Source organism: Rhodoferax sp. LS1R11 (assembly GCF_056521395.1).
The window spans coordinates 112644-168591 of record NZ_JBWMAW010000001.1; the positions used below are offsets into that span (position 1 = coordinate 112644).

Annotated in this window: 56 protein-coding genes, 3 tRNA genes, 1 pseudogene and 1 riboswitch (2 of these 61 only partly in view); of the genes and pseudogenes, 31 read left to right on the top strand and 29 right to left on the bottom strand. The window is 61.3% G+C overall.

The window, feature by feature from the left end; genetic code table 11:
• The 4 genes in view from AC097N_RS00545 to AC097N_RS00560 are tightly spaced (at most 55 nt apart) and all read right to left on the bottom strand, a layout consistent with a single transcriptional unit that may run on beyond the window.
• On the bottom strand, positions 1–324 hold the 5' end (the start) of the coding sequence (locus AC097N_RS00545) for a TRAP transporter substrate-binding protein (protein WP_479578782.1). It extends 696 nt beyond the left edge of the window; 324 of the gene's 1020 nt are visible here — the first part of the coding sequence; the start codon lies at positions 322–324; its stop codon lies off the left edge, out of view.
• 55 nt (positions 325–379) lie between these two features.
• On the bottom strand, positions 380–1669 hold the full coding sequence (locus tag AC097N_RS00550) for a TRAP transporter large permease (protein WP_479578783.1): 1290 nt from the start codon (positions 1667–1669) through the stop codon (positions 380–382).
• Between the two features lie 24 nt (positions 1670–1693).
• A complete protein-coding gene (locus tag AC097N_RS00555; RefSeq protein ID WP_479578784.1) occupies positions 1694–2188 on the bottom strand; it encodes a TRAP transporter small permease subunit in 495 nt (164 codons plus the stop codon).
• Positions 2185–2697 (bottom strand): gluconokinase, encoded by a 513-nt coding sequence (locus tag AC097N_RS00560; RefSeq protein ID WP_479578785.1) that lies wholly within the window; start codon positions 2695–2697, stop codon positions 2185–2187. Before AC097N_RS00560 ends, AC097N_RS00555 begins: the two co-directional genes overlap by 4 nt.
• A 174-nt stretch (positions 2698–2871) precedes the next feature.
• Here AC097N_RS00560 and gntR point away from each other — a divergent pair, with 174 nt between their 5' ends.
• Together gntR and AC097N_RS00570 are read left to right on the top strand one after the other, a co-directional pair.
• A complete protein-coding gene (gene gntR, locus AC097N_RS00565) occupies positions 2872–3897 on the top strand; it encodes an HTH-type transcriptional regulator GntR (RefSeq protein WP_479578786.1) in 1026 nt (341 codons plus the stop codon).
• Between the two features lie 68 nt (positions 3898–3965).
• A complete protein-coding gene (locus AC097N_RS00570; RefSeq protein ID WP_479578787.1) occupies positions 3966–4973 on the top strand; it encodes a complex I NDUFA9 subunit family protein in 1008 nt (335 codons plus the stop codon).
• A 19-nt stretch (positions 4974–4992) separates the two neighbouring features.
• Here the strand turns inward: AC097N_RS00570 and AC097N_RS00575 are convergent, their stop codons facing one another.
• The 4 genes from AC097N_RS00575 to AC097N_RS00590 all read right to left on the bottom strand — a co-directional run bounded on the left by AC097N_RS00575 (position 4993) and on the right by AC097N_RS00590 (position 9233).
• Positions 4993–6894, bottom strand: coding sequence for a response regulator (locus AC097N_RS00575; RefSeq protein WP_479578788.1), 1902 nt, complete (start codon positions 6892–6894; stop codon positions 4993–4995).
• Positions 6895–6905: 11 nt separating this feature from the next.
• Positions 6906–7418, bottom strand: a complete 513-nt coding sequence (locus tag AC097N_RS00580) for a putative pterin-binding protein (protein ID WP_479578789.1) — start codon at positions 7416–7418, stop codon at positions 6906–6908.
• 25 nt (positions 7419–7443) lie between these two features.
• Positions 7444–8790: an argininosuccinate synthase gene (gene argG / locus AC097N_RS00585; RefSeq protein WP_479578790.1), complete on the bottom strand. Its 1347-nt coding sequence runs from the start codon at positions 8788–8790 to the stop codon at positions 7444–7446.
• A gap of 80 nt (positions 8791–8870) precedes the next feature.
• The gene (locus tag AC097N_RS00590; RefSeq protein ID WP_479578791.1) at positions 8871–9233 is read right to left on the bottom strand and encodes an ArsC family reductase; all 363 of its coding nucleotides are present in this window, start codon (positions 9231–9233) and stop codon (positions 8871–8873) included.
• Between the two features lie 40 nt (positions 9234–9273).
• Between AC097N_RS00590 and folC the strand changes: the two genes are divergently transcribed.
• From folC to AC097N_RS00630, 8 genes are all read left to right on the top strand, one after another.
• Positions 9274–10590 carry a bifunctional tetrahydrofolate synthase/dihydrofolate synthase gene (folC, locus tag AC097N_RS00595; RefSeq protein ID WP_479578792.1) on the top strand — a complete coding sequence of 439 codons (1317 nt, stop codon included), beginning with the start codon at positions 9274–9276 and terminating at the stop codon, positions 10588–10590.
• A gap of 19 nt (positions 10591–10609) precedes the next feature.
• Positions 10610–11314 (top strand): SPOR domain-containing protein, encoded by a 705-nt coding sequence (locus AC097N_RS00600; RefSeq protein ID WP_479578793.1) that lies wholly within the window; start codon positions 10610–10612, stop codon positions 11312–11314.
• Positions 11315–11329: 15 nt separating this feature from the next.
• Entirely contained in the window at positions 11330–11818 is a 489-nt protein-coding gene (locus tag AC097N_RS00605) for a CvpA family protein (protein WP_479578794.1), read from the top strand.
• 12 nt (positions 11819–11830) lie between these two features.
• Positions 11831–13333, top strand: coding sequence for an amidophosphoribosyltransferase (purF, locus tag AC097N_RS00610; protein WP_479578795.1), 1503 nt, complete (start codon positions 11831–11833; stop codon positions 13331–13333).
• Positions 13334–13418: 85 nt separating this feature from the next.
• Positions 13419–14807: a glutamate--tRNA ligase gene (gene gltX / locus AC097N_RS00615; RefSeq protein WP_479578796.1), complete on the top strand. Its 1389-nt coding sequence runs from the start codon at positions 13419–13421 to the stop codon at positions 14805–14807.
• A 64-nt stretch (positions 14808–14871) separates the two neighbouring features.
• Positions 14872–14947, top strand: a tRNA-Ala gene (locus tag AC097N_RS00620).
• A gap of 58 nt (positions 14948–15005) precedes the next feature.
• A tRNA-Glu gene (locus AC097N_RS00625) sits at positions 15006–15081 on the top strand.
• A gap of 94 nt (positions 15082–15175) precedes the next feature.
• Positions 15176–15252: transfer RNA gene (locus AC097N_RS00630), tRNA-Asp, on the top strand.
• A 148-nt stretch (positions 15253–15400) separates the two neighbouring features.
• Here the strand turns inward: AC097N_RS00630 and AC097N_RS00635 are convergent.
• On the bottom strand, positions 15401–17710 hold the full coding sequence (locus AC097N_RS00635; protein WP_479578797.1) for a S8 family peptidase: 2310 nt from the start codon (positions 17708–17710) through the stop codon (positions 15401–15403).
• A 74-nt stretch (positions 17711–17784) separates the two neighbouring features.
• Positions 17785–17878: riboswitch (cyclic di-GMP riboswitch) on the bottom strand.
• A 198-nt stretch (positions 17879–18076) separates the two neighbouring features.
• On the opposite strand from AC097N_RS00635, the gene AC097N_RS00640 reads away from it, so the two are divergent.
• Entirely contained in the window at positions 18077–18742 is a 666-nt protein-coding gene (locus AC097N_RS00640) for a DUF1345 domain-containing protein (RefSeq protein ID WP_479578798.1), read from the top strand.
• A 32-nt stretch (positions 18743–18774) separates the two neighbouring features.
• On the opposite strand, the gene AC097N_RS00645 is transcribed toward AC097N_RS00640, so the two are convergent.
• The 3 genes from AC097N_RS00645 to AC097N_RS00655 all read right to left on the bottom strand — a co-directional run bounded on the left by AC097N_RS00645 (position 18775) and on the right by AC097N_RS00655 (position 21812).
• Complete coding sequence (locus AC097N_RS00645; protein ID WP_479578799.1) at positions 18775–19671, bottom strand: DMT family transporter; 897 nt, start codon at positions 19669–19671, stop codon at positions 18775–18777.
• Between the two features lie 34 nt (positions 19672–19705).
• Entirely contained in the window at positions 19706–20203 is a 498-nt protein-coding gene (locus tag AC097N_RS00650) for a methylated-DNA--[protein]-cysteine S-methyltransferase (RefSeq protein WP_479578800.1), read from the bottom strand.
• A gap of 61 nt (positions 20204–20264) precedes the next feature.
• Positions 20265–21812 (bottom strand): DNA-3-methyladenine glycosylase 2 family protein, encoded by a 1548-nt coding sequence (locus tag AC097N_RS00655; protein WP_479578801.1) that lies wholly within the window; start codon positions 21810–21812, stop codon positions 20265–20267.
• A 137-nt stretch (positions 21813–21949) separates the two neighbouring features.
• On the opposite strand from AC097N_RS00655, the gene AC097N_RS00660 reads away from it, so the two are divergent.
• Genes AC097N_RS00660 through AC097N_RS00670 form a run of 3 tightly spaced genes read left to right on the top strand, consistent with a single transcriptional unit; the run spans position 21950 to position 25706 of the window.
• Positions 21950–23332: a phosphomannomutase/phosphoglucomutase gene (locus AC097N_RS00660; RefSeq protein ID WP_479578802.1), complete on the top strand. Its 1383-nt coding sequence runs from the start codon at positions 21950–21952 to the stop codon at positions 23330–23332.
• The gene (gene waaC / locus AC097N_RS00665; RefSeq protein ID WP_479578803.1) at positions 23329–24375 is read left to right on the top strand and encodes a lipopolysaccharide heptosyltransferase I; all 1047 of its coding nucleotides are present in this window, start codon (positions 23329–23331) and stop codon (positions 24373–24375) included. The genes AC097N_RS00660 and waaC overlap by 4 nt, the downstream gene beginning before the upstream one ends.
• Positions 24372–25706 (top strand): 3-deoxy-D-manno-octulosonic acid transferase, encoded by a 1335-nt coding sequence (locus AC097N_RS00670; RefSeq protein ID WP_479578804.1) that lies wholly within the window; start codon positions 24372–24374, stop codon positions 25704–25706. Before waaC ends, AC097N_RS00670 begins: the two co-directional genes overlap by 4 nt.
• On the opposite strand, the gene AC097N_RS00675 is transcribed toward AC097N_RS00670, so the two are convergent.
• From AC097N_RS00675 to AC097N_RS00700, 6 genes are all read right to left on the bottom strand, one after another.
• Positions 25699–27021, bottom strand: a complete 1323-nt coding sequence (locus AC097N_RS00675; RefSeq protein ID WP_479578805.1) for a TolC family outer membrane protein — start codon at positions 27019–27021, stop codon at positions 25699–25701. The two genes, AC097N_RS00670 and AC097N_RS00675, sit on opposite strands and share 8 nt — an antisense overlap.
• Before the next feature lie 66 nt (positions 27022–27087).
• The gene (locus AC097N_RS00680; protein WP_479578806.1) at positions 27088–27429 is read right to left on the bottom strand and encodes a rhodanese-like domain-containing protein; all 342 of its coding nucleotides are present in this window, start codon (positions 27427–27429) and stop codon (positions 27088–27090) included.
• A 3-nt stretch (positions 27430–27432) separates the two neighbouring features.
• Positions 27433–28086, bottom strand: coding sequence for a protein-L-isoaspartate O-methyltransferase family protein (locus AC097N_RS00685; protein ID WP_479578807.1), 654 nt, complete (start codon positions 28084–28086; stop codon positions 27433–27435).
• 41 nt (positions 28087–28127) lie between these two features.
• Positions 28128–31304, bottom strand: a complete 3177-nt coding sequence (locus tag AC097N_RS00690) for an efflux RND transporter permease subunit (RefSeq protein ID WP_479578808.1) — start codon at positions 31302–31304, stop codon at positions 28128–28130.
• Between the two features lie 2 nt (positions 31305–31306).
• Complete coding sequence (locus AC097N_RS00695) at positions 31307–32440, bottom strand: efflux RND transporter periplasmic adaptor subunit (RefSeq protein WP_479578809.1); 1134 nt, start codon at positions 32438–32440, stop codon at positions 31307–31309.
• A complete protein-coding gene (locus tag AC097N_RS00700; protein ID WP_479578810.1) occupies positions 32437–33144 on the bottom strand; it encodes a TetR/AcrR family transcriptional regulator in 708 nt (235 codons plus the stop codon). Before AC097N_RS00700 ends, AC097N_RS00695 begins: the two co-directional genes overlap by 4 nt.
• Before the next feature lie 144 nt (positions 33145–33288).
• On the opposite strand from AC097N_RS00700, the gene msrA reads away from it, so the two are divergent.
• Entirely contained in the window at positions 33289–33831 is a 543-nt protein-coding gene (gene msrA / locus AC097N_RS00705) for a peptide-methionine (S)-S-oxide reductase MsrA (protein WP_479578811.1), read from the top strand.
• Positions 33832–33845: 14 nt separating this feature from the next.
• Here msrA and AC097N_RS00710 read toward each other — a convergent pair whose 3' ends face one another.
• The 5 genes and pseudogenes from AC097N_RS00710 to AC097N_RS00730 form a co-directional block, all read right to left on the bottom strand.
• Positions 33846–34910, bottom strand: coding sequence for a TAXI family TRAP transporter solute-binding subunit (locus AC097N_RS00710; protein WP_479578812.1), 1065 nt, complete (start codon positions 34908–34910; stop codon positions 33846–33848).
• Position 34911: 1 nt separating this feature from the next.
• Complete coding sequence (locus tag AC097N_RS00715; protein ID WP_479579205.1) at positions 34912–35472, bottom strand: hypothetical protein; 561 nt, start codon at positions 35470–35472, stop codon at positions 34912–34914.
• Positions 35473–35532: 60 nt separating this feature from the next.
• Positions 35533–35679: pseudogene (locus tag AC097N_RS00720) on the bottom strand (double zinc ribbon domain-containing protein); the annotation flags it as partial.
• A gap of 265 nt (positions 35680–35944) precedes the next feature.
• Positions 35945–36580: an ABC transporter ATP-binding protein gene (locus tag AC097N_RS00725; RefSeq protein WP_479578813.1), complete on the bottom strand. Its 636-nt coding sequence runs from the start codon at positions 36578–36580 to the stop codon at positions 35945–35947.
• Positions 36581–36802: 222 nt separating this feature from the next.
• Complete coding sequence (locus AC097N_RS00730) at positions 36803–37093, bottom strand: DUF2917 domain-containing protein (protein ID WP_479578814.1); 291 nt, start codon at positions 37091–37093, stop codon at positions 36803–36805.
• A 124-nt stretch (positions 37094–37217) separates the two neighbouring features.
• On the opposite strand from AC097N_RS00730, the gene AC097N_RS00735 reads away from it, so the two are divergent.
• From AC097N_RS00735 to AC097N_RS00775, 9 genes are all read left to right on the top strand, one after another.
• Positions 37218–38702 (top strand): aminotransferase-like domain-containing protein, encoded by a 1485-nt coding sequence (locus tag AC097N_RS00735; RefSeq protein WP_479578815.1) that lies wholly within the window; start codon positions 37218–37220, stop codon positions 38700–38702.
• 115 nt (positions 38703–38817) lie between these two features.
• Positions 38818–39891, top strand: a complete 1074-nt coding sequence (locus tag AC097N_RS00740) for a LacI family DNA-binding transcriptional regulator (protein ID WP_479578816.1) — start codon at positions 38818–38820, stop codon at positions 39889–39891.
• 147 nt (positions 39892–40038) lie between these two features.
• Positions 40039–40710, top strand: coding sequence for an amino acid ABC transporter permease (locus tag AC097N_RS00745; protein WP_479578817.1), 672 nt, complete (start codon positions 40039–40041; stop codon positions 40708–40710).
• The gene (locus AC097N_RS00750; RefSeq protein ID WP_479578818.1) at positions 40710–41363 is read left to right on the top strand and encodes an amino acid ABC transporter permease; all 654 of its coding nucleotides are present in this window, start codon (positions 40710–40712) and stop codon (positions 41361–41363) included. Before AC097N_RS00745 ends, AC097N_RS00750 begins: the two co-directional genes overlap by 1 nt.
• Positions 41364–41417: 54 nt before the next feature.
• A complete protein-coding gene (locus AC097N_RS00755) occupies positions 41418–42224 on the top strand; it encodes a transporter substrate-binding domain-containing protein (protein WP_479578819.1) in 807 nt (268 codons plus the stop codon).
• A gap of 35 nt (positions 42225–42259) precedes the next feature.
• Positions 42260–43051 (top strand): amino acid ABC transporter ATP-binding protein, encoded by a 792-nt coding sequence (locus AC097N_RS00760; RefSeq protein WP_479578820.1) that lies wholly within the window; start codon positions 42260–42262, stop codon positions 43049–43051.
• Entirely contained in the window at positions 43041–43895 is an 855-nt protein-coding gene (locus tag AC097N_RS00765; RefSeq protein ID WP_479578821.1) for a sugar phosphate isomerase/epimerase family protein, read from the top strand. The genes AC097N_RS00760 and AC097N_RS00765 overlap by 11 nt, the downstream gene beginning before the upstream one ends.
• Entirely contained in the window at positions 43892–44836 is a 945-nt protein-coding gene (locus AC097N_RS00770) for a sugar kinase (protein WP_479578822.1), read from the top strand. Before AC097N_RS00765 ends, AC097N_RS00770 begins: the two co-directional genes overlap by 4 nt.
• Before the next feature lie 2 nt (positions 44837–44838).
• Positions 44839–45846, top strand: a complete 1008-nt coding sequence (locus AC097N_RS00775; protein WP_479578823.1) for a 2-hydroxyacid dehydrogenase — start codon at positions 44839–44841, stop codon at positions 45844–45846.
• Positions 45847–45865: 19 nt separating this feature from the next.
• Here AC097N_RS00775 and leuA read toward each other — a convergent pair whose 3' ends face one another.
• The 6 genes from leuA to AC097N_RS00805 form a co-directional block, all read right to left on the bottom strand.
• Entirely contained in the window at positions 45866–47581 is a 1716-nt protein-coding gene (leuA, locus tag AC097N_RS00780) for a 2-isopropylmalate synthase (protein ID WP_479578824.1), read from the bottom strand.
• Positions 47582–47776: 195 nt separating this feature from the next.
• Positions 47777–48511: a TerC family protein gene (locus tag AC097N_RS00785; protein WP_479578825.1), complete on the bottom strand. Its 735-nt coding sequence runs from the start codon at positions 48509–48511 to the stop codon at positions 47777–47779.
• Between the two features lie 113 nt (positions 48512–48624).
• Complete coding sequence (locus AC097N_RS00790; RefSeq protein ID WP_479578826.1) at positions 48625–49527, bottom strand: metal ABC transporter substrate-binding protein; 903 nt, start codon at positions 49525–49527, stop codon at positions 48625–48627.
• Between the two features lie 54 nt (positions 49528–49581).
• On the bottom strand, positions 49582–50484 hold the full coding sequence (locus tag AC097N_RS00795; RefSeq protein ID WP_479578827.1) for a metal ABC transporter permease: 903 nt from the start codon (positions 50482–50484) through the stop codon (positions 49582–49584).
• Positions 50481–51251, bottom strand: coding sequence for a metal ABC transporter ATP-binding protein (locus AC097N_RS00800; RefSeq protein WP_479579184.1), 771 nt, complete (start codon positions 51249–51251; stop codon positions 50481–50483). Before AC097N_RS00800 ends, AC097N_RS00795 begins: the two co-directional genes overlap by 4 nt.
• A gap of 5 nt (positions 51252–51256) precedes the next feature.
• A complete protein-coding gene (locus AC097N_RS00805) occupies positions 51257–51403 on the bottom strand; it encodes a hypothetical protein (RefSeq protein WP_479578828.1) in 147 nt (48 codons plus the stop codon).
• A gap of 134 nt (positions 51404–51537) precedes the next feature.
• Between AC097N_RS00805 and AC097N_RS00810 the strand changes: the two genes are divergently transcribed.
• The 7 genes from AC097N_RS00810 to AC097N_RS00840 all read left to right on the top strand — a co-directional run.
• Positions 51538–52017, top strand: coding sequence for a Fur family transcriptional regulator (locus AC097N_RS00810; protein WP_479578829.1), 480 nt, complete (start codon positions 51538–51540; stop codon positions 52015–52017).
• A complete protein-coding gene (locus AC097N_RS00815) occupies positions 52014–52691 on the top strand; it encodes an ABC transporter ATP-binding protein (protein ID WP_479578830.1) in 678 nt (225 codons plus the stop codon). The genes AC097N_RS00810 and AC097N_RS00815 overlap by 4 nt, the downstream gene beginning before the upstream one ends.
• Before the next feature lies 1 nt (position 52692).
• On the top strand, positions 52693–53907 hold the full coding sequence (locus tag AC097N_RS00820; protein WP_479578831.1) for an ABC transporter permease: 1215 nt from the start codon (positions 52693–52695) through the stop codon (positions 53905–53907).
• A gap of 4 nt (positions 53908–53911) precedes the next feature.
• The gene (locus AC097N_RS00825) at positions 53912–54154 is read left to right on the top strand and encodes a hypothetical protein (RefSeq protein ID WP_479578832.1); all 243 of its coding nucleotides are present in this window, start codon (positions 53912–53914) and stop codon (positions 54152–54154) included.
• Between the two features lie 37 nt (positions 54155–54191).
• Positions 54192–54704, top strand: coding sequence for a DUF3299 domain-containing protein (locus tag AC097N_RS00830; protein WP_479578833.1), 513 nt, complete (start codon positions 54192–54194; stop codon positions 54702–54704).
• Between the two features lie 112 nt (positions 54705–54816).
• Positions 54817–54960 (top strand): DUF3149 domain-containing protein, encoded by a 144-nt coding sequence (locus AC097N_RS00835; RefSeq protein ID WP_479578834.1) that lies wholly within the window; start codon positions 54817–54819, stop codon positions 54958–54960.
• 94 nt (positions 54961–55054) lie between these two features.
• On the top strand, positions 55055–55948 hold the 5' portion of the coding sequence (locus AC097N_RS00840; RefSeq protein ID WP_479578835.1) for a bifunctional diguanylate cyclase/phosphodiesterase. It continues 2172 nt past the right edge of the window; the window shows 894 of its 3066 coding nt (coding positions 1–894); it begins with the start codon at positions 55055–55057; its stop codon lies off the right edge, out of view.

The window sequence follows — 55948 nt, forward strand, 5'->3', positions numbered from 1 at the left end:
CAGCGCCATTTCCTTGGTGATGCCCACCAGGGTGGAGGTGGAGCCCACCATCATCTCCTGGGCGCCGCCAATCAGCGACTGCTGCATTTGCACGTCAGAGCCGAGCGCCGCTGCGCCAATGGCACGCAGTTTCATCTTGCCACCGGAGAGCTTTTCGATCTCCTCGGCCAGCACTTTGGCGGCGCGGCCCTGGTTGGACTGTTCGTTCAGGCCATAGCCAAAACGGATCAACCGGGGTTTGATGTCTTGTGCGGCGGCCAGGCCACTGGCCAGCAGGCTGGCGCCCACGGCGCAGGCGATGAGGGTTCGGCGAATCAGGGTCATGAAGATCTCCAGGAATAAGAAAAGGAACGACAAAAAAAGATAGGTTCTGGCGGCTTTAACGCATCCAGGCCACCGGGGCGATCACGATCTGCGGAAAAATAACGAGAAGTGTGAGGATGAACGCATAGGTAATCAGGAACGGATTGACGCCTTTGATGACTTCGTCCAGCCGCATGCGCCCCACGCCCGCCACCACATTGAGCACCGTGCCCACCGGTGGCGTGATCAGGCCGATGGCGCCGTTGAGCACAAACATCAGACCGAAATAAACGGGGTCGATACCTGCCTTGACGGCAATTGGCAACATGACCGGCGCAAAGATCAGGATGGTGGGCGTGAGGTCCAGCGCGGTACCAATCACGACCAGCACGATCATCATCACTGCCATCAGGAGCTTGGGGTGCTCAATCAGCGGCCCGAGCCAGCCCGCCAGCGTGCCGGGCAAGTCGGCCAGCGTGATCATGTAGCTGGCGACCTGCGCCCCGGCACACAGGAACATCACCACGGCCGTGGTTTTGGCTGCGCGCACCAGCACGCCGTGCAGGTCCGCCAGCTTCATTTCACGGTGCACGAAAAACGCGATCACCAGGGCGTAGAAAGCGGCCACTACAGCGGCTTCGGTGGGGGTGAACACGCCAGTTTTCATGCCGCCAATGATGATCAGGGGCATCAAGAGCGCCCAGAAGGCTTTCACGGTTTCACGCACGCGGTCCATCATCGGCAGCGGTGTGCCCTGGGGCAGGTCCATCTTGCGCAGTTGCAGCTTCCAGGCCACGATCAGGCCGACGCCCATCATCAGGCCTGGCACGATGCCGGACAGAAACAGGGCCGAGATGGAGGTGTTGGTGGTCACGCCGTAGATCACAAACGGCATGCTCGGCGGAATGATGGGCGCGATGATGCCGCCCGAGGCAATCAGCCCGGCCGAGGTGGACATGGGGTAACCATGGGCCCGCATCATGGGCAGCAGAATGGTCGCCAGCGCGGCGGTGTCGGCCAGTGCCGAGCCGCTCATGCTGGCCATCATGATGGCCGCGCCAATGGTGACAAACCCCAAGCCGCCGCGAATGTGGCCCACCCAGGCCTGCGCCATGCTGATGATGCGCCGGCTGATGCCCCCCGAGTTCATCAGCTCCCCCGCCAGAATGAAGAAGGGCACGGCGAGCAGCGGAAAGCTGTCAACCCCTGCCACCAGGTTTTGGGCCAGCAACTGGGTGTCCCAAAAGTCCAGTACCCAGGCCATGGAGGCACCGGTGAGCACCAGGGCAAAGGCCATGGGCATGCCGATGCCCATGAAGGCAATCATGCCAACTATGAAAATAATAGCAACTAGTCCTTGATTCATAAGGGCTTCCTTGTTGTTTGTTGTTTATTCGACGTCGACCGCGTGGCCGAAGTCGATGGGGCTGCCCAGCAGCAGTTGCCACAGCGCCATGAGGCCAATCGCCAGACTGCACAAAAGCGCGGGCAGGGGCAGCAGGGCCTGGGGGTAGCCCAGCACCACGCTCACGCTGTCCAGTCCCACCACCACCTGCAACCAGGCGCCCCAGCCCAGCATGACGCAGCTGATCACGACCAAGGCGTGAATCACCCGTGTGGCGACCTTGAGCGCGGCTTCCCGGCCCGGTTTCAGCAAGGGGTGCAGCAGGCTGGTGAAGGCCATGTGTTCGCCCTGCGGGTAAGCGGCGGTGGCGCCAATGAACACCATCCACACGAAGAGCAGGCGGGAGATCTCCTCACTGGCGGCTACGCCGCTACCAAAGCCATAGCGCAGCACCACGTTGATGAAGACGGAGACCGCCATGACTGCCAGACAGGCGGCCATCAGGGTGTTCAGAAATTTCTGGGTATTGGCGTTGTTCATGCGGTGTCTTTCTCTGCGCTGGTGCGCAGCCAGGCTGTCACGGTGTCGTTCAAGTGCGCGAGCGACTGGGTCGCATCCACGCGCAGTACACCGGGCTCACCGATGGGCGACTCCAGTGTGGCGAACTGGCTGGTGACCAGGCTGGGCGGAAACAGGTGCTCGCCCGCGCGCGCCGAGACGCGCTGATGCGCCGTTGGCATGTCAATGTCCAGAAATACAAATTGCAGTCCGGGCGCGTTGGCGCGCAAACGCTCGCGGTAAGCACGCTTGAGTGCGGAGCAGGTCAGCACCGCGCCTGCAGGATGTGCTTCAAGGGCGTTGCACAGGGCGGTCAGCCAGTCGGTGCGGTCGGCATCGGTCAGGGGCAAGCCCTGACGCATTTTGTGGAGGTTGCTTTCCGGGTGAAATTCATCACCCTCAATCAACGGCAAGCCCAGGGTGCGGGCCAAGGCCTGACCGGCGCTGGATTTGCCGCACCCGGCGACGCCCATCATCACGACGGATTTCATAGTTTGGATAGCGCTATCTCAAAAGATTAAAAAAATCGGAATGGGGTTAAGGCATTCCGCGTTGCTCATTTTTTCTTTGCGATTCCCGGCTTGATTTGACAGGCCAAAGCTCGTTAAGATAGCGCTATCTTAACGAGGTGTTTTGGTTTAAAAAATAAGGGTAAACCCGAATTCATGAGTGCTTCATCCCGAAAAAGCCGGTCTTCCGGTCGCATCACGCTGGACGATGTTGCCTTGTCGGCGGGGGTCAGCCGCATCACGGCATCCCGTGCCCTGCGCGGTGCACGCACCGTCGGCGCCGAACTGGTTGCCCGTGTGGCGGAGGCCGCGGCTGCCCTGGGTTACGTGCCGGACCCCGCGGCCCGGGCGTTGGCCAGTGCGCGCAGTCACACCGTGGTGGTGTTGATTCCCTTGCTGTCAAATAACCTGTTTGTGGACTTGCTGGAAGCCGTGCACCGGGCACTGCATCCGGCGGGTTACCAGATTTTGATTGGGGTCACGCATTACCAGCCCGAAGAAGAAGAGGCGTTGCTGGCGAGCTACCTTGCGCATCGCCCTGCGGGGCTGCTGGTCACCGGCTTTGACCGCACGGAGAAGTGCCGGGCTCTGATCGCCAACAGTGGTGTGCCCTGTGTGCATTTGATGGAAACGTCAACCGATCCGGCGGTCCATTGCGTGGGCTTTTCGCAGGCGCAAGCCGGGCGCGCCATGACAGAGCATTTGTTGGGCACGGGGCGGCGACGCATCGCGTTCGCTGCGGCGCAGCTGGATCCGCGGGTGATGCAGCGGCTTGACGGTTACCGCCAAGCCATGATGGCAGCCGGATGCCACGACCCGGCGCTGGAATGGCTGAGCCCGCAGCCCTCCTCTCTGGCGCTGGGTGGGCAACTGCTGGAGACGCAGATGCGTGCGCATCCCGATGTCGATGGTGTCTTTTTTTGCAACGATGATCTGGCACAGGGCGGCCTGCTGGCGGCGTTGCGGCTGGGTATCAAGGTGCCGCAAAGGGTATCGATTGCCGGGTTCAACGACCTGGCCGGCAGTGATCAGATGCTGCCCGCGTTGACCACCATCCGCACGCCCCGCGTCGAAATAGGCGAGAGTGCAGCCCAAATGCTCCTGCAACTCATGCGCGGCGAACCGGTGGCGCAGTCCAGTGTCAATGTGGGCTGGCAGTTGATCCAGCGCGAAAGCACCTGAGCCCCAATGTGTGGTGTGCATTGACCTTGCGCAGCAATGCGGCATCTGTAACACGCTAAATTAGACGCATGAAAAACATACTGGTATTGGGTGGCACGGGGTTCGTCGGTTCGCACGTGTGTGAAAAACTGGTGCGTCAGGGCTGGCATGTGACCGTGCCTACCCGGCGTCGCGCCAATGCCCTGCATTTATTGCACCTGCCGTTGCTCACCGTGCTGGAATTGAACATTCACGATGAGTCTGAGCTTGCAAAGGCGGTGGCAGGCCACGATGCGGTGGTGAATCTGGTGGCTATCCTGCATGGCACACAGGCGGCTTTTGAAAAAGTGCACGTAGCCTTGCCGCAAAAGCTGGCGCGTGCCTGCGTGGCAGCCCATGTCAAAAAGTTGATCCATGTGAGTGCGTTGGGTGCCGACTCGTTGCAGCCGCAGTCAGCCCCGTCCATGTACTTGCGAACCAAGGGCGAGGGTGAAGCCGTGTTGGTTCAGGCCGCATCCGGCGCGGGTGCTGGTGCCGCAGGACAGGTCGGGTTTGAGTTGACCATTTTGCGGCCCAGCGTGATCTTTGGCGCTGGCGACACGTTTCTCAACCTGTTTGCCCGCTTGCAAAAAGTATTTCCCGTGATGCCGCTGGCGGGTGCCCACGCCCGGTTTCAGCCGGTGTGGGTGGAGGACGTCGCCACAGCCGTCGTGTGCAGTTTGGCGCGAAATGGCACGCCTGGCGCTGCGCCAGTGGTGCTGGAGTTGTATGGTCCGCAGGTCTACACCTTGCAGCAACTGGTTGAACTCTCCGCCCAGCTCAGTGGCGTGAACGAGGGGCTGGGTCGTCCGGTAATTCCTTTGCCTGACTGGCTGGGCCGTTTGCAAGCGGCCTTCATGCAGTTGGCGCCCGGTGAGCCCTTGATGAGCTGCGACAACCTGGATTCCATGAAAAAAGACAATGTCGCCAGCGGCACACTACCGGGTCTGGCCTCTCTGGGGATCACGGCTGCGGCGCTGCGGCCGGTGGCGCAGGACTACCTGACAGAGCGCGACGCCGGGCGGGGCTTGCTGGGCATTCGCCGACGCTCGCGCTAACCGGCTTTGCATACCCATCTCAGGCCGGAAGGGTTTCGGTGAGGTAGGTTTGCATGGTGGCCCGGAACTGGGCAATCTGCACCGGTTTGACCAAGAAATCATTCGCACCGGCGGCCATGGCCTTTTCGCGCGCTTCGTTCATCACGTCTGCCGTCATCACAACGATGGGAACACTTGCCATCACGCCGGACAAGGCCCGGATCGCGCGGGTGGCGGTCAGGCCGTCCATGACCGGCATATTGATGTCCATCAGGATGACGTCAAATGATTCGTGCCGCAGCTTGTCCAGGGCCATCTGTCCGTCTTCGCAGAAGGTCACCTGGCAGCCCATGCGGTTGAGCAGAACGCCGACAAACTTCTGGTTGACGGGATGGTCTTCAACCACCAGAATTTTGGGCACGGTGGGTGCCGATGGTGCAGGCGGGCTGGCAGGGCCACTGTCTGGCGTCATCTGTATCACGGCGGGTTCGGCCAGTCGTGGTGATGACAGCAGTTTTTTGATTGCGGTGGGGTTTGACTCGGCCAGGCCCGTGCAGGTGGGCAAGGGCAGGTACAGCGTGAACGTGGATCCTTTCCCGGTTGCGCTGTTCACCTCAATGTCGCCGCCGAGCAGACGGGCCAGGCAACGCGAAATTTCCAGCCCGAGACCCGTGCCGCCATATTTGCGGGCGATGCCACTGTCGACCTGGTAGAAACGTTCAAACAGCCTGGAGAGCACTTGGGCATCCATGCCAATACCCGTGTCCTGGACCAAAAAGGCAAGCCCGAATGCATCGTCCGGGCCAGGGGCATCGTGCACTGTCAGGGTGACGCCGCCCTGCTGCGTGAACTTGATGCCGTTGTTGATCAGATTGAACAGAATTTGTTTGAGCCGGGTGCCGTCCACCATCACCCAAGGGGGTAGGCTGGATGGCAAAGTCATTGAAAAACCGATACTTTTCTCGTTGGCCAGCGGCCGCATCAGGGCTTCAACGTCCCGCAGCAAGTCGGGCAGATGCACGGGGGCAGCCTTGATGGCCATCTTGCCTGCTTCCAGCGCCGAGACATCCAGGATGTCATTGAGCAGGGCCAGCAAATGGTTGGCCGAATTGCGCACCGTTTTGATGTAGTCTGCCTGCTGGGCGTTGAGCGAGGTGTCTTCCAGCAAACCCAGCATGCCCAAAATGCCATTGAACGGCGTGCGCAACTCGTGGCTCATGTTGGCCAAAAACTGGCTCTTGCCTCGGTTGGCGGCCTCGGCTTCGAACTTGGCCTCGCGCAGGTCCAGGGTCAACTTTTCAAGCGCCAGCCGTTCCTGTTCCTGGCGGCGCTGTCTGGCCAACAGGGCGCCCGCAGCCGCCAGAAGCAGAATCAACTGTGCCAGGATGAGCCAGACGATGTGGTCGTTCTGGGTCAGCAGGGTCGTTTTTTGTTCTTCAACCTCGCGGCTGACCAGCGAGTCTGCCGCCAAACTCAGGGCTTGAACTTCTGCACCGATGGCATTGAAGCCGTCCAACAGGTCTGCCAGCGCCTTTGCATTGGCGGGCGATTGAGCCAACACCGTTTCGGCGCGTTTCATTAGTTCATCAACCCGGGGCAGTGCATTGATGTATTCGGGCCGCTTTAGCAGCACCGTGGTGCTGGGGTTCTCACGCAACAGCGCAAGGCGGCTGATCAGAATGTCATGGCGCAGGGTCAAGACCTCTGCTTCAGGCTTGATGCGGCTGTTGACGGTGTTGTCCAGCGTCTGGCGGAACCTCAAAAACTCGCGTTCAAACTGAAAAGCCAGTGCAGTGATGGAGTCGGCCCGCATTTCCGCACCTTGCCGGATGACCTGCTTTTGCGTGAGTTGCAATACCAGCAGGATGGCCATTACCACTGCCATGGTGACTGTGCCAAACGCCAACCAGAAGAGGTAGCGCCGGTTGTCCGGACGATCCATCATCGGTTTTTTTATTCGATGTCCATGGACTTGAGTTGCCAGGCGGAGCGCTCAAAGTAAAGAATGGACTTCAGTTCAGGTTTTGAGTCGAACGGGTAGATGATGAACAACGGCCCCTTGGTCCGCACCGGAATGAGTTCGCCGTTCATCTTGTACGCCAGAACCATGTCGTATTTCTGCGCATCTTCTATTGGAATGGCTGTTTTGTAATCATTCAGGGCCACGGCCTTGATGGTGCTGCCGTTCGCCTTGGCGGCTGCCAGCACATCCCGCAACAGTGGTCCGGTGAACTTGATGGGCTGGTTGTCCCACGGCGTCTTGGTGGTGAAGGTTTGTTGTGGCAGCTTTTCGAGCATGGCGAGATCGAAAACGGCGGTGTTGCCCGCATTTTTTTCACCAATCTTGCCCGACAGCGTCAGGATCACCTTGCCCGTGGCAGGCTGCAGCGCCCAGGCCGGAATGGCACTGGCCAACGCCAGTGCAGCCAGGCAAGGGGTGATCAATCGGGACAAGACATGTGCCATGGGACATCCTGAAAGAGACAGGGATTTAGGTTTTTTTGCTTTGCTGGTCGTTGGTCAGACTCAATAAGTCTGTTCCTGCGCCCAATGAAAGCAAGCCGGTTTGCGCGTAGATGCCCAGTTTGGCCCGGGTGTCCACGATGTCGAGATTGCGCATCGTCAACTGTCCTATTCGGTCAGCTGGCGAAAAACTTGACTCGCCTTTTTCCATGGTCAGGCGATCCGGGTGGTACGTGAGGTTGGGCGACTCGGTGTTGAGCAGCGAGTAATCGTTGCCGCGGCGCAGTTCCAGCGTGACTTCACCAGTGATGGCGCGGGCCACCCAGCGTTGGGCGGTTTCGCGCAGCATGATGGCCTGCGGGTCAAACCAGCGGCCCTGGTACAGCAGGCGGCCCAACTTGCGGCCGTTGTCGCGGTACTGCTCGATGGTGTCTTCGTTGTGGATGCCGGTGACCAGACGCTCATAAGCGATGAACAGCAGGGCCAGGCCGGGGGCTTCGTAGATGCCGCGGCTTTTGGCTTCAATGATGCGGTTCTCGATCTGGTCGCTCATGCCCAAGCCGTGGCGTCCGCCGATGCGGTTGGCTTCCAGAATCAGCGATACCAGGTCGGGGTATTCGACGCCGTTGAGGGCCACGGGACGACCCTCTTCAAAGCGCACGGTCACTTCTTCGCGTTTGACTTCGACTTCGTCCTTCCAGAACGCCACACCCATGATGGGTTGAACGATCTTCATGCCGCTGCTCAAGTGCTCCAGGTCCTTGGCTTCGTGGGTTGCGCCCAGCATGTTGGAGTCGGTTGAGTAGGCTTTTTCGGCCGACATCTTGTAGCCAAAGCCAGCCTGGGTCATGAACTCAGACATTTCAGCACGGCCACCGAGTTCGTCAATGAACAGCTGGTCCAGCCAGGGTTTGTAAATTTTGAGAGCCGGGTTGGTGAGCAGGCCGTAGCGGTAAAAGCGCTCGATATCGTTGCCCTTGAAGGTAGAGCCATCGCCCCAGATGTTGACGTCATCTTCCTTCATGGCGGCCACCAGCATGGTGCCGGTCACCGCGCGGCCCAGCGGTGTGGTGTTGAAGTAAGTGACGCCGGCGGTGGAGATATGGAAGGCGCCGCTTTGCAGGGCCGCCAAGCCCTCATGGGCCAATTGGCTGCGGCAGTCAATCAGGCGGGCCAGTTCGGCGCCGTATTGCATGGCCTTGCGTGGAATTTCGTCATAGTCCGCTTCGTCGGGCTGGCCCAGGTTGGCCGTGTAGGCGTAGGGCAGGGCGCCCTTGAGCTTCATCCAGTGCAGCGCGGCGCTGGTGTCCAGGCCGCCGGAGAATGCGATGCCGACTTTCTGTCCGACGGGAAGGTTTTGAAGAATGGTGGCCATGGTGTTTGCAGTGCAGTTTGGGGTAACCCGTGATTTTAGGCGACCCACACCGGGTGGATACCCGCGGGTGCAAGGTTCATTCAGCTGGCGTGTGCCCGCCACGTGTTTTCGTCAAAACCAACGGTCACTTGAGCGCGGCCCCATTCGACCACTGGCCGCTTGATGACACTCGGATGGGTGAGCATCAGGGCGCGGGCAGAGGCTGCGCCATGGACGCCTGCGCGCGTGGCTTCATCCAGCTTGCGCCAGGTGGTGCCGCGGGTGTTGACCAGGGCCTGCCAGCCCACGGCCGCGATCCAGGCGTCAAGCGGTTGCTCGGGCACGCCCTGCTTTTTGAAGTCATGAAACTGATGTTCAATGCCTTGCGTCGCGAGCCAGGCACGTGCCTTCTTGACGGTGTCGCAGCTGGGAATGCCATAAAGAGTGATGCGTTGTGTGTCCATGGGCCGCATCATGCCGTACTCGGCGACAATGGCGGCGCTTATGAAAACAGAATTCCAAACGCTTGACGAATGGCTGGCTCACTGTGAGCGGCTGCACCCCAAAAATATCGATATGGGCCTGGACCGGGTCAAAGCCGTGGCGGACCGGATGGGCATACGCTTTGAATGTCCGGTGATCACCGTGGCGGGCACCAACGGCAAGGGCTCGACCTGTGCCATGCTGGAGTCCATATTGTCTCAGGCCGGCTACCGCACGGGCGTTTACACCTCGCCTCATCTGGTGCATTTTGAAGAGAGGCTAAGGCTGCAGGGGGAATCTGTCGGTGCTATTGATTTAATAGCTGCCTTCGCACGTGTGGAGAGCGCTAGAGGCCAAAATGATTCAGAAATTTCGCTGACTTACTTTGAGTTTTCCACACTGGCCATTCTGGATGTCATGGCGCGTGCCAAGCTGGATGTGGCCATTCTGGAGGTCGGACTGGGCGGGCGGCTCGATGCCGTCAACATCATCGAGCCTGATTGCGCGGTGATCACCAGTATTGACCTGGACCACATGGAGTTTCTGGGCCCGGACCGCGAGGCCATTGGCCGCGAGAAGGCCGGCATCATGCGCACCGGTCGTCCGGTGGTGGTCAGTGATCCCATGCCACCGCAAAGCGTGCTCGACCACGCCACCGAGATTGATGCGGATCTCTGGCGCTTTGGGGTGGATTTCAACGTGTCGGGGGACAAACAGCAGTGGGGTTGGGCCGGGCGAGGCCGTCGCTACAGCGGTTTGGCCTATCCGGCTTTGCGCGGTGCCAACCAGCTGGTCAATGCCGCAGGCGTGCTGGCGGCGCTGGCCGCCTTGCGCGATCGTCTGCCGATCACGGCACAGGCCGTGCGCAACGGGCTGGCCTTTGTTGAACTGCCCGGGCGGTTTCAGATCATTCCGGGCCAGCCCATGCTGGTGCTGGATGTCTCGCACAACCCGCATTCGGTGGCGGCGCTGGCGGCCAACCTGGATGTCATGGGGTATTTCCCCACCACCCATGCGGTGTTTGGCGCCATGGCTGACAAAGACCTGGGCCCGATGCTGGCCAAGGTCAATCCTTTGATTGACAAGTGGTATTTCACCGACTTGCCCACGCCCCGGGCTGAATCTTCAGAAGGCTTGCTCGTCAAGTGGAAGGCTCAAAACACCCGGCGTGATGCCACTGCGTGTGCCTATGCAGACCCCCTGCAGGCGCTGCAGGCAGCCATCGATGCGGCAGACCCCACTGATAGAATCGTGGTCTTTGGGTCGTTCTACACAGTGGGCGGCATTTTGAAGGACGGTCTGCCCCGTCTTCATGCCAAACACATGCCAAACAATTGATCTCCTGAGCCCCCACAACATGGCCTTTTTCAAGTTCCGCAAAAGTGGCGACGAGCAGTCTGCCACGCCCACTGCGCCCATGAGCGTCGAGGTGATGCGCAGGCGGGCCAAGTACCGCCTGATGGGTGCGGCGGTACTGGTACTGATTGGGGTCGTCGGATTCCCCCTGCTTTTTGACAAGCAACCGCGGCCGATAGCGGTCGATACGCCGATTGAAATTCCCGATAAAAACAAGGTCAAGCCGTTGACCATTCCAGCGCCCTTGGCACAAGAGACGGCCAAGCCGGAAGGCGCCCTCCCGGCGCCGTTGGTCGCGCCAGCCGCACGGGTGGCGGAAAAAGACATTATTGAAGAAAAAGCCGATCCGGCCCCCGTGGTTGTTGCGCAGGATGCTCCTAAGGGCATAGCAAAAGTTGAACCCAAGCCCGCAGTCAAGGCGGATGAAGGCGCCAAAGCGCAGGCTTTGCTGGAAGGCAAGACAGTGGATGCGACGGAGGGCCGGTTTATTGTCCAGATCGGTGCCTTTGCGGATGTCACCAAGGCCCGAGAGGCACGTCTGAAGCTGGAGCATGCCGGTTTGAAAACCTATACCCAGGTGGTTGATACCAAGGAGGGGCGCCGGATTCGTGTCCGCGTCGGGCCCTATGCCGATAAGGAAGAAGCTGACAAAGCGGCGCTCAAGATCAAAAAGCTCGACCTGCCTGCGGCCATCCTGACGCTGTAACAAAACCGCAAGCCCATGCCCACCCTGGACTGGATTTTCTTGGGGGTCTTGCTGGCCTCGCTCTTGTTGGGCGCCTTGCGTGGCCTCATGTACGAGATCTTGTCGGTTGTGAGCTGGATTGCGGCTTTCATTTTGGCGCAGTGGTTTGCGCCTGATGTGGCCCTGAAGTTGCCCATGTCGGGTGCCGGCGAGGCGGTTCGTTACGGGGCTGCCTTTGCCCTTGTGTTTATCGGCGCTGTGTTTGCTGGCGGTTTGCTGGCAACGCTGGTTAAAAAATTATTTGCGGCGGTTGGCCTGCAGCCTGCCGACCGTGCGTTGGGGGCCGCCTTCGGGCTGGTTCGGGGCGTGGTTTTGTTATTGGCTGCAACGGTGGTGATTGGAATGACACCGATGCGGACAAGTGAGTGGTGGCATGAATCTTCCGGAGCTGGCATGACAGTGGCAGTTTTGAAGGGTTTGAAGCCGGTGTTACCTGAAGCGTTTGGGAAGTATCTGCTTCCCTGAGATCGGAAAAATATGTGTGGAATCGTTGGCGTTGTCAGTAACGCACCTGTAAATCAGCTTATCTATGACGCGCTGTTGCTGCTGCAGCATCGGGGCCAAGATGCGGCCGGTATCGTGACGCAGCAGGAACGCAAGTTCTTCATGCAAAAAGCCAAAGGCATGGTGCGCGACGTGTTTCGTACCCGCAACATGCGTTCGCTACCGGGTAATTGCGGCCTGGGTCAGGTTCGCTATCCCACGGCAGGCAATGCCTACAGTGAGGAAGAGGCGCAGCCGTTTTACGTCAATGCGCCGTTTGGCATCGTGCTGGTGCACAACGGCAACCTGACCAACGCGCAGGCCTTGAAGGCGGAATTGTTCAGTGCGGACCACCGCCATATCAACACCGAGAGCGATTCGGAAGTGCTGCTCAATGTGGTGGCCCATGAGATTGAGGCCACGACCCGCGGCATGCCTTTGCTGCCCAGCGATGTGTTTGAGGCCGTGCGCAAGGTGCACCGCCGCATCAAGGGCTCGTACGCCGTGATCGCCATGATTGCCGGCCACGGCGTGCTGGCTTTTCGCGATCCGTTTGGTATTCGCCCGCTGTGCATGGGGCGCAGTGAAGACGGCACCGTCATGCTGGCTAGCGAGTCGGTGGCGCTTGAAGGCACCCTGCACAAGTTTGACCGCAACATCGCGCCGGGCGAGGCCGTCTTCATCGACCTGCAAGGCAATATCCATGCGCAGCAGTGTGCGGACCATCCCGTGTTGAATCCCTGTATTTTCGAGTACGTGTACTTGGCGCGTCCCGATTCGGTGATGGACGGTATTTCTGTCTACCAGGCGCGCCTGAATCTGGGCGAGACGCTGGCCAAGCGTGTGATCTCCACCGTGCCACCCAACGAAATTGACGTGGTGATACCCATCCCCGAGTCGAGCCGTCCGAGTGCGGCGCAACTGGCGCACTTGCTGGGACTGCCGTACCGGGAAGGCTTCGTCAAGAACCGCTATGTGGGCCGTACCTTCATCATGCCGGGCCAGTCGGTGCGCAAGAAGTCTGTGCGTCAAAAGCTCAACGTGATTGCCAGCGAATTCAAGGGCCGCAATGTGCTGCTGGTGGATGACTCCATTGTGCGTGGCACCACCAGTCGTGAAATTGTGCAAATGGCCCGCGATGCAGGTGCCCGCAAGGTCTACATGGCCAGCGCTGCACCCCCTGTGCGTTACCCCAACGTCTATGGCATCGACATGCCCACACCGGATGAACTGGTGGCACACAACCGCACGGTTGAGCAAATCCGCCAACTCATCGGCTGCGACGCCCTGATTTATCAGGACGTGGACGCCATGAAGAAAGCCGTCGGAGCCCTGAACCCCAGCATCACGGGGTTTGATGCCTCCTGCTTTGACGGTGTTTACGTCACGGGCGACATCACGTCCGACGACATCATCCGCTTGAACTCCAGCCGGGTAGGTGGTGTGGAAGGGGCTGAAGACAACTCGCGCCTCGCGTTGCCCAACCCTACAGAGTAACGATGGCAGGCGGGCCCGAGCCTGTCTTGCAGCCTCTGGATTACGCTGATCTTTCGCTAGGCCCTCGCGGGCCGGATACCCTGACATGACACAAAAAATTCGCACTCGATTCGCTCCGTCTCCCACCGGGTTCATTCACTTGGGCAATATTCGCTCTGCTTTGTACCCTTGGGCTTTTGCCCGTGCGACGGGTGGCGATTTCGTGCTGCGAATCGAAGATACCGATGTGGAGCGCTCTACCCAGGCCGCAGTCGATGTGATCATCGAAGGCATGTCCTGGCTAGGCCTGGACTATGACGAGGGGCCCTTTTATCAGATGCAGCGCATGGACCGTTACAAGGCGGTCCTGGCGGACCTGCAGGCGGCGGGTCATGTGTATCCCTGTTACATGAGTGTGGCCGAGCTTGACGCCTTGCGTGAGCACCAGATGGCCGCCAAAGAAAAACCCCGCTATGACGGCACCTGGCGGCCGGCACCGGACAAGACCTTGCCTGCGGTTCCCGAAGGCGTCAAGCCGGTGCTGCGGTTCAAAAATCCGCAAGGCGGTTCGGTTGTGTGGGAGGACAAGGTCAAAGGTCGCATCGAGATCAGCAACGATGAGCTGGACGATCTCGTCATCGCGCGCCCTGACGGCACGCCGACTTATAACTTCTGTGTGGTGGTGGACGACATCGACATGGCCATTACCCACGTCATTCGTGGTGATGACCACGTGAACAACACGCCTCGCCAGATCAATATTTTTCATGCGCTGGGCAAAACGCCTCCGGTGTATGGGCATCTCCCTACCGTGCTCAACGAGCTGGGCGAGAAGATGAGCAAACGTAACGGTGCCAAACCGGTGACGCAGTACCGTGAGGAAGGCTATCTGCCTGATGCCATGGTCAATTACCTGGCGCGTTTGGGCTGGAGCCATGGCGACGATGAAATCTTCAGCCGCGAACAGTTCCTGCAGTGGTTCAACCTGGATCACCTGGGCCGCAGTGCCGCCCAGTTTGACGAAGCCAAACTGCGTTGGGTGAATGCGCAGCACCTCAAGGCCATGAGTGATGAGGCCTTGGCACCGCTGGTGCAGGCCCAGTTGCTCAAGCGAGGTATTGAGTCCGACGACCGTTTGCCACGCATCTGTGCCTTGTTCAAGGACCGTTGCGACACCACGGTGGCATTGGCCGATTGGGCCGCAGCCTTCTATACCGACATCACGCCCAATGCAGCAGAGGTTGCGCAGCATGTCACCGACGCGATCAAACCCGCGCTCGCTCTGCTTGCAGACAAGCTTGTGACTTGCACGTGGGACAAGGCCACTATTTCCGCTGTGATCAAGGAAGTACTGGTGGTGTGCGCCATCAAGATGCCGCATCTCGCCATGCCCGTCCGGGTGTTGGTCATGGGCACCGCCCAGACGCCGTCGCTGGACGCGGTGCTTGAATTGAGTGAAAGAGAAAAAGTAATTGAGCGTTTACGTCGAGTCTGAATTTTCACGCTATAATTTGAGGCTTGGAAATAACGAATAAATTAAAAATTATTCGGTAGTTTTTGGGGGTATAGCTCAGCTGGGAGAGCGCTTGCATGGCATGCAAGAGGTCAGCAGTTCGATCCTGCTTATCTCCACCATTTTTTTGAAAACAAGACTGAAAAGTTTCGTTTTTGGAGACGGAAGTCTTAAGGTTCTGACCCCATCGTCTAGAGGCCTAGGACACTACCCTTTCACGGTAGGTACCGGGGTTCGAATCCCCGTGGGGTCGCCAAGATTCATCATGAGATGATCAAAGCACAAGTTGGTAACAGCAAAGCCGAAAGGTGATGCGACTTGGCTCGAAAGAGCAAACGTTGCCACTACCAGGAGTGGTAGTTCAGTTGGTTAGAATACCGGCCTGTCACGCCGGGGGTCGCGGGTTCGAGTCCCGTCCGCTCCGCCAGTAATTGGAAAGCCGCTATCAATTTCGATTGATGGCGGCTTTTTCATTTGGGCGATTGAAACCGTGATTCCATTCGAGCTGCCTCATGTAGCGGGGCTCGGCTCCTCCATAAAGGCGCCAGATTGCTCTGGCGTCTAGATCGAATTAATTATTTGAATAAGCGCACGTACCGCACGCCCAATCCAAATTGGGTGGGTGCGTCGGCATCGTGGCCGGGCTGGAGTTTGACTTGAGCCAGAGCCGTCAGTTTGCCGCCAAAACGCATGGGCGTTGCGTAGGCCAGTTCCAGATCTTTTTCCGAGCCGGTCGGCTGCAGGTTGACGGTTTGAGTTGCGTATTGCAACGAGCCATCAACCTGGCTTTGCGACACGGCGGTGGTCATCTGCAGAGAACCTGACATCGTCTTCAAGGGCATGGCCATGGTGAAGCCCAGGTTGTCGCCATCCTGGAGAATATCTTTTTGCGCCAGACCCAGGCTCCAGGCGGCCGAGCGTGAGCCCGTGGCACCATCGATCAGGGATGCGCCCGCATTTTCATAGCCACGGGTTTGGCCCAATGTGGCCATCATCGAAAAAGTGACTTTTTGCGCCAGGGGCACCGATCCCGCCAGGGTCACAAATGTTGTGTTGGGACGGGCTGCCAGTGCGAGCGCCCCCGTGCCGGACATCCCCAGCACCGAGTTGTTTTCCTGCAGTTGGCCTACTGTCACAACACCCGTCGCCTCTCCAAATGATTTCTGCAGTTCCACCGTCGCCAGAGTCCGGGCCGTCACAGGCGTTGCCAGATCAAGCAGTGTGGTCGAAGCGGAGGCCGCCTGCGCCATCAGACCCATGCGAAGCACGGTGCCATCCTTGAAGGTCATGCCGTAGCCCGCATGGGTGGCCGATTCGGCGAGATTGAAATACGGTGCATTGAAGCGGCTGCCTTCGCCGTTCAGGCTCAGCGGTGCCATGCCGGTGGATTGAAGACCAAAAAAGTCCTGGGCCGTGCCACCCGTGCCAAATCCGTAGGACGTGCCGCGGTCGTTCGCAAAGCTGTAACTCAGTTTGGCCAATGTCACTGCGGTGCCCGCATCGCCAAGGTACAGGCTGTTTGGGTTGCTGCCTGAAGCGGCGTATTCAGCAGAAAACTTGACGCCCTTGGCACTGACGGTGGTGGTGGACGTCACCGGTGTCGCGCTGGTGGTGACGGTGGCGGCGGTGGTGAGGCTTGCCAGGTTCACGATGAAACCGCGATTGAACTTGTCAACGGCCAGTGTGTTGACGCCTTTCAGTCCGGAGGCCAGTCCGGCTTTGGGCGCAGCAATGGTGGAGCTTGCATAGGCCACCGAGGTGCCTGTTTTGGTGCCGACATTCAGGCTGCCGATGGGCTGCAGGGAGGCGCCGACGTTGATCAAACCCCAGCCATACATCGCATCTGCCGTCTTGCGGGTTGCGCACACGGTTGCTGTCACTGTGTCGCTGCACAGATGGGTGGCGGATTGGTAAATGACCTGGGCAATGTCGGCTGCTGGCAGGAAGTTCCAGTTGCTTTTGATCAGTGCCGCCTGACCGGCGACGATGGGTGTGGCCATCGACGTGCCTGACATGTATGCGTAGGTGCTCGGCGAGGTAGGTGTCGAGTAGGTCGACGCTACGCTCACGCCAGGTGCGAAAACGGTCCAATTGGCCAGCGTGGGGTCGTAGTTGCTGAACGAAGCCCGTTTGTTGTTCGCATCCAGTGCACCCACTGCAATAATCTGGCCGTTCGCCCATGTGGCCTTGGCGAACGCTGCAGGCCAGCTGCCGGTGGCTTTGCCGTCGTTTCCGAGTGCCGCGGTGATCAGCGTTCCCTTGGTCACGGCGTTCTGGATATTTGATTGCATGGCGGGGGCCGCGGCACCCAGGCTGAGCGAAAGAATAGGTGCTTTTTGCACATTCACCACCCAGTCAATGCCTTTGCCGATCGTGATGCTGCTGGAACTGCCTGTCGTGAAGACTTTGGCCATCACCAGTTTGGCCCCGGGCGCAACGCCTTCCGTCAGTCCGCCGTAGGCGGAAGTGCCCGCAATCAGGCCGGAAACATGGGTGCCGTGTCCCATTTGATCGGTGACGTCGGTACCACCGGTTAATGCGTTGTAGGTGGCGATCACCTGGCCTTTGAGGGACGGGTGGGTCACTTGTACGCCGGAGTCCACCACGCCCACGGTGACGCCGGCGCCATTGCCTGTGGCGAGCTGGTTGGCGTAGGGTTTGTTGATCTGGTTGAGCCACCCCTGAACGGAGCGCGACCTGGTTTCGGCTGCAGTGGGGGCTGCCTTCACCAGCGTGGCGCCCGACGTGACGGGTGTGGGGGCCGCAACGGCCATCAGTTCCGTGTCGTCCGGGGTGACGTCGAGAGTGGATGAGTTTTCCAGCGCAAATGCGTTGGCGCAAAGCGCAGTCAGGATGGCTGCGGTTGCATAGTTGAGCTTGAACATGATGTCGCCTTTACTGTTTGAAAACCAATAAAGGGCGACGCAGAACCTGAATTGAATCGTGACGGTGACTCTCCTCCGGCAGCCCCGCTAGCATGGCACTGAAAAATTCAATGTCGAAGCCCGGTAGCTTTGCGTCCCCGACTTTCGTCGAGTTTGCCCTTGTCAGATTTGCCCGCTGAGGCCGCCTCGCTGACTGCGACAAATGGCGTGTGGATCGATGCCATTTGTGAAAACATTTTAGCCGGACTCGCCAAATCGGCAAGAAAAAATAACTAAAAGTAACAATTTACGTCAGATGGGTGGCGGCCTTTTATGTTGGCGCTGGCGATCACACGGGGTAAAAGCGCTTGCGCCACAATCAGCAGGATGAACAAGAAATTCCCGGAAATCACGGCGCACCAACGGTTGTTCTATGCAGGAGCCCTTGGTTTTGCCACGGAGTTGGTGCCTCTGCCGGTGAGCGTGGCGACGCATGGTCTGTTGGCTTGGTGCGTGGGAGCGTTGGTCTACCTGGGCCTGTCGTGGTGGCTGGCGATTGAGTTTGATGCCCAGCGCACACGTGCGCGGGCGCAGGCGCAAGACCAGCCGGGGTTTGTACTTTTCTTGTTGATGGTGCTCTCGGCCTTCGCGAGTATTGCGGCCATTGCCTTCATGCTGCAGCATGTCAAAGACCTCTCCACGCCGCAGCGGATTGCGCATTTGGCGCTCTCCATGGGTGCACTGGCGGTGTCCTGGTTATTGATACAGACGGTGTTTGCCTTCAGGTATGCGCATGTTTACTATCAGGAGGAGTTGCGCCATCAGCCGCAAGGCCCGGGGCTCGAATTTCCCGGCAAGCTGGCGCCTGATTATTTTGATTTTCTGTACTACGCCCATGTGGTTGGCATGACCTCGCAGGTGTCTGACGTGGTCGTCACCACGCGCCGTATGCGCCACCTGACCTTGATGCACAGCATCACCGCCTTTGGCTTCAATATGCTGGTGCTGGCCTTGAGCATCAACGTGATTGCCGGGGCGATCCAGATTCAATAGACCAGGCGCGCATCGGGCGGGGCCGGAGGGCGTCAGCGGCGCAGTTTGAGCAGGCCCGACGACAAGGCCGTGCCGCACATGATGATCACGCCGCAAAAAACCATCCATGACGAGACGGCTTCACCCAGGAACAGGACGCCGTACATCACCGCAAACACCGGCACCACAAAAGTCACGGTGAGCGAGCGCGCCGGCCCGATGTTTTCAATCAATCGGAAGTACAGGATGTAGGCCACACCGGTGCACAGCACGCCGACCCACAGCAGAGACCACCAGGCCGTGGCGCTGGGCATGTGCTGCGGCCAGAACCACACGGTGGGCAGTGCCAGACCCAATGTGGCGCCCAGCTGGCTGCCGGTGGCCGTGACCAGGGCGGGCAGGCCGGTCAGGTGGCGTTTGGTAAAACTGGCCGAAATGCCGTAGCACAGCGTCGCCAGCAGGCAGGCCAACACGGCCCAGCCCGTTGCCATCCCCGAGGCGTCGGGTTTGAAGCTGGCTTTGTCCCACGCCAGCATCGCCACGCCTGCAAAACCCACCAGCAGACCGAGAATGCGCAGGCCATTGGGGCGGTCTTTGAGCCAAACCCAGGCGACTATGGCGCCAAACAAGGGCACGGTGGCGTTCAGGATGGACGACAAACCGGTGGTGATGGAAAGCAGGGCAAAGGCATAGCAGGCAAACGGAATGCCGGAATTGAGCAAGCCCACCAAAAAAATCTTCTTCCAGTGTCTGGCCAGGTCAGCCCCCTGGCCGCGCCACAGCAGGATCGGCAGCAAGAAGGCGGCGGCAATGGCCACGCGGATGCCAGCGGTGGGCAAGGCACCAAATTCCAGCGCGCCAAAGCGCATGAACAGGAACGAGGAGCCCCAGAGCGCCGCGAGCAAGACAAAGTCTATCAGCCAGGGTTTTTTGGGAGCAGGGGAATTCAAGGTGGGCCTGTGGGTGGAGTGACGGGCGCTCGGGTCAGACCCTCGCGCCTTCAAGTTGGAGCAGGAAAATCTTGCGTTCCAGGCCACCTGCGTAACCGGTCAGGGCGCCGCTGGCGCCAATCACGCGGTGGCATGGCACGATGATACTCAAGGGATTGCGGCCCACGGCGCCCCCCACGGCCCGCACGGCCGCCGGGTTGCCAATACCTGCACCGAGGGCGCCGTAGCTTTGGGTGGCGCCCCTCGGAATTTGCAGCAGTGCGCGCCAGACGGCTTGCTGGAAAGCGGTGCCCGCACTCACGTCCAGCGGTAGCTCAAACGTGGTCCGGCGGCCAGCAAAGTAGTCGGCCAATTGCGCCTTGGCCTGTTCCAGCGTGGGGTGACCGGTGACGGCAGGCCAGTGGGCGGTGTCGGGCTGGTGGGCCTGGCCGTCAAACCAGACGCCCACCAGCTTGCCGTCCAGGGCCGCGAGAACCATGGGCCCCAGCGGGCTGTCATACCGGGATTGAACTGTGGAGTTTGAGAATTTCATGGTAAATCGCCTTGTAGCCCTTATGGGGTTTGCGGAGGTAGCTATGTATTTAATAGCGTTTTCACGGGGGTTTTGGGGATGCGGAAGCAAGCAGGGCCCACGCCCGGATCACGGCGTAGCTGCGCCATGGTTGCCAGGCGTGTGACGCGGCCAGGGCTTCTTTGGCGGGATGCCGGACGTCCTGAACGCCCAGCGCCTTGTGCAGCGCCACGTCACCGGCGGGAAAAGCGTCCGGCCAACGCAGCGCGCGCATGGCGATGTACTGCGCCGTCCAGTCGCCGATGCCGGGCAGGGCCTTGAGCGCGGTGATGGTGGCGTCCACGTCCGCGCCGGGGTGCAGTGACAGGTGCTGTTGCGCCACCGCGTTGGCCAGCGCCTGGATGGCCGCCTGGCGTTGTTTGACGATGCCCAACGCTCCCAGGGCGTCGCCATGGCTTGCTGCCAGCGTCGCGGCGGACGGAAAGAGCCGGTTCAGTCCGGCCACCGGCGTCTCCAGCGGTTCACCGAACCGTTCCACCAGGCGGGTCGCCAGCGTGCGCGCGGCGGCCACGGTAATTTGCTGGCCCAGCACGGCCCGCACGGCGAGTTCAAAGCCGTCCAGCGCACCGGGCACCCGCAGGCCGTCGCCCTGCGGAAAGTGGGCGTGCAACTGGTGGTTGATGGCGTGTGGGTCGGCATCCAGGTCCAGCAGGGCGCGCACCCGGGCCATCACCCAGGGAAGCGCTTCGCACAGCGATGGGCTGACCTGCAGGTCGACCCGGCAGCGCGCCTCGTCAAAGCTTGCCAGCAACCAGCCGCTGACTTGCTGGTCGCCCAGCGGTGCGGTGATGGTTTTGGCCAGCGTCAGGGTGTTGGTCGAGAGCGAAATGTGCTCGATGCCTGCAATCTGCCGCGTGGCAAAGAACTGCAGCATGGCCCTCACGTCATAGGGCGGGCGGTAAGCCAGCCGGACCAGAATGCCCTCTGGCGCTTTGCCAGTGGGGCGTGCACCGCCTGCACGGCGCAACTGCGTCGGGTTGAGCGCGTAGTGCTGGCTGAAGGCCGCGTTGAAGCGCCGGACACTGGCAAAGCCGCTCAGGCGCGCCACCTGCGTGATGGCCAGGGGCGTGTCGGTCAGCAGTTGCTTGGCGCTGAGCAGGCGCCTGGTTTGCAGGTATTGCAGGGGCGAGACGCCAAACTGGGCCTCGAAAATACGGCGCAGGTGGCGGTCGCTGACACCCAGCCGCCCGGCCAGTTTTTGCACGGTGGGCGCGGTGTGGCCCCAGGCCTCGGGCGTGTCGAGCAGGCGGGCGGCCTGACCCGCCAGGATGCTGGAGGCGTCCTGCATGGACCAGGCCCGTGCCTCGGACAGGTGCGCGGCGTGCGGCGTGCGCGGTGCCAGCTCCGGGCGGCAGCGCAGGCAGGGCCGAAACCCGGCTTGTTCGGCCTGCGCCGCATGGGTGAAGAAGCGGCAGTTTTCCCGCTTGGGGGTGCGCACCCGGCACACCGGGCGGCAATAAATGCCGGTGGAGGTGACGCCGGTGAAAAAGAAGCCGTCAAAACGCGCGTCTTTCGCCTTCAGGGCGAGGTAGCGGGCGTCATCGGGCGGCAGTGTGTCAGCGGGGGTCATGCGATCGATGATACGCGTGCAAAAGGCGCCGGACCAGCCCTGAACCAGCCGTTTCCGGACATGTCCCTGGGCCGCCTGGCCCCCTACAATCCGGGGCACCCCCCGGTGCCAACGCCCATCCGACAGGAACCCTCTTCGTGCAGTTACCCGCTTCCATTTTCAAAGCCTACGACATTCGCGGCACCGTGCCGTCGACGCTTGACGAAGCCACGGCTGAGGCCTTGGGGCGGGCGTTTGGCACGGTGGCGCGGCGCGACGGTGAGACGACGGTGGCGGTGGGGCGCGACGGGCGCCTGAGCGGTGCTTCTCTCGCCGCCGCCCTGGTGCGCGGTCTGGTGACGGCCGGGGTGGCGGTGATTGACCTCGGCACCGTGACCACGCCCATGCTGTACTTTGCGGCCCACACGCTGTGCACCAGCGGCATTCAGGTCACCGGCAGCCACAACCCCCGGGACGACAACGGCTTCAAGATGGTGCTGCGCGGGCAAGCCCTTTATGGCGACGACATTCAGGCCTTGCGCCGCATGATGGACAGCGAGGCCTGGGTGGCCCAGCCTGGCGGCACGGTGCGCACGGCTGATGTGCTGGCGGCCTACCGCGACCGCATCTTGGGTGACATCCAGCTGGCCCGCCCCATGACCGTGGTGGTCGATTCGGGCAACGGCATTGCCGGGGCGTCGGCGCCGGGCATTTTGCGGGCGCTGGGCTGCGAGGTGATTGAGTTGTTCAGCGAGGTGGATGGCCATTTCCCCAACCACCACCCCGACCCGAGCAAACCCGAGAACCTGCGCGACCTCATGGCCGCGCTGCAAGCCAGTGACGCCGAATTGGGCCTGGCCTTTGACGGCGACGGTGACCGGCTGGGGGTCGTCACCCGGGACGGCACCATCATCTACACCGACCGCCAGATCATGCTGTTGGCGCAGGATGTGCTGCGCCGCGTGCCCGGTGGCACTATCGTGTTTGACGCGAAATGCTCGCAGCAGTTGGCTCCCGTCATTGAAGCCGCGGGCGGCCAGCCCCTGATGTACAAGACCGGCCACTCGCTGATCAAGGCCAAGATGAAGGACGTCAACGCCCCGCTGGGCGGCGAGATGAGCGGCCATATCTTCTTCAAGGAGCGCTGGTTTGGTTTCGACGACGGCACCTACGCGGCGGGCCGCCTGCTGGAAATCCTGAGCCGTTCGCCCGATGCCAGCGCGGTGCTCAACGCGCTGCCCACCAGCTTTTCCACCCCGGAGTTGAACGTGAAATGTGCCGAGGGCGAGGCCCACGCGCTGGTGGACCAGCTCATCAGCCGCGCGCACTTTGAAGCCCCGGCCAGGCTCAACACCATCGATGGCCTGCGCGTGGATTGGCCCGATGGCTTCGGGCTGATTCGGGCCTCTAACACCACGCCCGTACTGGTGCTGCGCTTTGAAGGCCGCACGCCCGAGGCGCTGCGCCGCATTGAGCACGCGCTGCTGGCGTTGCTGCGCAGCGTCAAGCCCGACGCGGCACTGGACGAGGCCACCCCTTGAACATCCTGATCGTCAAACTGTCGTCACTGGGCGATGTGGTGCACGCCATGCCCGCGGTGCAGGACATCCGCCGCGCCTTCCCCGAGGCCCGGATTGACTGGGTGGTGGAGCGCGGTTTTGCCCCTTTGGTGCGACGCTGTGAGGGCGTGGGGCGCGTGATCGAGTGCGAGATACGGCGCTGGCGCAAGTCACCGTTGTCACGCGCCACGCGCCAGGCCTTTGGCGCGTTCAAAACCGAGTTGCAGCGCGAGTCCTATGACGCGGTGATCGATCTGCAGGGCCTGAGCAAGTCGGCGTTCATCGCGTGGCTGGCGCAGCTCACCCCGCAGGGTCAGCGCTACGCCATGGCCAATCAGACGGACGGTTCGGGCTATGAGGCGCCCACGCGCTGGGTGGCTGACGTGGCGATTGCACTGCCACCCCACATCCATGCCGTGATGCGCTCGCGTGAACTGTGCGCCCGTGCCCTGGGTTATGGGGTGCCAAATTTTGAGTCTTTTGGGCTTCTAGCCCAGGTGGGACGTGCGCAGGCAGCTATTAAAAATGTAGCATTTGAGGCTTCTTTCCCCAAGGGCCTGGTGGCCTTGGTGCACGGCACCTCGCGGGCCGACAAGCAGTGGCCGCTGGCCCATTGGCATGCGCTGGGCCAGCACCTCAATGACGCCGGTTACGCGGTCGCCTTGCCGCATGGCAGCGACGCCGAAGAGCGCCATGCGCGGGAGATTGCCGCCCCGTTGGCCGGGGCCATCGTGTGGCCCCGGCTGGGGCTGGACGCCTTGACCGATGCGCTGGCCGCCTGTGCCGGTGTGGTGGGCGTGGACAGCGGCTTGAGCCATATCGCCGTGGCGCTGGACCTGCCCCATGTGCAGATTTATAACTTCGACACCGCGTGGCGCACCGGGCCGCAGGCCGCTCATGCACCCGCGGGCGTTGAAGCGGCTCCGGGTGTTCGCCAGTGCAGCGTGTTTGCTGACCCCACGCCCTCGGTGGAGGCCGTCTGGCAAGCCTGGCTCGCGGTGTCCAGCACGCCGAAAACCGCATGACCCGCCTGCTGTATTCGCTGGTCATGTGGCTGCTGCAGCCCTGGGTGCGGCGCAAACTGACGCGTCGTGGCCGGGCCGAGCCGCTGTACCTGCACGCCATTGAAGAGCGTTTTGGCCGTTATGCGGGGGCGCCCTTCAAGGCCAGCGACGGTCTGGTGTGGGTCCACGCCGTGTCCCTGGGTGAAACACGCACCGCCGCCTTGTTGATTGCCGGACTGCGTCAGCGCTTGCCCGGCATGCGTTTGCTGCTCACGCACGGAACTGCCACCGGGCTAGCCGAAGGCGTCAAGCTGTTGCAACCGGGCGATGTGCAGAGCTGGCAGCCGTGGGACACACGGGGTGCGGCCAGCCGTTTTCTGGCGCACTTCAAGCCCCGCATTGGCATCCTGATGGAAACCGAAGTCTGGCCCAACCTGGTGGCCGCCTGCGCCCAGCGCCACGTGCCGCTGGTGCTGGCCAACGCCCGCATGAGCGACAAGTCGCGGCGCCAGGCCCAGCGTCTGGCGTGGCTGTCGCGCCCGGCCTTCGGTGCGCTGGCGGCCGTGTGGGCCCAGACGCAGGCCGACGCCCAGGCGCTCACGCAGTTGGGCGCCACGGTGCAGGGCGTGTTCGGCAACCTCAAGTTTGATGCCACGCCCAACACCACGCAGCTCGCCACTGGCCAAGCCTGGCGCCAACGTGTGGGCCGCCCGGTTGTGCTGTTTGCCAGTTCGCGCGAGGGGGAAGAAACGGCATTATTGAAGAGTTTGGCATCATTTAGCCTTCTAGCCCCCGTCCGCCGTGCGGATGCAGCTATTGATTCGATAGCGAATGAGGTGCAATGGCTGATCGTGCCGCGCCATCCCCAGCGTTTTGATGAGGTCGCGGCGCTGATGGAGGCACAGGGGTTTGCCGTGTCCCGCCGCAGCACCTGGGGCGACGCGCCGCCCGCTGTCCATGCCGCCGGTCAGCGCACGGTCTGGCTCGGTGACTCGCTGGGGGAAATGGCGCTGTACTACGGGCTGGCGGACGCGGCCTTGCTGGGCGGCAGTTTCGAGCCTCTGGGGGGGCAAAACCTGATTGAGGCCGCGGCGTGTGCTTGCCCGGTGGTCATGGGCCCGCACACCTTCAATTTTCTGGAAGCCGCGGCGCTGGCCGAGGCTGCTGGGGCGGCATTGCGGGTCGGATCGATGGATCAGGCCGTGCAAATGGCGCAAAGCCTGGTGACCGACCCGGCCGCGTGCGCTGCGATGTCGGCCACGGCGTTGCGCTTTTCCGGCGCCCACCGCGGTGCGGTGGAGAAAACCGTGGCGGCGGTGCTGGCGGCTATTGGCGGTGCTGGTTTTACTTGACCAGCAGGGCATTGACGCCCTGTAAGTCCCCGGCCTTGAGGGTGCCGTTGGCCTGGCGCAGCTTCAAGCCGCCGACCAGCACGTCGTAGCGGGCCTTGGCCAGATCGCGCTTGGTCTGGAACAACTGACTTTGCGAGTTCAGCACATCGATGTTGATGCGCACACCCACCTGGTAACCCAGCTTGTTGGCGTCCAGCGCGCTCTGGCTGGAGGCCTCGGCGGCTTCCAGCGCCTTGACCTGGCCTTGACCCGACACGACACCAAAGTAGGCCGTGCGGGTGCCCTGGGCGACGGCGCGTTTGGCCCCTTCGAGGTCATTGCGGGCCTTGTCTTCCAGCGCCAGGGTTTCGCGGATGCGGTTCTGCACGGAGAAGCCGGCGAACAGGGGCAGATTGAACGCCAGGCCGACCGTGGCCCCATTGGTGCGGTAGTCATTGGCCAAACTAGAGGAGCCGTTGTTTTGGGTGATGTTGTAACCCGCCGTCACATCCAGCGTGGGTTTGTGGCCGGCCTTGGCTTTTTCGGTTTCCAGCTGGGCCACGTCAAGTGCGACCTGGCTTTGACGGATGACGGGGTGGCCGGACTCGCTTTGGGCGACCCAGGCATTGGCGTCATCCGGCACCAGTGCGGGCAGCGCCAGGGGCAGGGCCAGCGCTTGGGGCTGGGTATTGGTTTTGCCGACCAGTTGGTCCAGCGCAATCTGTTTGACACGCAGGTCGTTCTCAATCGCTATTTCCTGGGCGGTGCCCAGGTCAAACCGGGCTTGCGCCTCACGGGTGTCGGTGATGGTGGAGGTGCCGACTTCAAAGTTGCGTTTGGCCGAGGCCAGTTGCTCGCCCACCGCGGCTTTCTGGGCTTTCACAAACGTCAGGCTGTCTTTGGCGGCGAGCACATCAAAGTAGGCCTGGCTCACACGAACAATCAGGTCCTGGTCGGCCACCGCCAGCTGGGCCTCGGCCAGATCCACCTGTTTTTTGCCTTGTTCGTAGCTAGCCCTGTTCGCTGGCCGGTACAGCGGCTGCGAGGCGCTGAGTGTGGCGGTGTGGGTGTTGTAGTTGGATTTGGGCGGCGGCGCCAGGGTGTTGTCCACGTTGGTCACTGAAGACCCCAGTGACAACCCGACCGTGGGCAGAATCGCAGCCTTGGCCTGATCGGCCCGGGCCAGCGTGGCGTCGTATTGCGATTTGGCCGACTGGTACGAGGCATCAAAACCGCGCGCCAATTCATACAGGTCCACCAGGCTTTGGGCGCGTACCGGCAGGGCCAGCGCTGCGCTGAAAGCCACAAACAGGGGAAGAAGACGGAACGTTTTCATGGTGGACCTTTGGGTGGAGAACAAGAGCAAGTGGGGCGGCCCATCGACGGGGAGGGCCCGCTCAGCTCAATACCTGGGAATGCTGGGGTCAAGTTCTGCCGACCAGGCATGGATGCCGCCGGCAATGTTGGCCACATGGGCAAAGCCCCGTGCTTTCAGGAATGTTGCGACCTGCATGCTGCGTCCGCCGTGGTGGCACAGGCAGGCCACCGGTTGCTCGGGGTCCAGCTCGCTCAAGCGCGGTGGAATCACCCCCATGGGAATGGTCAGCAACTCAAACCCATCGGCTTTCACGCTGGCGACCTGCAACTCGGACGGCTCGCGCACGTCCAGCACCACGGGCACGCCATGGCCGCGCACGGACTCAAGCCAAGCGGACAATTGGGAGGGGCGAACTTGGACAATCATGGTTTAAAACTTGAAAGAGGATGGCTCGGGGAAGTTCTGCAGGCGGGGCGCCAGCGTGTCCCACGGTTGGGTCGTCGTGAAGTCAGTCTCGCTGTTGCGCACAACGAGGGTGGCACGCATCACGGGCTCGTCGCCCACAATGGCGATCAGCCGTCCGCCGACCTTCAGGTTGGCCAGCAGGGTCGGGGGCACTTCGGCCACCGAACCGCTCATCACGATCACGTCAAACGGGCCTTCGGCGGGCGCACCCTTGGAGCCGTCAAACTGGCGCACCTCGGCGTTGTGAATGCCGGCTTTTTGCAGGTTGGTGCGGGCCAGGGCGGCGAGTTCAGGGTCGATTTCCAGTGAAATCACGCGCTGTGCACGGTGCGCCAGCAAGGCGGCCATGTAGCCCGAGCCCGTGCCGATTTCCAGCACTTTTTCATGTTTTTGAACGGCTGCGTCCTGCAGCATGCGGGCTTCCACGCGGGGGGCGAGCATGCACTGGCCGTGGCCCAGGGGGATTTCCATGTCAACAAAGGCCAGTGCCTTGTGGGCCAGCGGCACAAAATCTTCACGCTTGACCACAGACAACAGGTGCAATACCTCGCCGTCGAGCACGTCCCAGGGACGAATCTGCTGTTCGATCATGTTGAAGCGGGCTTGTTCGATATTCATTTTTGTACTCCAGGGGGTATATTAACCGATGCTTGTAAATTTTACCCGGCGGCACGGGGGCGGCCTTGCCAGCGGCGGGTCATCCATTGCGCCAGATCGTCCATGTAGCAGTACACCACGGGGACCACCACCAGGGTCAGTAAAGAGGAGGTAATGACACCCCCGATGACGGCCTGGCCCATGGGCGCGCGCATTTCTGACCCTTCAGACAGGGCAAACGCCAGTGGCACCATGCCAAAAATCATGGCCAGCGTGGTCATCAAAATCGGGCGCAGGCGCACTTTGGCGGCCATCAGCAGGGCCTCGCTGCGTTCCATGCCGTTCTCCCGCGCGCGGATGGCAAAGTCCACCAGCAAAATGGCATTTTTGGTGACCAGGCCCATGAGCATGACCACGCCAATCACCGAGAACATCGACAGCGTGGAGTTGAACATCATCAGCGCCAGCACGACGCCGATGAGCGTCAGGGGCAGGGCGGTCATCAAGGCCAGCGGCTGCAGAAAGCTTTTGAACTGGCTGGCCAGGATCATGTAAATGAACACCACGGCCAGCACCAGCGCCGAGATGGCGTAGCCAAAGGCCTCGGCCATGTCTTTGGTGGAGCCGCTGAATTTGTAGCTGTAACCCGGGGGCAGGGCGATGCTGTCCATCGCGGTTTTGATGTCGGCCGACACCTCGCCTGCGGACCGGCCCGAGACGTTGCCGCTGATGGACACCTCGCGTGTCAAATCGCGCCGGTTGATCTGGTTGGAGCCGCTGGACTCCCTGACGGTCGCCACCTGGTTGAGCCGCACGATGCGCGGGCTGCCATCGGTGTTGCTGCCCACGGTAAAGGGCAGCAGGTTCAAATCAGCCGGGCTGTTGCGGGCCTGGGGTGCCAGGCGCACATTGACGTCGTAGGTCTGGTCGTCCGGCGCGCGCCAGTTGCCGACCGTTTGCCCGGCCACCAGCGTGCGCAAGGCGGCACCAATCTGCGCCACACTCAAGCCGAGGTCAGAGGCGACGTCGCGCTTGATGTCCACGTCGAGGGTGGGTTTGTTGGGCTTCAGGCTGGAGTCCAGATCAACCAGGCCGGGAATGTTGCGAATTTTTTCAGTCGCCAGCTGGGTCAAACGTCCCAGTTCGGCCATGTCGGCCCCCTGGATGGAAAACAGAATCTGCTTGTTGCCACCCACCGCGTCGAGCAGGCCCACGTGCGTCACGGTGATGCCGGGCACCGTTTTGAGCCGTTCGCGCAGTACGACCGACATGGCGTCCACACTGAGCGTGCGTTCCTTGCGGTCGACCAGCCGGATGTAGATGCTGGCGTACATCTTGCCCTGGGCGTTACCGGTGTTGAGGGTGGACAGGGTGTAGCGCACCTCGGGAAACTCCCGCAGGATCGCCTCGACCTGGCGCGTGCGGGCCTCGGTCACCTCCAGCGACGAGCCTACGGGTGTGTTGAAGGTCAGTGACGTTTCCGAAAAATCGGACGTGGGTACAAACTCGGTGCCCAACAATGGGACCATGAAGATGCTGCCCACAAAGATCGCCAGCGCCAGGCCCACCGTGGCAAGTGGGTGCTGGAGCGCCCAGCGCAGGATGTGCTGGTAGGCGTCGACCAGGGACTCGGTCGCACGATCAAACCAGCCGGTGACCCGGCCAATGGTTTTGTCATACCGCGTCTCGGGCACCCAGGGTTTGCCGTCAGGGCCAGGCACGCGGCGCTTGTGGTCTTCGATGCTGGGGTCATGCCAGATGCTTGATAGCATGGGGTCCAGCGTGAAGCTCACAAACATCGAAATCAGCACGGCGGCCACGATGGTGATGCCGAACTCGTGAAAGAACTTGCCGATGATGCCGCCCATGAACCCGATGGGCATGAACACCGCCACGATGGACAGGGTGGTGGCCAGCACCGCCATGCCAATTTCCTGCGTGCCGTCCAGCGACGCCTGGTACACGTTTTTGCCCAGCTGCACGTGGCGCACGATGTTTTCACGCACCACGATGGCGTCGTCAATCAGCAAGCCCACACACAAGCTCAGGGCCATCAGCGTGATCATGTTGATGGTGAAGCCAAACAGGTTCATGAACAGGAAGGTGCCGATGATGGCAATCGGCAGCGTGAGCCCGGTAATCACCGTGGAACGCCACGAGTTCAGGAACAAAAACACAATCAGCACGGTCAGCAGGGCACCTTCAATCAGCGTGCGGCGCACGTTGGAGACCGACACGCGAATCTGCCGTGAGCCATCGGTGATCTGCTCCAGGCGAACGCCCGCAGGCAACTGTTTTTGCACCTCGGCCAGGGTCTTGATCAGGCCGTCCACCACCGCGATGGTATTTTCGTCCTGCGCCTTCTGGACATTGAGCAACAAGGTGCGCTGGCCGTTGTAGAGGGCCAGGCTTTCGACTTCCGGTGCCCCATCGGACACGCGGGCCACCTGCTCCACGCGCACGGGCGCGCCATTTTTGCGGGCTACAATGATCTTGCCAAAATCTTCCGGGCGCTGCATGCGGGCCGCAATCTGGATCACGCGCTCCTGCTCCTGCGAGCGGATGGCCCCGACCGGCAGGTCCTGGTTTTCATTGCGCACCGCCGTCACCACCTGGTCGGGTGTGATACCAAAAGACTCCAGAGCCTGCGGGTTGAGGTACACATTGATTTCGCGCTTGGTGCCCCCCACCAGCGTGACCGAGCCCACACCGCGCACATTCTCCAGACGCTTCTTGAGGCTTTGTTCGGCCCAGTTGGTCAGTTCCACCGGGGTCATGGGCGTGGCCCCCTTGACCATGGTGTCTGGTAGCACGGCAACCGACCAGATGGCCCGGGCGGACGGGTCAAACCGCAGGACGCGCGGCTCCTTCACCTCGGTACGCAGCGTCGGGCGAATGGTGGCCACTTTTTCCCGCACATCGTCGGCGGCCTTGCGCCCGTCAATGTGCAAGCCAAACTCGATGATCACGACCGACTGGCCTTCGTAGCTGCGCGAGGTCAGCGCGTTGATGCCGGCGATCGAGTTCACGCCTTCTTCAATTTTTTTGGAGACTTCGCTTTCCACAATCTCGGGCGAGGCACCGGGGTATTCGGTCGTCACCACGACGACAGGGAAATCGATGTTGGGAAACTGGTCCACCTGCAGGCGCTGCAGGGAATACAGGCCCAGTACCACCAGGGCCAGCATGACCATGGTGGCAAAGACCGGGTTTTTAAGACTGACGCGTGTGAACCACATGATTACGGGGCCACCAGTGCAGTTTTCACCAGTGTGCCGGTGCGTAGCGCGCCCATGGTTGCGCCCAAAATCGTCATGTTCTCGGTGGCGCCGGAAATGCCCACCCAGGTTTGATTATTGAATTCACCACGTTCGCCCAAAGTCACTGTTTGGTGCGTGACCTGCCCGTTGCGGATCACCTGAACGTAAGGCTGGGGTTTGTCGGTGCGCACGGCGCTCAAGGGCACGGCCAGAACCGATACGCTTCCCGTTTGCAAGGCGCCTTGTGCAAACAAACCCTGGCGCAGGTTGGCATCGGCGTCGATGGCCAGGTAGGCCAGCACCGCGCGGCTTCCCGCAACCGCGCTGGGGTTCACGCGAACCACTCTGGCAGTCAAGGGGTGGGCGGCACCTTCAACCGTGATTTGCGCGGTTTGCCCCACCCTGACCTGCAGGGAGTCGGCGGCGCTCAGGCTGGCTTCAAGCTCCAGGCGGCTCAGGTCCACGATGTCGATGATGCGCGCGTCAATGGCCACGCGTTCACCGGGTTGGGCCAGCCGTTGGGCCACCTGCCCGGCAATGGGCGCGCGCAAGACGGTGTCCTGCAAAGACTTGGCGGTCACGTCAGCGCCGGCTTGTGCCGCCCGGTAGTTGGACTCGGCGGCGGCCAGCGTTGCCACGGATGTGTCCAGCGCGGTCCGGGAGATAAAGCCCTGGTCAACCAGCGAGCGGTTGTTGTCCAGACTGCGTCTGGCAATGTCGACCTGCGCTTTGGCCGACTCGGCTAGTTGCTGCGCCTGACGAACTCGGGCCTGGGACTCGGTGGCGTCCACCCGGGCAATGACCTGACCCGCTTTCACGAAGTCACCTTCACGCACGGTCAGGCCTTGCAACTCACCGGCAACACGGGCTTTGACGGTGGCTGAATTGACTGCTTTGAGCGGGCCGGAAATGGCCAGGGTTTGTGACAAAGTCACAGTTTTGGCCTGCACAAGGTCAGTGGGTGCCAGGTCGACCATGGCCTGCCCTTTCTGGGCGGCCTGCTGGGCTTGTAACGCTTCTTTTTGGGCTTGTCGCACCGACAGTGTTTTGAATGTACCCGCCGCGAATGCGGCGAGTACCAGGCCGACAAGCAGCCATTTCAGCCAAGGTTTCATGATGGAGTTTTTTGTTGTTGTGATGGGGACGGTGAAGAGGCTGGCGTGATGCTCAGCCCGTTCAAAATGGTTTCAACCTGCAAGGCAATATAGTCTTCAGGCACCAGCCGGTCCGTGGCTTTGCAGCACGACCCGAGGGAGTGAGTCCACATGGCCAGAAACAGCATGGGGGCCAGCACGAGATAGACCCCGTACTTCATGTCGATTTCCCGAAACTCGCCGCGGTCTACACCGCGCTGCAAGATGCGCCGAATCAAATCACTGCCCGGCTGGATGACTTCCTGCTGGTAAAAGGCGGCCAGTTCGGGGAAGTTGCGCGCCTCGCTCATCATCAGCTTGACGATGCCCGACGCTTTGGTCGAACCCAGCCGTTCCCACCAGGTCTTCATGGCGAAGCGAAGCATGTTGGCTGTACTGCCCTCAAAACTCTCGAACTCGTCGTTCCACTCGGTAAAGCGCCCTGAGATGTTTTCGCGCACCACCGCTTTGAATAACTCCTCTTTGCTGGCGAAGTAAAGAAAGAGCGTGCCCTTGGACACGCCAGCCCGTTTGGCCACCTCTTCGGCGCGGGTGGCCGCAAAGCCTTTTTCAACAAAGAGGTTCAGGGCGGCGTCGAGCAGTTCGCCCGGCCGGGCGTCCTTGCGGCGTTCATGCCGCGATGGCGCGGAGCTTGGGGTCTTGCAGATAAGTTTGGACAGGGGCATAAATTAATGACTGACTGGTTATTAATGTAGCCTTGCCATTCGGCACTGTCAATGCGGGCAAAGACCCGGAGGCATGTGGTGTTTCGTGCGCGCCGCGTAAGATGCCTGCAACGATTGAATCAACAGCTTGAACGGAGAGTTTCCATGACCGATTCCCTGCAAACCATTACCCTGGGCGGTGGCTGCTTCTGGTGCCTTGATGCCGTGTATGTGAACGTGCGCGGTGTGACCGATGTGGAAAGCGGCTACTGCAATGGCCACGTGCCCAAGGTCACGTACGAGCAGGTCTGCACCGGCACCACGGGCCACAACGAGGTCGTGAAGCTCACGTTTGATCCGGCCGAGATCAGTCTGCACGAAATTTTTGAAATTTTCTTTGTGATTCATGACCCCACCAGCCTGAACCGCCAGGGTGCTGATGCGGGCACCCAGTACCGCAGCGGCATCTATTGCTCAAGCCCCGAGCAGCAAACCGCTGCCCATGATTTCATTCAAGAGGTCACGGCGCTGGGGACGTTCGAGCGACCCATCGTGACGGAGGTGATGCCGCTGGAGAACTACGTGGTGGCGGAGTTATGCCACCAAGATTACTTTGCCAACAACCCCAACCAGGGTTACTGCGTGGCCGTGGCTGGGCCCAAGGTGGCCAAGTTTCGCAAGACTTTTGCGCGGCTGGCGCGCAGTTGAGCGAAGTTGAAGCGCTAGGGGCAGAATCCCAAAATACGTTCCTGCTGTGAACATGTCCGGGCAGGGCGCGTTGTTTTGACCGGTGTGCCCGATTTGGGGGCGGCTGCGATGCAGGCCCGCAACTCGCGGGTCGTTGGCCCATAGTAGAACCAGCCCCGCCCCAAGTCCGGCAGGGCAAGGCTCACTTCCCGCCACTTGGGGTGCCCTTTTTCCTGCAGCGTTGAAAAGTTCTGGCACAAGGAGCGCGCCATCTGCCGCAGGTGCGTCTCGGTGTCTTTTAACTGGAAATCATAGGTGACCAAAAAGGCCTTCACGGCCAGACTGGTCAGATCGGTCGTGAGCAGGTTCGGGTAGTTGCTGGCTTTGACATTGGCCTGGAAATACGTTTTCAGTACGTCTTTGCTGCTGACGTGGCTGGGGTCAAATTTGAGCAGCTTGATCAGTTGGCGCGACTCGGGTTTCATGTCGGCCAGCAGTTTGGCGGGTTGACCGGCCACGACGGCCACCACATCCAGCGTTTTGTCGGTGACCAGTCTGGCCAATGCCTCTTCATTGGAGAGGTAGCTGGCATTGGCGTCCACCATGGGCTCGCCAAACATCATTCGGTACAGCGTGGCCGAGGTCAGCGCCGTGCCGCTTCCCAGCTCACCGGCGTTGATCTTCGCGTTCTTGATCTCGTGAATGAAATTGCGTTCTGAGTCAGCCCGCACCACAAAGTAGATTTCCTCGTTGTACAGCGGCATGATCACCCGCAAGGGCCGAATCAGGACGCCCGCCCCGGCATTGCCTGCATTCGCCATGTCAATGAATGACTGGTAAACGTCGGACTGCACCAGGGCCAGTTTCACACCGGTTTCGTGGCGCAGACGCCGCACGTTTTCTGCCGAGCCCGCTGACGACACCGCATCGAGCCGGATGTCTGCCGACGGCGCCACCAGTTCGGCAAGATCGCGTCCAATCTTGATGTAGGTGCCCCGTTCGGAGGCCGTCACAATTTTGTAGTCGACGGCAGCGAACGCTCCCGTGGTGACGCACAGCAACGCGGCCAACAGCCGCTTGGAAAAAAAAGATTTCGTCATGTTACGGTTTCTCCTGTTTGGAGCCCTGGTTGCAAAAGCCCAGTGCGGCTACTGCGTCCGGGCACTCTTTCAATAAGGGTGGTGTGGGGCGGGTCGTGGTGTCCGCCATCGTGGTTGGCCGCACTTGTTGCGGCGCAGGGCCCGCGCCTGTGGGGGCCACGGCGATGGTTTTGTCAGGGTCCGGCTTGACGGTGGTGCGAGGCTGGGCTGTGATCGTGTGTGACGAGACGGCTTCCAAAGGTTGTGCAATAACTGGCGCCGCGACCACGGTTGAAACTGCCGTGGGAGGAGCCTCTTGGGCGGGGGCTGCGACGACTGGCTTTTTTGTGACCGGCGCTTCCTGGGACCTGTAGAAATAAGTGGCCAGGGCGCTCACGGCCACCAACACAGTGATTGCTTTCAGGCGCCACGCGGGACGGGCCTTGGCCCGGATGTTTTGCACATCGCTTTGCGGCGTGACCAGTTGATAAAACTGGGGTGATTCGTTGGTTATCTCGGCGTGGTCTGGCGAGGCCGTATTGGCGAAACCTGTGGTGCTTTCTTCAAGCGCGGTGGATGGCATGCGTCGTTCAGCCTCGCGCCCGGCCGCTCCGGGCAAGGTGAAGCTGGACTCACATTTATGACAACTTTTTGCCGTTCGTTTGTTGATCGCGCCACACCGGTCACAGGGTTGCAGGTGCATCTGCGAGCCGCAGTCGTTGCAGAAGCTGGCCCCCCCCGGGTTGAGGTGGTTGCAAAAAAGGCACTGTAGAGGGGGTGTCGATGACATCTCGATGAGGTGACCTTGTTGAAACGGGCGAAATTACAGGCAGACCATCGAAGTCCAATTACCTGATCCCTCAGAACTTTGTGCCGCCTCACTGAAGAATGCGCGTAATTTTTCAGATTTCAAAAGCACGTTGCGTGCCGATGCAAAATTGTTGATATTTATCAATGGGTTTGCCCGCAATGACGACGCATGCGGCGGTGTCAGTGTCAAAAATCCCGACACGCTGCCTGGCGAACACCAGGCACCTGGCCGCAGACGTGCCGGTTCAGTCCCCGAGGTCGATGACGCAGGCCAGCGGCACCTGCCCGGGGGGCTCGTAGGCTGCCACGACCCAGGAGCGGCTGGTGTGGCTGGCAGCGTTGTCCAGGCAGTTCAGCACGAAGTTGATGGATGCCTTGTCGAGCGCCGCAAAGGGTTCATCCAAAAGGGTAACGGTGGCATCAGCCGCCAGGGCGGCGGCGAGCCATACCTTGCGCCTTGACCCGGTGGACAACATGTACATGGGTTTGTCGATGTGCGGCGTCAGCGACAGGCCGTCCATCAGCTTCTCCAGCGCCTGTTCGTCAAAGCGGGGATAGGCGGCGGGCAGGGTCTTGAAGTAGGCCGCCGCAGACATCTGGTCAAAGGCCGTGGTGCGCGGATCGACCCAAAAGACATGTGACCGGTAGGCGTCGGCCTGGTCACGCAGCAGAAGGTGCTTGATCTGCAGGCTGCCCCGCTGGGCCGGCAGGACGCCTGCCAACAACTGCAGCAGCGTGGTTTTGCCACTGCCATCACCACCGCACACCAGGCTCACACCGGGTGGAATCTGGGCGGAAAGGCCGCTGAACAGGGTGCGCTGCGGGTAGGCGAAATACAGGTCGTCCATTTGCAAAACGGCAGGGGGATTGAACAGGCTCATGGGGTAAACAACTTGAGAGCAGGGCCACAAGATGGCTCCAGCGGTTGGGCAGGGAAATGCAAACAGCAGTTTAGTGCCAGCGTGACTCACGCCCTGGGGCTGATGCAGATGGTCGCCGTGTTCAAACCTGGCCATGAACCGGCAGGTCTTTTTCACGTCAGTTTTCATTAAATTTTAAGTAAAAACAGGCTGTAGCCCTCGTATAACCTGCGTATATAGCTATTAAATTTGTAGCAATACGCGTGACCCCATAGTGATGCGTGGCAAGGTCGGTTTCCATTGCCCCTGGAGCGGTTGCGCAAGCTTGAACTCCGCCATGGGTTCTGCACCCAGCCAAAGCACGCCTTTGACCGGCACCGTCCAGCTCTCACCGGTGCGCAGCCAGATATCGTCTGCCTGGCCCTGCAGGGTCAGCCACAGATGGCCTTGGGTGACCCGAATCACGCAGCCAGCCTTCAGTCGAAACATGGCAACACGCGACGTGCTGAGTTCATAAGTTTCTATCTGGTACATGGTGTCTCCTTGCTTGCGTTGTCAGAGTCAACAATGTAAGCTCCTGACCATGACAGTACCGGTACAGTTGACCAGATAGTTTCTGAAACTGGCTCGGTGAAAAGACCAATACAATTTTCCGGCCATGCCCTCAAAAACCCAAACAGCACCCCACCACGCGTCACGTATTTCTCCTGTGCTGCTCGACCGCAGCGCCACGCTGGGCGGTCAGTTGACGCTGGTGGACCAGTTGGTTCAATGGGCGGAGCACCGCATTGCGGAGCAGGTGTTCCGGCCCGGCATGCGCATGCCTTCGGTGCGGCAGCTGGCCACAGACCGGGGCGTGTCCCGTTTCACGGTGGTGGAAGCCTATGAGCGGCTGGTGGTGCGCGGGCATTTGCAGGCACGCCGTGGCGCCGGTTTTTTTGTGCGGGAACCCAGCACCAGTGTCGTGAAGCGGCCCAAGGCCTTGCCCGCACGGTCCCAGACCATCGACATGGGCTGGCTGATGCGCAACATGCAAAGTGGCATCGAGGCGGACATGTCGCCCGGCCTGGGTTATTTGCCCCCTGCGTTGTGTGGTGGCGACCTGATCAGGGCCGGGCTGCGCTCCGTTGCTTCGGCGTCAGGCCTGCAGCTGTCCCATGCCGCCCTGGCCCAAGGATATGCGCCATTGCGCGAGCAAATCACACGCAAGCTGGCCGAGATCGAAATCTCGGCGACCCCCGCCCAGGTACTTACCACGTCTGGTGCCACGCAGGCCATTGACCTCATCGTGCGCAAGTTTTTGCGCCCGGGTGACAGCGTCCTCGTCGGCAACCCGGCCTGGTCGGCGCAGCTGGGCACGCTCGCGATGATGGGCGTCAACCTGGTGGGCGTTCCTTACACGCCGCAGGGCCCTGATGTGCAGGCCCTGGCCGAATTGGCCGCCACGTGCAAACCCAAAATGCTGATCATCAATTCGGTGTTGCACAACCCGACCAGCACGGTGCTGAGCAGTGCCACGGCGTACCAGATTTTGCGCATCGCCGAGGCCCATGACATGATCGTTGTGGAAGACGATATTTATGCCGATTTTCTGCCCAGCGGTGTGCAAGCCGTTCGCCTGGCCAGCCTGGACCAGCTGAAGCGGGTGATTTACCTGGGCAGTTTTTCCAAGATGCTGGTGCCCAATATTCGTGTCGGTTTTTTGACCGCCAGCGTCGAGATGACCGAATCACTGGGCAATCAAAAGCTGCTGACCTCACTGGCCACGCCCGAGATCAACGAGCGCATCGTGCACCGGGCCCTCACGGAGGGCAGCTACCGCAAACACTGCGTGCGGGTACAAACCGCGCTGGATGAACTTCGAGAGCCTGCCTTCAAGCGCATGGAATCCCTGGGCATGAAAGCGTTTTGCCGGCCGCAGGGCGGTTTTCTGGGCTGGTTTGACACCGGTGTGGACACCATCACCCTGGCCGCCATGGCGCTGGAGGCGGGCTACCTGCTGGCGCCCGGCGCCTTGTTCTCACCCCGGCAAACGCCCAGCACCTGGCTGCGCATGAACATTGCCACCAGCGGGAACCCCGCCATGCTCAAGTGGCTGTCGGCGGCGCTGGAGGAGTTGCGCCGGCGAGCTGTCCCGGTTTGACGCGTGAACGGCACCCACCAGGCGCTGCATCACCAGGGGCTGTTTTATGCCGCGTGGCGATGCTAATATTCACTGAAATTGGTTTCATGAAAATCAAAAATAGATGCCATTGACGATGCCCAGCAACAAACTTTCGCCCTCAAAGCTGCTTGCGCAGACGCCTGCACGTGCCACCATCGCCGACGTGGCACGGGAGGCAGGGGTCTCCAAAGCCACGGTCTCAAGGTTTCTGAACCACCGCGACAAGCTGCTGACCAAAGATATTGCCACTCGCGTGGAGGTTGCCATCGCGGCGCTGTCCTACAGCCCCAGTCCGATGGCGCAGGCGCTCAAACGCGGACGCTCGCGCTTGATTGGACTGGTGGTGGCCGATGTGACCAACCCCTTTTCAGTGGCGGTGTTGCGCGGGGCCGAAAAAGCCTGTCAGGAATCCGGCTACCTGCTCATGCTCTTTAACCTGGGCAATGACAGCCAGCGTGAAAGCGAAGCCATTGAGGCGCTCACGGCCTATCAAGTCGATGGTTTTATCCTGAACACACTGGGTCGTGATGCCCAAGCTGCCGCTGAAGCCGCCCGCTACGGCAAGCCCGTGGTGCTGGTAGATCGTCGCCATCACGGTATGCAGGCCGATTTTGTCTCTCTGGACAATGCCGGCGCGATACGCATGGGCGCCAGCCATCTGATTGAGGCGGGCTACCGTGAGTTGCTTTTTATTTCCGAGCCGGTCAAAAACGTCAGTTCGCGCGAGGAACGCGAGACTGCTTTTCGCTCGTTCATCAGCGAGGCCGCGCCTGACGTCGCCGGTCTGCAAGGCAAGACTTTTGAAAGCACGTCGGAAGACCCGCAAGCGCTGGACGATGCCCTGCGCAGCCTGCGTCAACGTGCTGGCCAGCGCCCGTCCAGTGTGCTCTCCAGCAACGCCGTGGTGACCTTGCGAGTCGTTGCTGCCATGGCGCGCCTGGGCTGGCAATTCGGCACCGATGTCGGTCTGGTTGGTTTTGATGAAACCGAGTGGTCGCCCTATATCGGCCCGGGCCTGAGCACCATTGCGCAGCCAACCGAGGAGTTGGGGCGTATAGCGGCCGGTTGTCTGATTGAACGGTTGAAGGGCATGGAGCTACCGCCACGCCAGATTTTTCTGTCCGGTCGCCTGGTGCCCCGTGGTTCGTCGGTTCACGCTGTCATTTAGCGGGTACTAGGGTTTTCCATAATTACCGAGCGGATAACGGTACTTTTATAATTTACTGAAACCGGTTTCAGTCTTGTTGGCTCAGGCTAAACACTGAAATCAGTTGATCAGAAATTGTTGTGCCCAACCTGGCGATTGCGCCCGCTCATGAACTATTCATTTCAATTCGGTGATGTCTTTGCCGCCTGGCCGCTGCTGGTCAAAGGCACGCTCAACACCATCGAGCTATCGCTGCTCGCCATGTTGTTCGGGCTGATGGTGGCCGTTGTCTGCGCCTGGGGCAAGACCGCCGGACCGCGCCCGCTGCGCTGGGTCATCAATACCTATATCGAGCTGATTCGCAACACTCCCTTTTTGGTGCAGTTGTTCTTTTTCTTTTTTGCGTTGCCTGCGCTGGGCCTGCGCTGGTCGGCCTATGCCGCCGCGCTGGTCGCCATGGTGGTGAATCTGGGGGCCTACGCGACCGAGATCATCCGTGCTGGCATCGAGTCCATCCCCAAAGGGCAGATCGAGGCCGGTTTGGCGCTCAACCTGAAACGCCATGAAATTTTCCGGTTTGTCATTTTGAAGCCGGCGCTGCGCACCGTTTACCCAGCCCTCACCAGCCAGTTCATTTTGCTCATGCTCAGCTCGGCGGTTGTGTCGGCGATTTCGGCAGACGATCTGACCTCGGTGGCGGCCAACCTGCAATCGCAGACCTTTCGCAGCTTTGAAATCTACATTGTGGTGGCCGGCATCTATCTGTTGCTGGCGTTGTCATTTTCTGCGCTGTTCCGGGTGATCTACCGCCTGGCCCTCAACTACCCGGCAGGTCGCTGATGCGTACTTTTGGTTTTCCCGAATTTCTGTTCATTCTTGAGGCGGCCAAGTGGACCGTGGCGCTCTCGATGATTGCCTTCCTGGGCGGCGCGCTGGGTGGCCTGATCATTGCGCTGGCTCGTACCTCGCACAACGGTGTGGCGCGCTTTTTGTCGGGCGTTTTCATCCAGGTTTTTCAGGGTACGCCACTTTTGCTGCAGCTCTTTCTGGTGTTTTTTGGGGCACCAGTGCTTGGTTTGGAAATCAACCCCTGGGTAGCGGCAGGTGCGGCCCTCATTCTCAACAGCAGCGCCTTCCTGGGCGAGATCTGGCGCGGCTGTATCCAGGCGATACCCAGCGGGCAGTGGGAGGCGGCGCAGGCGCTGAGCCTGTCCTATGTCTCACGCATGCGGGACGTGATCCTGCCGCAGGCTGCTCGGATTGCGCTGGCCCCCACGGTGGGCTACATGGTGCAGATCATCAAAGGGACTTCGCTGGCCGCCATCATCGGCTTTGTCGAAGTCACCCGCTCCGGACAAATCATCAACAACGCCACTTTCCAGCCCCTGATCGTATTCAGCGTGGTGGCCGCCATCTATTTCGTGCTCTGCTGGCCCTTGTCCCTGCTGGCCGCCCGCATGGAGCGCCGGCAGGCCGCAGCGTTGACGCGTTGAGTTGCCCCCAGTTTTTACCCATCACTTTTCACCACAACCACCGGAGACTTCACCATGATCAAGCATCTGCAACGTCGCACATTCACAGGCGCCGCCCTCGCGCTGGGCCTGACCGCTACCCTGTCCGCCTGGGTTCCGGCTGCCAGCGCGCAGACCGTCGCCGACATCAAGAAGAAGGGTGAGCTGACCATTGGCATGCTGGTGGACTTCCCCCCTTACGGCACCATGAACAGCAGCAACCAACCCGACGGCTATGACGCCGACGTGGCCCGCCTGATGGCCAAAGACCTGGGCGTCAAGGTCAACCTGGTGCCCGTGACAGGCCCCAACCGCATTCCGTTCCTGTTGACCAACAAGGTGGACCTTCTGGTGGCCTCGCTTGCGGTCACCCCCGAGCGCGCCAAGCAGGTGCAGTTCTCCAAACCGTACGCCGCCGCCAGCATCGTGGTGTATGGCGACAAGAAAGCGGGGATCAAGAGTGCTGCCGACCTCAAGGGTAAACGTGTCGGTGTCGCTCGTGCCAGCACGCAGGACGTGGCGCTGACAGCGGTCGCCCCCGAGGGCACCGAGATTCGCCGTTTTGACGATGACGCGTCGGCTATGCAAGCGCTGATGTCGGGTCAGGTCGATGCCATCGGCTGTTCGACCACGGTGGCGGCGCAAATTGACAAGCGTGCGCCTGCCAACACTTATGAAAATAAATTCCTGCTGCGCCAGCAGGTCATGGCTGTGGCCATGCGTCCGGGACAGGCTGAGCTGCTCGGCACGGTGGATGATTTCGTGGCCCGCAACACGGCCAACGGAGAACTTAACAAGCTCTACCGCAAATGGCTGGAAATCGACTTGCCGAAGATGCAATAAACCTGGCGCAATATCGCAGACAACGGTGCTTCTCAATGACACACACAATCCAATCCCCTCCCGCAGCAGCTCCTGGCGCTGAGCCCATCATCCGTGTCGAAGCCGTGGACAAATGGTTTGGCAAGTTCCAGGTGCTGACCCAGATCAACCTGAACGTGCGGGCCGGGGAGCGTATTGTGGTTTGCGGGCCTTCGGGCTCGGGCAAGTCCACCTTGATCCGCTGCATCAACCGGTTGGAGACGGTGCAAAGTGGTCGCATCGTGGTGGACGGCATTGATCTGACGGCGGGTGGCAAGAACGTGGACTCGGTGCGGCAGGAGGTGGGCATGGTGTTCCAGCAGTTCAACCTGTTCCCTCACCTGACCATTTTGCAAAATTGCACCTTGGCGCCGATGCGCTCGCGCGGCCTGAGCCGCGAGGAGGCCGAGGCCATCGCCATGAAATACCTCAAGCGCGTACGCATTCCCGAGCAGGCCCACAAATACCCGAGCCAGCTCTCAGGGGGGCAGCAACAGCGCGTGGCGATTGCCCGCGCCCTGTGCATGACGCCCAAGATCATGTTGTTTGACGAACCCACGTCTGCGCTTGACCCTGAGATGGTCAAGGAGGTGCTGGACACCATGGTGAGTCTCGCCGAAGAGGGCATGACCATGCTGTGTGTGACCCACGAAATGGGTTTTGCCCGAAGCGTGGCCGACCGCGTGATCTTCATGGCCAATGGCAAGATCGTAGAGGAGGCGCCGCCGCAGCAGTTCTTCAGCAACCCGCAGCACGAGATCACCCGGAACTTCCTGGGGCAAATCTTGAACTCGCAACATGCGCACTGAGGCTGTCACAGCCGCCGCCGCGCCGCCGGTGCTGATTTCACTGTCCGCTTTCGGGGCCGCCGAAGTGCGGCGCCACGGGCAGCTTTGGTTCAGTGAACTGAGTCTGGCGGCTGGTGCCGATGGCGTGGAAGTCCGCAGCGAGTTGCTGCTGAAACCGGCGATTGAGCTCCCGACCATCGCCCAAGCGGTGCGGGCCGCCGGGAAAAGCCTGGTTTATTCGAGCGCGGAGTACCTCTGGGCGGCAGACGGCCTGCTGGACGTGTCCGCACTGGAGCGGGCCCTGACGGCGACGCAAACGCTGGGTGCGACACGCCTGAAAATGGCAATTGGCGGCTTTGGCCCGGCCTCCGCCCACACGCTGGATGGCCTGCAACAGCGTTTGCAGTCGGCCAGCATGGAGCTGCTGATTGAAAACGACCAGACGCCGATGGCCGGCACGCTGACTGCCCTGCAAAACTTTTTTACCACCGCCAATGCACAAGGGTTGTTCCTCGGGATGACGTTTGACATGGGCAACTGGCACTGGAATGGCGAGTGCCCCTTGCAGGCCGCCGCGGCTCTGGCGCCGCAAGTGCGTTATGTTCATTGCAAAGGCGTGCAGCGCCAGCCGCAGCGCTGGGTGGCCGTACCACTGGCTGAGTCGAGCGCACCTTGGCGCGCCGTGCTGCGGGCCTTGCCCGTCGATGTGCCGTGGGCCATTGAATACCCGCTGGTGGGCGATGACCTGTTGACGGTGGCGCAATTGGAAATTGATCAACTGCGCCGCGTTGCGGTTGGCCTTGCTGGTGCCGCCGGCACACCCAGTCAGGTCCTTTCCATCATTGAGCAGGGAGCTACGACATGAGCAGCGCGATGGACGTGATTACCTTTGGCGAGGCCATGATGCTGTTGGTGGCTGACCAGCCTGGCCCGCTGGAACAGGTTGAGAATTTCCATAAACGCACGGCGGGCGCCGAGACCAATGTTGCGATCGGGCTGGCCCGTCTGGGCTTCCAAGTGGGCTGGGCCAGCCGGTTGGGAACGGATTCCATGGGGCGCTATTTGCTGGCTGCCATGGCGGGCGAGGGCATCGATTGTTCCCACGTCGTGTGTGATGCCTCACAAAAAACCGGTTTTCAGTTCAAGGGCCAGGTGAACGACAGCAGCGATCCACCAGTTGAATACCACCGCGCCGGATCGGCCGCCAGCCACATGGGGTTGACCGACATTGACGAAAGCTGGCTCTTGAGCGCCCGGCATTTGCATGCCACCGGGGTATTTGCCGCCATCTCGCCATCGACACTTCACGCTGCGCGCAAAACCATGGACCTGATGCGCATGGCCGGCCGCCGCGTGTCGTTTGACCCGAACTTGCGACCCACGCTGTGGGCCACACCCGAACTGATGCGCGACACCATCAACGATCTGGCCACGCGCGCCCACTGGGTGCTGCCCGGCCTGGACGAGGGCCGCTTTCTGACCGGCGAGTCCACGCCCGAAGGCATTGCCCGCTTCTACCGCCAGCGCGGCGCCGAGTTGGTGGTCGTCAAGCTCGGCAGCGAAGGCGCTTTTTATGACGGCCAGGACGGCGCTGGCTATGTGGCCGGCTTCCCCGTGGCCGAGGTGGTGGACACGGTCGGCGCCGGTGATGGCTTTGCGGTGGGCGTGATCAGCGCGCTGCTCGATGGTTTGAGCGTGACCGATGCCGTCAGGCGTGGCGCCTGGATTGGCGCGCGTGCCGTGCAGGTACTAGGTGACAGCGAAGGCCTGCCGACCCGCGCCCAACTCAATGCAGCCGGACTGTGATCATGCCTACTTCAACAGCCAGTGTGCAGCGGAAAAAAGTACTGGTCTTTCGGGAGCTGCCGCCTGACCAGCTCGTACGCCTGCAGGCCGAGCATGACGTGACCGTGGCCAATCCGCGTGTGCCTGCACAAGTCAATGCTTTCCACGCTGCGCTGACCACGGCCGAGGGCATGATTGGCTCCAGCTACCCGCTGGATGCTGCGCTGCTGGCGCGCGCCCCTTGCCTGAAAGTGATCTCCAGCGTGTCAGTGGGCGTTGACAACTACGCATTACCGGCGCTGGCGGCGCGTGGCATTACGCTGTGCCACACGCCTGGCGTGCTGACCGAGACCACGGCGGACACCATTTTTTCACTCATCATGGCCAGCAGTCGACGTCTGGTGGCATTGGCCAATCACGTGCGCGAAGGCCGCTGGACGCGCAACATCGGGGAAGAGTTGTTTGGCTGGGACGTGCATGGAAAAACGCTGGGTATTTTGGGCTTTGGCCGCATCGGCCAGGCGGTGGCGCGGCGCGCTGCGCTGGGTTTTGGCATGCCCGTTATGTACCACAACCGACGGGCGGTCCCTCTCGCGCAAGATGCCCCGGACCTGTTGGGCAAGGTCACGCCGATGCCGATGGATGAGCTGCTTCAGCGGGCTGATATCGTGGTCGTGGTGCTGCCTCTGTCCGATGAGACCCGCGGATTGATCGGGGCACGCGAGTTTGAGTTGATGAAAGCGGGTGCAATTTTTGTCAATGGCGCCCGTGGCGCCATCGTGCAGGAGTCCGCACTGCTGCATGCGCTGAACCACGGCACTTTGCGTGCGGCCGGACTCGATGTGTTTGCCACCGAGCCACTGCCACTGGACTCACCGCTGCGCAGTCATCCCAAGGTCACGGCCTTGCCGCATATCGGTTCAGCGACGCATGAGACGCGACATGCCATGGCGCAAATGGCCACCAGCAACTTGCTCCTGGCGCTGTCTAGCCACCCACCGCTTGCCGTGTTTCCCCCCACTGGTACCTGACGGTTGCCGCGCCCAGTCATCACACACATGCCACGCTCAATGGTTCGACGAGGTCGCTCTCGGGCGCAACCGTCATGCCCAGCCGGTTGATGCCACTGATCAAGGCCTTGACCGAGGCGGTCACGATGTTGGTGTCGATCGCCACCCCGTAGCGTTCGACGCCCCCCCCCACAGGCATGAGCTCCAGAAAGGCGCAGGCCTGTGCGTCGCCAGCCTCGCGGCTGGGCTTGGTGGAGCGCTCTTCAAAACTGCGCACTTGCACACTGATGCCAATGCCATGCAGGGCATGCACGGCGGCATCGATGGGGCCGTTGCCCTGGCCTTCGAGCACCTGGCGTCGGCCATTCACTTCCACGACGAGCCGAATGCCCTGTGACTGAGGAAACTCCACCAAATGGTGTTCGACGTAGCGCACCGGCTTGCTGGCTTCAAGGTAAGTGCGCGAGAACAGTTGCCAGATGTGCGCTGCAGTCATCTCGCCCCCGTGGCTGTCGGTGTGGGCTTGCACTTCCCCGGAAAACTCCACCTGCAAGCGCCGCGGCATGACCACACCGTAGTCGGTCTCCAGCAAATAGGCCACACCGCCTTTGCCCGACTGGCTGTTGACCCGGATGACCGAGTCGTAGTTGCGGCCCACATCGGCGGGGTCAATTGGCAGGTAGGGCACGTTCCACAACGCATCGGGCTGCTGCGCGGCCAGTCCTTTTTTGATCGCGTCCTGGTGCGAGCCGGAAAACGCGGTGAAAACGAGATCGCCCACATACGGGTGGCGCGGGTGGATCGGCAACTGGTTGCAATGCTCCACCGTGCGGGCCACTTCATTGATGTCGGAAAAGTCGAGTCCCGGTGCCACGCCCTGGGTGTAGAGGTTCAGCGCCAGGGTCACAATGTCCACGTTGCCCGTACGCTCGCCGTTGCCAAACAGGCAGCCTTCCACCCGGTCAGCACCGGCCATCAGGCCGAGCTCGGCGGCAGCCACGGCGGTGCCCCGGTCGTTGTGCGGATGCAGGCTCAGGATGACGCTGTCGCGCCGTGCAAGGTGCCGGTGCATCCACTCGATCTGGTCGGCATAGATGTTGGGTGTGGCCAACTCCACCGTGGTGGGCAGGTTGAGAATGACCTTGTTCTCCGGCGTGGCGCCCCAGGCGGCGGTCACAGCGTCGCAGATTTCGAGGGCAAAGTCGAGCTCGGTCGCGGTGAAGGTTTCGGGGCTGTATTCCAGCACCCATTCGGTTTGCGGGGATTGCGCCGCGAGTTGTTTGACCAGCTGTACGGCTGACACGGCCATCTCGATGACCTCCGGCTTGCTCATGCCAAACACGATATCGCGGAATGGCTTGGACGTGGCGTTGTACACATGCACGATGGCGCGACGCGCACCCTTGAGCGATTCCATTGTCCGGCGGATCAGGTGCTCCCGGGCTTGCGTGAGGACTTCGATGGTGACATCAGCAGGGACGTCATCGCCCTCCACCAGCGAGCGCACAAAGTCAAAGTCCGTTTGTGAGGCGGACGGGAATCCCACCTCAATTTCCTTGAATCCAATCGCGCACAGCGTGCGGAACATGCGCATCTTGCGCTTCCGGTCCATCGGCTCGAACAGCGACTGGTTGCCGTCGCGCAGGTCCGTGCTCATCCAGACGGGAGGCTCCGTGATGGTGCGCTGCGGCCACTGCCGGTCAGGCAAATTCACGGGTGGGAAAGGGCGGTACTTGGTGGCGGGTTGCTTCAACATGGGGTCGGATTCCTGGGTGAGAGAGCGATGGTTTCGATGAGATTTATCGTACCCAAAGTGCCCCGGAATCCGATTGCGTTGTTCTGCCTTGAAATGCCAGTTATTGGAATTTAATAGCTAAATTATTTTAAATTAAGCTGTAATATTCCAAATATTCAAACCTCAGGGGTGAGGTCTGAATATCAGGAGAGAAATTTAGGTCGCGAGCCGCTTGTTACGTGCCCTGATGTTGAGTGCCTCCACCCCCAGGGAAAACAGCATGGCGGTGTAGACATAGGCCTTGGGCACATGGACGTCAAACGCTTCGGCAATCAGCAGGGTTCCGACCATCGTCAAAAAGGCCAGAGCCAGCACCTTGATGGACGGGTGGTTATCAACGAAATCACCAATCGGTTTGGCCGCAAACATCATGACGGCGACAGACGCCACCACGGCGGCCACCATCACGTTGATGTTGTTCACCATGCCCACTGCCGTGATCACCGAGTCCAGCGAAAAGACGATGTCCACGATGCCGATTTGCACAATCGTTCCCCAGAACAGGGTGGCACCGGTTTTCACGGTATCAACGCCCGCCGTAGTTTCTTTGGGTTCGTGTGCTTCGACCTCCAGAAAGATTTCATGCGAGGCCTTGTACAGCAGGAACAGTCCGCCCCCGAGCAGGATCAGGTCGCGGCCGCTGATTTCCTGGCCCGCCACGGTAAACAGTGCGCTGGTCAGCGTCATGACCCAGGCCAGACTGAACAGCAGCGCGATGCGCGAGACCATGGCGAAGCCCAGTCCGAGGCGACGCGCCACGTCACGTTTCTCGGCCGGCAGGCGTCCCACCAGGATGCTGATGAAAATGATGTTGTCGATGCCCAGGACGATTTCAAGGGCAGCAAGCATGAAGAAGGCGATCCAGATATTTGGATCAAATAGAAATTCCATGAGGGGTCCCGGCAAACGTAAAGGGCGCCAGTCTAATCACCTCGTTCTGATTCGGTGGCTGACCCAGCGCTTGAAGCCCCAAGCTCATTAAGGCTTTTTCGGGCCGGCAGGAATCAATTCAGCTTCATGCCGGCGGCCAGTTCAGTCACGTTGTGACGCATCATCTGCAGGTAGGTCGCGCCTGGCTTGTCGGCGGCTGACAGTGCATCGGCGTACAGGCTGGCACCCACGGTGGCGCCCGCGTCTTTGCTCAATTGCGCCATCAGTTTGGGGTTGCTCATGTTTTCCACAAAAACGGCCTTGATCTTTTCGCGCCGCATTTGCTGGATGAGCTGGGCCACTTGTTTGGCGCTGGGTTCTGCGTCTGTGCTGACGCCCTGGGGCGCCAGAAACTTGATTCGGTAGTGGGCGGCGAAGTAGCCAAAGGCGTCATGGGCGGTGATGACCTTGCGCCTGGCGACAGGAATGGCGGCAAACTGCACTTTGCTCCAGGCGTCCAGGGCTTGCAGTTGCTTGATGTAGGCCTGTGCATTGGCCTGGTAGATGCTGGTGCCGCCGGCATCCACAGCGGACAGGGCGGCTGCAATGTTGCGAACGTACAGCACCACGTTGTCGGGGTTTTGCCAGGCGTGGGGGTCAGGCTCCGCGTGCCCTTGTTCATCGGCCATGAGACGGCCAGTAACGCCCATGGAAGCCACGGCTTTGCTCCCCTTGTAGCCTGCCGAATTGGCGAGCTTGTTGATCCAGGGCTCAAACCCCAGACCGTTGGTGACCAGCAACCGGGCGTTCAGAATAGCCTTGGCGTGTGCAGGCTTGGGCTCAAAGGTGTGGGCATCTTCGTCCGGCCCCACCAGCATGGTCACCGTCACCCGGTCGCCACCCACCACGCGCACCAGATCACCCAGAATGCTGAAGCTGGCGATAACCGGTAGTTTGTCAGCGGCCAGGGCCGGTGTGGCCACCAAAGAGGCCAGGACCAGGCCGCTGGCGAGAAAAAGTCGACGGGTGTTGTTCATGGATTGATCACAGAAGTTTGAGTTGACTAAGCAGGATTCGGGCCGCAGGGGGGCTCATGCCATCCGGTGTGGTGTGCGCCGCCAGCGCGGCAGCCAGCCACCGGGTGCGACCAGCAGTGAGACCAGGTACAGGGCGCCTGCGCAGCCAATGATGGTGGGGCCCGAGGGCGTGTCCAGGTGGTAGGAGAGCAGCAAGCCAGCCAACCCGGCCACCATGGCTTGCAGGCTGGCGTTGGCCAGTTGGGCGGGCAGGGTGTCGTGCCACAGGCGGGCGGATACGGCGGGCACCATCATCAGCCCCACGGCCATCAGCGTGCCCAGGGTCTGAAAGCCCGCCACCAGGTTGATGACCACCAGCATCAGAAAACCTTGCTGCCATGCCCAACTGCCCCAGCTGCCCCGCCCGTTGGGGCGGCAGGCCTGGAGGAACACGGGGTCGAAGGTCTCCAGCACCAGGCCCCGGTACAACAGCGCCAGCGCCAGCACGCTTACCGTGCTCACACCGGCGACCAGCAGCAGGCCCTGGGCATCCACCCCCAGCGCGCTGCCAAACAAAATGTGGAGCAAATCGAGTTGCGTGCCGTGGTTGGAGATCAGCGTCACGCCCAGAGCCAGTGCCACCAGGTAAAGGGCGGCCAGGCTGGCGTCCTCCTTGAGTGTGGTGAACTTGCTGATGAGCCCGGCCACGCCCGCCACCACCATGCCGGCGATGACCCCGCCCAGCGCCATGGCTCCGAGCGACAGGCCAAACCACATGAAGCCTATCGCCACACCCGGCAGCACCGCGTGGCTGAGCGCATCGCCCAGCAGGCTCATGCGCCGCAGGGTGAGAAAAACACCCAATGGTGCCGCGCTGAGCGACAGGGCCAGTATCGCCACCAGCGCGCGGCGCATGAAGGCGAATTCGGCAAACGGCCCGATCAACAGATCCCACGCGGGGTTCAGCAGCGCGCTCATGTGTCCACCTCGCACACCGCGGCGGTTTCGTCCCAGGCTTCGGCCATGGCGCGGGCGCGTTGCAGGTTGGCCGATGTCAGCACTTCATCCGTGGCACCCCAGCCCACCAACTCGCGCGCCAGCAGCAGTGTTTGCGGAAAGTGCTGGCGCACTTGCGCGTCGTCGTGCAGCACAGCAATGACGGTGCGGCCCTGGCGCTGCCATTGCTGCACCAGGTTGAGGAGGTCTGCGGTGGTTTTAGCGTCCATGGCGTTGAACGGTTCGTCCAGCAGGATCAGGGGGGCGTCCTGTACCAGCAAGCGGGCAAAGCGTGTGCGTTGCAACTGCCCGCTGGAGAGCGTACCCACTGGACGTCGCTCAAAGCCTTGCAGGCCAACCGTCTGCAAGGCTGCGTCAACCTGGCCTTGCATGGCGGGCGTCACGCGGCCCAATGCGCCGGCGCGGCCCCACAGGCCCAGCAGCACGCAGTCGCGCACCTCCATGGGAAAACTGCGGTCCAGCTCGCTGAGTTGCGGCAGGTAGGCGATGCGCTCGCGCCCGGTGTTGACGGTGAGCGCACCGCCTGAGCGGCCGCCTTCAATCGGCAGCAGGCCCGTGATGCTTTTGAGCAGCGTGCTCTTGCCCGAGCCGTTGGGGCCCATCACCGCGGTGAGTGAACCGGCGGCAAACTGCCCGCTGATGTGGTGCAGGGCCGGGTGCTGGCGGTAGCTGACTGTCAGGTTGCGCAGCGCGATCAGGGGCGCGCTGGCGGGCGTGCAGTTTTCCATGGCGCTCACAGGGGTGTTGCCTCGACCGACGCCCACAGCACGGCCAGCCACAACAGCGCCAGTGCGGGCAACACCGCCAGCACCCGCAGCCAGGCGGGCCAGGCCAGCACGCTGTGGCATGAAAACTTGAAGCTGGCGCGCGGTGGGGTCATGGAGTTTCTTTTGTCAAGCAGTGTTGCGGTGGCGCTGCTGCATTGATAATGCAACTTGATTGCGGTATAGTCTATCGCAACTTGATTGCGTTTTAAATTTAATGCAACTGAATTGCAATAATTCAAGGATTCTCATGGCCCCTCCCGCTGCTGACGCTGATCCGATCGACGCTTTGCTGTCCGCCCACGGCTTGCGCCGCACGGCCGCCTCCCGCCTTGTGCTGGGCTGGTTGCTGGCCCACCCCGAGATCAGCTACACCCACGCCCAGTTGCAGGCCGCGTTGAGTGACAGTAACGTGGCCGACGCCCTGGACCGCGTCACCCTGTACCGCTTGATTGACCGGCTCACCCAGGTCGGCTTGTTGTTGTGCCGGGTGGACGCCAGCCGCGTGCGCCGTTACCAGGCCATGCCGACCAGCGTGCACGCCATGCCGCACTTTGAGTGCCAAAGCTGCCACCGCGACAGCCCGCTCAGCGGGGCGCTCAAAGCCAATGCACAAGACCTGGAACGCGCCGCGCAAACCGCGATCGAGACACTCCAGGCGCTGGGTTACCAGGGCATGAGCATGGATTTTGCCGTGCGTGGCGTGTGTGTGGACTGCGCGACGGCATGATTCGCACCCGGCAACTTGCCTACGCTTACCCCGACGGGCCCACCCTGAGCTTCCCCGATGTCGATGTGGCGCAAGGCCGTGTGCTCTTGCTCAGCGGCCCGTCGGGCTGTGGCAAATCCACCTGGCTGGCACTGGTCGCTGCGCTGATGGCGCCCACCTCGGGCGAACTGGTGGTGGCGGATCAAGCGCTGGGTGCTCTTAAAAATGCAGCTGCTGACGCATGGCGGGCAAGGGCTATTGGCTTCTTGCCCCAAAAACTGCACCTGAGTGCAGCGCTGACGGTGCAGCAAAACCTGAGTCTGGTGTTCTGGGCCACGGGTCTGCCCGAAGACGCTGTGCGCATCACCGCCGCCTTGAGCGCGCTGGGCGTGCAAGACCTGGCGCAGCGCAAACCGGCCCAACTCTCGGGCGGGCAGGCGCAGCGCGTGGCCCTGGCCCGTGCCGTGCTGCTGCAGCCGCGCGTGATTCTGGCCGACGAGCCCACCGCCAGCCTGGACGACGAAGCCGCTGCCCATGCCGTGGGCCTGCTGCTGCGAACCGCCCAGGCGGAGGGCGCCACGCTGGTCATTGCCACCCACGATGCCCGGGTGGCCGCACTCATTCCCGCTGAAAATAAGGGTCAAATCGGCTTCCAGCCCATGCAGTTCGTGCGCAAGAAGCTATCAAATACGTAGCATGAGAAGTTTTTTTACGACCTTGTCTTTGGCCTGGCGCTACCTGTGGGCGCGCCCCTTGGGGGCAGCGCTCAATGTGCTGCTGCTGAGTCTGGGCCTGGCCTCCATCACCTTTTTGCTGCTGGTGGGCGTTCAGCTGAACAAGGCGTTTGACCGCGATCTGGCGGGCATTGACGTGGTGGTGGGCGCCAAGGGCAGTCCCATGCAGCTCATCCTCTCGGGCGTGTTTCATATGGACGTGCCGCCCGGCAACGTGTCTTTGAAGGCGGTGCGCGTGATGGAAAAGAACCCGCTGGTTGCCAGTGTCATTCCCATCAGCCTGGGCGACAACCTGCGCGGCTTTCGCATTGTGGGCACCTCGCACGCCTACATCACCCACTACGAAGCCACGCTTGCGGCGGGCCGCCTGTGGGACGCCCCCATGCAAGTCGTGGTCGGGGCGAGCGCCGCGCGTCAACTCGGTTTGGCCCTGGGCAACACCTTTGCCGGGGCGCACGGTCTGGGTGCGGGCGGTCACGTGCATGGCGACAGCACCTACACCGTGACCGGCATCCTGGCGCCCAGCGGCAGCGTGCTGGACCGTCTGATCCTCACCGACACCGCCTCGGTCTGGAAAGTGCATGAAGACTACACCGCCGTGGACGAGGAAGACCGTCAGGTGATGGAAGAAGAGCGCGAAATCACCCTGGCCCTGGTGCGCTACAAAACGCCCATGGCCGCCATGAGTTTCCCCCGCTTCATCAACACCACCACCGACATGCAGGCTGCTGCGCCCGCGCTGGAAATCACCCGCCTGCTCAACATGCTGGGCCTGGGCACCGACGTGCTGCGCGCCTTTGCCGGCGTGCTCTTGCTCACCGCCGGTTTGAGCGTGTTCATTGCGCTGTGGAGCGCGGTGCGCGAACGCCGTGCTGATTTGGCCCTGCTGCGCATGCTGGGCGCACCGCCTGGCAAGGTGGCGGCCTTGCTGCTGTGCGAAGCGCTGTGGCTGGGTGTGCTGGCGTCCATTTTGGGCTTGCTGCTGGGCCAGGCCTTTGCCACCGCGCTGGCGTGGCTGCTGCAACTCGACAACTCGCTGCTCATGGGTGGCATGGTCTGGCCGCCGGAGCTTGTGGTGGTGCCGTGTCTGGCGCTCGGTGTGTCTCTGGCGTCGGCCTTGTTGCCGGCCTGGGGGGCGTACCGCGTCAGTGTCTCCAGTCTTCTTCAATCCAGGTGAATTTATGAAAAAAATGCTTCTAGCCCTCGTATTCATTGCACAAGCAGCTACTGTTTCAATAGCAGCGGAAGCCGACAAGGAAACCAAAGAGGACATCGCCAAACACCGCGCCATTGCCGCCGCCCACGAGGCTGCCGCTCAATGCCGTGCGGCAGGCAAAGCGGAAGAGGCTTGCAACAAAGCACTCCAGGCGGCTTGCAAGGGGCTGGCGATTGGCAAGTTTTGCGGCATGAAGCATGAGCATTGAGACAATCGGTGTCATTCCACGGTTTGAGAGGTTTGTCATGAAACGCGTTGCATTCATCACTTGGTTGTCGGCTTGTTTTCTGCCTTGGGGCGCACTGGCGCAACTCAGCCCGCCCATCGCCGGTGGCGTTCCCGGTGGCACTGGCCCCGGCATTCACAGCCCCAACAGCCCGTTTGCGCCCTTGCCCGAGCGGGCCGACGTGGTGCCTTGGTCCGTGCTGTCAGATGTCAAGACCAAACCGGTCAAGAACCGTCTGTTGCCAGCATTCCCGGCGCCCGTGGTGGCGCTGAACGACAAGACCCAGCGCATCCAGGGTTTCATGATGCCGCTGGAGCCGGGCGAGAAGCAAAAACACTTTCTGCTCAGCGCTGTGCCCTTGACTTGCTCTTTTTGCACGCCAGGCGGCCCGGAAAGCATGGTCGAAGTAAAAACCAGAACCCCCGTCAAATACTCCCTGGAGCCGGTGATTGTGGAAGGAAAATTTGCGGTCTTGAACGACGACTCCTACGGTCTGTACTACCGCGTCACTGATGCGGTCAGCGTGAAATAGCCTTATTCCTTCAATGCTTGATCTGCGTCAGGTCCATCTATACCCCGGCGGGTAATAGTGGGTCTGTAGCGCCATCCGACGCGCGTTTGACCACTCTGAAAGGACCGCCACCATGAAGGCACTTGCTGATCTCTTTTCCACTGACTATGGCCTCATGACCGTGGCCGGTATCTCTTTCATGCTGGGCATGGGCGTCTGGTTCATCCTGTACTTCAAGCGCAAGATGAACGAGGACGCCAGGCGCGCCGGTCTCTGAACCCGGTGGTGTGAGGGCTTGGCCGGGCGCTGACGAGCGGATGGGAGGCCGTCGTATGATCTGAGTCAAAAACCTGCCCTCGTACTCACGCCTCATGCCACTTATTCGTCAAAGGACTGCCAGCCGCGCCGCGCCGGGTTTCCGCTTACTTCCGTATTTGCTGATCGGGCTTGTGACCGCCTTCTTGCTGGCAGTGGGCTGGTGGATCACCTTCCGCTTGATCGACGAAGACCGCACGCAGGTGGTCGTCAATACCCGCAATGACCTGGTCAACCTGGGGCGGCTGACCCAGGAGCACGCCGAACGGACGCTGGCGAGTGTGGACCAGACCCTGCGCACTGTGCTGCTGCGATACCGCGAGCATGAGGGCCGCATTGACCTGAAGTCGATGGTGGAGCAGGGCGTGATTGACGGCCGCGTGTTGCATCAGGTCGCGGTGATTGATGCGCAGGGGCGGCTGCAGTCCAGCAGTCTGCCGTTCAACGGGGTCGTCGATCTGTCGGATCGCGCTCATTTCAAGGCCCATCTGGCCCCCCACGGTACTCCCCTTTACATCTCCAGTCCGGTCTTGGGGCGCGCTTCAGGCAAATGGTCGATCCAGGTGTCACGCCGCATCACCGGCGCGGGGGGGGCGTTTGCGGGCGTGGTGGTGGCGTCGCTCGATCCCAGTTACTTCACGCATTTTTATGCAGACCTGGTGCTGGGCCAGGACGGGGTGGCTGCGTTGTACGGCCTGGACGGCCAGCTGCTTGCCCGCAAAACGCCCCTGCTTGAGAGCTTCAACGGCAATGCGTCGGCCAACCCGTTGTTCGGACGTGTCGCCCAAGGTGAAAAAACCGGCTTGCTGACCACCCGTTCGCCGATCGACGGGATGGAGCGGCTTTACCATTTCAGAACCTTGCCCTCGTACCCCGTGCTCGTGGAGATCGGCATGGCCACGAAGGACGTTTTTGCAGATCACTTGATCACCCGGTCACGACTGCTGTGG

Coding starts and splice junctions, on each gene's coding strand:
- AC097N_RS00795 (WP_479578827.1), bottom strand. CDS start 50,484: ATGAGCGCGCTGCTGAACCCCGCGTGGGATCTGTTGATCGGGCCGTTT.
- AC097N_RS00755 (WP_479578819.1), top strand. CDS start 41,418: ATGATCAAGCATCTGCAACGTCGCACATTCACAGGCGCCGCCCTCGCG.
- AC097N_RS00785 (WP_479578825.1), bottom strand. CDS start 48,511: ATGGAATTTCTATTTGATCCAAATATCTGGATCGCCTTCTTCATGCTT.
- purF (WP_479578795.1), top strand. CDS start 11,831: ATGTGTGGAATCGTTGGCGTTGTCAGTAACGCACCTGTAAATCAGCTT.
- msrA (WP_479578811.1), top strand. CDS start 33,289: ATGACCGATTCCCTGCAAACCATTACCCTGGGCGGTGGCTGCTTCTGG.
- AC097N_RS00805 (WP_479578828.1), bottom strand. CDS start 51,403: ATGACCCCACCGCGCGCCAGCTTCAAGTTTTCATGCCACAGCGTGCTG.
- AC097N_RS00600 (WP_479578793.1), top strand. CDS start 10,610: ATGGCCTTTTTCAAGTTCCGCAAAAGTGGCGACGAGCAGTCTGCCACG.
- AC097N_RS00590 (WP_479578791.1), bottom strand. CDS start 9,233: ATGGACACACAACGCATCACTCTTTATGGCATTCCCAGCTGCGACACC.
- AC097N_RS00675 (WP_479578805.1), bottom strand. CDS start 27,021: ATGAAAACGTTCCGTCTTCTTCCCCTGTTTGTGGCTTTCAGCGCAGCG.
- AC097N_RS00685 (WP_479578807.1), bottom strand. CDS start 28,086: ATGAATATCGAACAAGCCCGCTTCAACATGATCGAACAGCAGATTCGT.
- gntR (WP_479578786.1), top strand. CDS start 2,872: ATGAGTGCTTCATCCCGAAAAAGCCGGTCTTCCGGTCGCATCACGCTG.
- AC097N_RS00570 (WP_479578787.1), top strand. CDS start 3,966: ATGAAAAACATACTGGTATTGGGTGGCACGGGGTTCGTCGGTTCGCAC.
- AC097N_RS00750 (WP_479578818.1), top strand. CDS start 40,710: ATGCGTACTTTTGGTTTTCCCGAATTTCTGTTCATTCTTGAGGCGGCC.
- AC097N_RS00560 (WP_479578785.1), bottom strand. CDS start 2,697: ATGAAATCCGTCGTGATGATGGGCGTCGCCGGGTGCGGCAAATCCAGC.
- AC097N_RS00790 (WP_479578826.1), bottom strand. CDS start 49,527: ATGAACAACACCCGTCGACTTTTTCTCGCCAGCGGCCTGGTCCTGGCC.
- AC097N_RS00700 (WP_479578810.1), bottom strand. CDS start 33,144: ATGCCCCTGTCCAAACTTATCTGCAAGACCCCAAGCTCCGCGCCATCG.
- AC097N_RS00760 (WP_479578820.1), top strand. CDS start 42,260: ATGACACACACAATCCAATCCCCTCCCGCAGCAGCTCCTGGCGCTGAG.
- AC097N_RS00775 (WP_479578823.1), top strand. CDS start 44,839: ATGCCTACTTCAACAGCCAGTGTGCAGCGGAAAAAAGTACTGGTCTTT.
- AC097N_RS00690 (WP_479578808.1), bottom strand. CDS start 31,304: ATGTGGTTCACACGCGTCAGTCTTAAAAACCCGGTCTTTGCCACCATG.
- AC097N_RS00640 (WP_479578798.1), top strand. CDS start 18,077: ATGAACAAGAAATTCCCGGAAATCACGGCGCACCAACGGTTGTTCTAT.
- AC097N_RS00825 (WP_479578832.1), top strand. CDS start 53,912: ATGAAAAAAATGCTTCTAGCCCTCGTATTCATTGCACAAGCAGCTACT.
- AC097N_RS00820 (WP_479578831.1), top strand. CDS start 52,693: ATGAGAAGTTTTTTTACGACCTTGTCTTTGGCCTGGCGCTACCTGTGG.
- gltX (WP_479578796.1), top strand. CDS start 13,419: ATGACACAAAAAATTCGCACTCGATTCGCTCCGTCTCCCACCGGGTTC.
- AC097N_RS00655 (WP_479578801.1), bottom strand. CDS start 21,812: ATGACCCCCGCTGACACACTGCCGCCCGATGACGCCCGCTACCTCGCC.
- AC097N_RS00670 (WP_479578804.1), top strand. CDS start 24,372: ATGACCCGCCTGCTGTATTCGCTGGTCATGTGGCTGCTGCAGCCCTGG.
- AC097N_RS00550 (WP_479578783.1), bottom strand. CDS start 1,669: ATGAATCAAGGACTAGTTGCTATTATTTTCATAGTTGGCATGATTGCC.
- argG (WP_479578790.1), bottom strand. CDS start 8,790: ATGGCCACCATTCTTCAAAACCTTCCCGTCGGACAGAAAGTCGGCATC.
- AC097N_RS00555 (WP_479578784.1), bottom strand. CDS start 2,188: ATGAACAACGCCAATACCCAGAAATTTCTGAACACCCTGATGGCCGCC.
- AC097N_RS00745 (WP_479578817.1), top strand. CDS start 40,039: ATGAACTATTCATTTCAATTCGGTGATGTCTTTGCCGCCTGGCCGCTG.
- AC097N_RS00605 (WP_479578794.1), top strand. CDS start 11,330: ATGCCCACCCTGGACTGGATTTTCTTGGGGGTCTTGCTGGCCTCGCTC.
- AC097N_RS00695 (WP_479578809.1), bottom strand. CDS start 32,440: ATGAAACCTTGGCTGAAATGGCTGCTTGTCGGCCTGGTACTCGCCGCA.
- leuA (WP_479578824.1), bottom strand. CDS start 47,581: ATGTTGAAGCAACCCGCCACCAAGTACCGCCCTTTCCCACCCGTGAAT.
- AC097N_RS00725 (WP_479578813.1), bottom strand. CDS start 36,580: ATGAGCCTGTTCAATCCCCCTGCCGTTTTGCAAATGGACGACCTGTAT.
- AC097N_RS00835 (WP_479578834.1), top strand. CDS start 54,817: ATGAAGGCACTTGCTGATCTCTTTTCCACTGACTATGGCCTCATGACC.
- AC097N_RS00650 (WP_479578800.1), bottom strand. CDS start 20,203: ATGAAATTCTCAAACTCCACAGTTCAATCCCGGTATGACAGCCCGCTG.
- AC097N_RS00800 (WP_479579184.1), bottom strand. CDS start 51,251: ATGGAAAACTGCACGCCCGCCAGCGCGCCCCTGATCGCGCTGCGCAAC.
- AC097N_RS00680 (WP_479578806.1), bottom strand. CDS start 27,429: ATGATTGTCCAAGTTCGCCCCTCCCAATTGTCCGCTTGGCTTGAGTCC.
- AC097N_RS00580 (WP_479578789.1), bottom strand. CDS start 7,418: ATGGCACATGTCTTGTCCCGATTGATCACCCCTTGCCTGGCTGCACTG.
- AC097N_RS00575 (WP_479578788.1), bottom strand. CDS start 6,894: ATGGATCGTCCGGACAACCGGCGCTACCTCTTCTGGTTGGCGTTTGGC.
- AC097N_RS00710 (WP_479578812.1), bottom strand. CDS start 34,910: ATGACGAAATCTTTTTTTTCCAAGCGGCTGTTGGCCGCGTTGCTGTGC.
- AC097N_RS00770 (WP_479578822.1), top strand. CDS start 43,892: ATGAGCAGCGCGATGGACGTGATTACCTTTGGCGAGGCCATGATGCTG.
- AC097N_RS00815 (WP_479578830.1), top strand. CDS start 52,014: ATGATTCGCACCCGGCAACTTGCCTACGCTTACCCCGACGGGCCCACC.
- AC097N_RS00715 (WP_479579205.1), bottom strand. CDS start 35,472: ATGCCATCCACCGCGCTTGAAGAAAGCACCACAGGTTTCGCCAATACG.
- AC097N_RS00830 (WP_479578833.1), top strand. CDS start 54,192: ATGAAACGCGTTGCATTCATCACTTGGTTGTCGGCTTGTTTTCTGCCT.
- folC (WP_479578792.1), top strand. CDS start 9,274: ATGAAAACAGAATTCCAAACGCTTGACGAATGGCTGGCTCACTGTGAG.
- AC097N_RS00810 (WP_479578829.1), top strand. CDS start 51,538: ATGGCCCCTCCCGCTGCTGACGCTGATCCGATCGACGCTTTGCTGTCC.
- AC097N_RS00735 (WP_479578815.1), top strand. CDS start 37,218: ATGCCCTCAAAAACCCAAACAGCACCCCACCACGCGTCACGTATTTCT.
- AC097N_RS00730 (WP_479578814.1), bottom strand. CDS start 37,093: ATGTACCAGATAGAAACTTATGAACTCAGCACGTCGCGTGTTGCCATG.
- AC097N_RS00740 (WP_479578816.1), top strand. CDS start 38,818: ATGCCCAGCAACAAACTTTCGCCCTCAAAGCTGCTTGCGCAGACGCCT.
- AC097N_RS00635 (WP_479578797.1), bottom strand. CDS start 17,710: ATGTTCAAGCTCAACTATGCAACCGCAGCCATCCTGACTGCGCTTTGC.
- AC097N_RS00765 (WP_479578821.1), top strand. CDS start 43,041: ATGCGCACTGAGGCTGTCACAGCCGCCGCCGCGCCGCCGGTGCTGATT.